52 protein-coding genes and 1 riboswitch (2 of these 53 running past the window's edge) are annotated in these 56,656 nt (G+C 57.7%); of the genes, 26 read left to right on the forward strand and 26 right to left on the reverse strand.

Annotated features, from left to right (window positions below):
• The 4 genes from IM295_RS02785 to IM295_RS02800 form a co-directional block, all read right to left on the reverse strand.
• A protein-coding gene (locus IM295_RS02785; RefSeq protein ID WP_028014465.1) for an urease subunit beta crosses the window boundary here: on the reverse strand, nt 1–10 show its 5' portion. The gene continues 305 nt to the left of window position 1, outside the view; only the first 10 of its 315 coding nucleotides appear in the window; it begins with the start codon at nt 8–10; the stop codon falls past the left edge of the window.
• 10 nt (nt 11–20) lie between these two features.
• Nucleotides 21–323, reverse strand: a complete 303-nt coding sequence (locus tag IM295_RS02790) for an urease subunit gamma (RefSeq protein WP_041908071.1) — start codon at nt 321–323, stop codon at nt 21–23.
• 10 nt (nt 324–333) lie between these two features.
• Nucleotides 334–1,161: an urease accessory protein UreD gene (locus tag IM295_RS02795; RefSeq protein WP_193066181.1), complete on the reverse strand. Its 828-nt coding sequence runs from the start codon at nt 1,159–1,161 to the stop codon at nt 334–336.
• A gap of 137 nt (nt 1,162–1,298) precedes the next feature.
• Nucleotides 1,299–2,312: an alpha/beta hydrolase gene (locus IM295_RS02800; protein WP_193066182.1), complete on the reverse strand. Its 1,014-nt coding sequence runs from the start codon at nt 2,310–2,312 to the stop codon at nt 1,299–1,301.
• A gap of 143 nt (nt 2,313–2,455) precedes the next feature.
• Here IM295_RS02800 and IM295_RS02805 point away from each other — a divergent pair, with 143 nt between their 5' ends.
• Nucleotides 2,456–2,878 (forward strand): MarR family winged helix-turn-helix transcriptional regulator, encoded by a 423-nt coding sequence (locus IM295_RS02805; RefSeq protein ID WP_063943065.1) that lies wholly within the window; start codon nt 2,456–2,458, stop codon nt 2,876–2,878.
• A 41-nt stretch (nt 2,879–2,919) separates the two neighbouring features.
• Here the strand turns inward: IM295_RS02805 and IM295_RS02810 are convergent, their stop codons facing one another.
• Entirely contained in the window at nt 2,920–4,386 is a 1,467-nt protein-coding gene (locus IM295_RS02810; RefSeq protein ID WP_028014461.1) for an MFS transporter, read from the reverse strand.
• Nucleotides 4,387–4,478: 92 nt separating this feature from the next.
• The gene (plsY, locus tag IM295_RS02815; protein WP_193066183.1) at nt 4,479–5,093 is read right to left on the reverse strand and encodes a glycerol-3-phosphate 1-O-acyltransferase PlsY; all 615 of its coding nucleotides are present in this window, start codon (nt 5,091–5,093) and stop codon (nt 4,479–4,481) included.
• 107 nt (nt 5,094–5,200) lie between these two features.
• Between plsY and folB the strand changes: the two genes are divergently transcribed.
• Together folB and bacA are read left to right on the forward strand one after the other, a co-directional pair.
• On the forward strand, nt 5,201–5,569 hold the full coding sequence (gene folB / locus IM295_RS02820) for a bifunctional dihydroneopterin aldolase/7,8-dihydroneopterin epimerase (RefSeq protein ID WP_045261137.1): 369 nt from the start codon (nt 5,201–5,203) through the stop codon (nt 5,567–5,569).
• A 108-nt stretch (nt 5,570–5,677) separates the two neighbouring features.
• A complete protein-coding gene (gene bacA / locus IM295_RS02825; RefSeq protein ID WP_193066184.1) occupies nt 5,678–6,499 on the forward strand; it encodes an undecaprenyl-diphosphate phosphatase in 822 nt (273 codons plus the stop codon).
• Nucleotides 6,500–6,512: 13 nt separating this feature from the next.
• On the opposite strand, the gene IM295_RS02830 is transcribed toward bacA, so the two are convergent.
• Together IM295_RS02830 and IM295_RS02835 are read right to left on the reverse strand one after the other, a co-directional pair.
• Complete coding sequence (locus tag IM295_RS02830) at nt 6,513–7,754, reverse strand: multifunctional CCA addition/repair protein (RefSeq protein ID WP_028014458.1); 1,242 nt, start codon at nt 7,752–7,754, stop codon at nt 6,513–6,515.
• Nucleotides 7,755–7,814: 60 nt separating this feature from the next.
• Nucleotides 7,815–8,435 (reverse strand): TIGR04211 family SH3 domain-containing protein, encoded by a 621-nt coding sequence (locus IM295_RS02835; protein WP_028014457.1) that lies wholly within the window; start codon nt 8,433–8,435, stop codon nt 7,815–7,817.
• Between the two features lie 229 nt (nt 8,436–8,664).
• Between IM295_RS02835 and IM295_RS02840 the strand changes: the two genes are divergently transcribed.
• The 3 genes from IM295_RS02840 to hldE are packed head-to-tail and all read left to right on the forward strand — an operon-like array spanning nt 8,665 to nt 14,314.
• Nucleotides 8,665–9,966, forward strand: a complete 1,302-nt coding sequence (locus IM295_RS02840) for an inorganic triphosphatase (protein WP_193066185.1) — start codon at nt 8,665–8,667, stop codon at nt 9,964–9,966.
• Nucleotides 9,967–9,987: 21 nt separating this feature from the next.
• The gene (gene glnE, locus IM295_RS02845; protein WP_063943067.1) at nt 9,988–12,843 is read left to right on the forward strand and encodes a bifunctional [glutamate--ammonia ligase]-adenylyl-L-tyrosine phosphorylase/[glutamate--ammonia-ligase] adenylyltransferase; all 2,856 of its coding nucleotides are present in this window, start codon (nt 9,988–9,990) and stop codon (nt 12,841–12,843) included.
• Nucleotides 12,844–12,883: 40 nt separating this feature from the next.
• Nucleotides 12,884–14,314: a bifunctional D-glycero-beta-D-manno-heptose-7-phosphate kinase/D-glycero-beta-D-manno-heptose 1-phosphate adenylyltransferase HldE gene (gene hldE / locus IM295_RS02850; RefSeq protein ID WP_003862540.1), complete on the forward strand. Its 1,431-nt coding sequence runs from the start codon at nt 12,884–12,886 to the stop codon at nt 14,312–14,314.
• Nucleotides 14,315–14,377: 63 nt separating this feature from the next.
• Here the strand turns inward: hldE and ubiK are convergent, their stop codons facing one another.
• Entirely contained in the window at nt 14,378–14,674 is a 297-nt protein-coding gene (gene ubiK, locus IM295_RS02855) for a ubiquinone biosynthesis accessory factor UbiK (RefSeq protein ID WP_028014454.1), read from the reverse strand.
• A gap of 121 nt (nt 14,675–14,795) precedes the next feature.
• A riboswitch (FMN riboswitch) is annotated at nt 14,796–14,946 on the forward strand.
• Nucleotides 14,947–15,052: 106 nt separating this feature from the next.
• Here ubiK and ribB point away from each other — a divergent pair.
• The gene (gene ribB, locus IM295_RS02860) at nt 15,053–15,706 is read left to right on the forward strand and encodes a 3,4-dihydroxy-2-butanone-4-phosphate synthase (RefSeq protein ID WP_028017147.1); all 654 of its coding nucleotides are present in this window, start codon (nt 15,053–15,055) and stop codon (nt 15,704–15,706) included.
• A gap of 44 nt (nt 15,707–15,750) precedes the next feature.
• Here the strand turns inward: ribB and IM295_RS02865 are convergent, their stop codons facing one another.
• From IM295_RS02865 to zupT, 5 genes are all read right to left on the reverse strand, one after another.
• Complete coding sequence (locus IM295_RS02865; RefSeq protein WP_063438598.1) at nt 15,751–16,812, reverse strand: fimbrial protein; 1,062 nt, start codon at nt 16,810–16,812, stop codon at nt 15,751–15,753.
• Nucleotides 16,796–17,557: a molecular chaperone gene (locus IM295_RS02870; RefSeq protein WP_048959459.1), complete on the reverse strand. Its 762-nt coding sequence runs from the start codon at nt 17,555–17,557 to the stop codon at nt 16,796–16,798. Before IM295_RS02870 ends, IM295_RS02865 begins: the two co-directional genes overlap by 17 nt.
• Before the next feature lie 9 nt (nt 17,558–17,566).
• On the reverse strand, nt 17,567–20,005 hold the full coding sequence (locus IM295_RS02875) for a fimbria/pilus outer membrane usher protein (RefSeq protein WP_182034937.1): 2,439 nt from the start codon (nt 20,003–20,005) through the stop codon (nt 17,567–17,569).
• Between the two features lie 73 nt (nt 20,006–20,078).
• Nucleotides 20,079–20,639 carry a fimbrial protein gene (locus IM295_RS02880; protein ID WP_126344887.1) on the reverse strand — a complete coding sequence of 187 codons (561 nt, stop codon included), beginning with the start codon at nt 20,637–20,639 and terminating at the stop codon, nt 20,079–20,081.
• 333 nt (nt 20,640–20,972) lie between these two features.
• Entirely contained in the window at nt 20,973–21,746 is a 774-nt protein-coding gene (gene zupT, locus IM295_RS02885) for a zinc transporter ZupT (RefSeq protein ID WP_193066186.1), read from the reverse strand.
• Between the two features lie 130 nt (nt 21,747–21,876).
• Here zupT and ygiD point away from each other — a divergent pair, with 130 nt between their 5' ends.
• The gene (gene ygiD, locus IM295_RS02890) at nt 21,877–22,665 is read left to right on the forward strand and encodes a 4,5-DOPA dioxygenase extradiol (protein WP_048959959.1); all 789 of its coding nucleotides are present in this window, start codon (nt 21,877–21,879) and stop codon (nt 22,663–22,665) included.
• A gap of 37 nt (nt 22,666–22,702) precedes the next feature.
• Here the strand turns inward: ygiD and IM295_RS02895 are convergent, their stop codons facing one another.
• From IM295_RS02895 to tolC, 3 genes are all read right to left on the reverse strand, one after another.
• Nucleotides 22,703–23,863: a glutathionylspermidine synthase family protein gene (locus IM295_RS02895; RefSeq protein ID WP_047364600.1), complete on the reverse strand. Its 1,161-nt coding sequence runs from the start codon at nt 23,861–23,863 to the stop codon at nt 22,703–22,705.
• Nucleotides 23,864–23,865: 2 nt separating this feature from the next.
• Nucleotides 23,866–24,531: a DUF1190 family protein gene (locus IM295_RS02900; RefSeq protein WP_028014445.1), complete on the reverse strand. Its 666-nt coding sequence runs from the start codon at nt 24,529–24,531 to the stop codon at nt 23,866–23,868.
• A gap of 161 nt (nt 24,532–24,692) precedes the next feature.
• Nucleotides 24,693–26,171, reverse strand: a complete 1,479-nt coding sequence (gene tolC, locus IM295_RS02905; RefSeq protein ID WP_028014444.1) for an outer membrane channel protein TolC — start codon at nt 26,169–26,171, stop codon at nt 24,693–24,695.
• Between the two features lie 204 nt (nt 26,172–26,375).
• Here tolC and nudF point away from each other — a divergent pair, with 204 nt between their 5' ends.
• From nudF to parE, 5 genes are read left to right on the forward strand one after another with little or no spacing between them, the layout of a single operon-like run.
• The gene (gene nudF, locus IM295_RS02910; protein WP_193050827.1) at nt 26,376–27,008 is read left to right on the forward strand and encodes an ADP-ribose diphosphatase; all 633 of its coding nucleotides are present in this window, start codon (nt 26,376–26,378) and stop codon (nt 27,006–27,008) included.
• Nucleotides 27,005–27,427, forward strand: a complete 423-nt coding sequence (locus IM295_RS02915; RefSeq protein WP_003862516.1) for a DUF1249 family protein — start codon at nt 27,005–27,007, stop codon at nt 27,425–27,427. Before nudF ends, IM295_RS02915 begins: the two co-directional genes overlap by 4 nt.
• A 27-nt stretch (nt 27,428–27,454) precedes the next feature.
• Entirely contained in the window at nt 27,455–28,282 is an 828-nt protein-coding gene (gene cpdA / locus IM295_RS02920; protein WP_028014441.1) for a 3',5'-cyclic-AMP phosphodiesterase, read from the forward strand.
• Entirely contained in the window at nt 28,282–28,863 is a 582-nt protein-coding gene (yqiA, locus tag IM295_RS02925) for an esterase YqiA (protein ID WP_041908103.1), read from the forward strand. The genes cpdA and yqiA overlap by 1 nt, the downstream gene beginning before the upstream one ends.
• 28 nt (nt 28,864–28,891) lie before the next feature.
• The gene (parE, locus tag IM295_RS02930; protein ID WP_028014439.1) at nt 28,892–30,784 is read left to right on the forward strand and encodes a DNA topoisomerase IV subunit B; all 1,893 of its coding nucleotides are present in this window, start codon (nt 28,892–28,894) and stop codon (nt 30,782–30,784) included.
• Nucleotides 30,785–30,867: 83 nt separating this feature from the next.
• Here the strand turns inward: parE and IM295_RS02935 are convergent, their stop codons facing one another.
• Nucleotides 30,868–33,006 carry a TonB-dependent siderophore receptor gene (locus IM295_RS02935; protein WP_193066187.1) on the reverse strand — a complete coding sequence of 713 codons (2,139 nt, stop codon included), beginning with the start codon at nt 33,004–33,006 and terminating at the stop codon, nt 30,868–30,870.
• Nucleotides 33,007–33,390: 384 nt separating this feature from the next.
• Here IM295_RS02935 and IM295_RS02940 point away from each other — a divergent pair, with 384 nt between their 5' ends.
• From IM295_RS02940 to IM295_RS02960, 5 genes are read left to right on the forward strand one after another with little or no spacing between them, the layout of a single operon-like run.
• On the forward strand, nt 33,391–34,203 hold the full coding sequence (locus IM295_RS02940; RefSeq protein ID WP_193066188.1) for an ABC transporter ATP-binding protein: 813 nt from the start codon (nt 33,391–33,393) through the stop codon (nt 34,201–34,203).
• Nucleotides 34,200–35,183: an iron ABC transporter permease gene (locus tag IM295_RS02945; RefSeq protein ID WP_126817123.1), complete on the forward strand. Its 984-nt coding sequence runs from the start codon at nt 34,200–34,202 to the stop codon at nt 35,181–35,183. The genes IM295_RS02940 and IM295_RS02945 overlap by 4 nt, the downstream gene beginning before the upstream one ends.
• Nucleotides 35,180–36,220, forward strand: coding sequence for an iron ABC transporter permease (locus IM295_RS02950; protein ID WP_193066189.1), 1,041 nt, complete (start codon nt 35,180–35,182; stop codon nt 36,218–36,220). The genes IM295_RS02945 and IM295_RS02950 overlap by 4 nt, the downstream gene beginning before the upstream one ends.
• Nucleotides 36,221–36,229: 9 nt before the next feature.
• Nucleotides 36,230–37,180 (forward strand): iron-siderophore ABC transporter substrate-binding protein, encoded by a 951-nt coding sequence (locus IM295_RS02955; RefSeq protein WP_193066190.1) that lies wholly within the window; start codon nt 36,230–36,232, stop codon nt 37,178–37,180.
• Nucleotides 37,177–38,052, forward strand: a complete 876-nt coding sequence (locus IM295_RS02960) for a MurR/RpiR family transcriptional regulator (protein WP_028014433.1) — start codon at nt 37,177–37,179, stop codon at nt 38,050–38,052. Before IM295_RS02955 ends, IM295_RS02960 begins: the two co-directional genes overlap by 4 nt.
• A gap of 40 nt (nt 38,053–38,092) precedes the next feature.
• On the opposite strand, the gene IM295_RS02965 is transcribed toward IM295_RS02960, so the two are convergent.
• Nucleotides 38,093–38,932, reverse strand: a complete 840-nt coding sequence (locus IM295_RS02965) for an AraC family transcriptional regulator (RefSeq protein WP_193066191.1) — start codon at nt 38,930–38,932, stop codon at nt 38,093–38,095.
• A gap of 166 nt (nt 38,933–39,098) precedes the next feature.
• On the opposite strand from IM295_RS02965, the gene IM295_RS02970 reads away from it, so the two are divergent.
• Genes IM295_RS02970 through IM295_RS02980 form a run of 3 tightly spaced genes read left to right on the forward strand, consistent with a single transcriptional unit; the run spans nt 39,099 to nt 43,416 of the window.
• A complete protein-coding gene (locus tag IM295_RS02970) occupies nt 39,099–40,913 on the forward strand; it encodes a DUF2264 domain-containing protein (RefSeq protein ID WP_193066192.1) in 1,815 nt (604 codons plus the stop codon).
• Between the two features lie 32 nt (nt 40,914–40,945).
• On the forward strand, nt 40,946–42,211 hold the full coding sequence (locus tag IM295_RS02975) for an oligosaccharide MFS transporter (RefSeq protein WP_028014430.1): 1,266 nt from the start codon (nt 40,946–40,948) through the stop codon (nt 42,209–42,211).
• 17 nt (nt 42,212–42,228) lie between these two features.
• Nucleotides 42,229–43,416, forward strand: coding sequence for a glycoside hydrolase family 88 protein (locus IM295_RS02980; RefSeq protein ID WP_193066193.1), 1,188 nt, complete (start codon nt 42,229–42,231; stop codon nt 43,414–43,416).
• A 33-nt stretch (nt 43,417–43,449) separates the two neighbouring features.
• On the opposite strand, the gene lysM is transcribed toward IM295_RS02980, so the two are convergent.
• The 5 genes from lysM to qseB all read right to left on the reverse strand — a co-directional run bounded on the left by lysM (nt 43,450) and on the right by qseB (nt 47,002).
• The gene (lysM, locus tag IM295_RS02985; protein ID WP_028014428.1) at nt 43,450–43,890 is read right to left on the reverse strand and encodes a peptidoglycan-binding protein LysM; all 441 of its coding nucleotides are present in this window, start codon (nt 43,888–43,890) and stop codon (nt 43,450–43,452) included.
• Between the two features lie 85 nt (nt 43,891–43,975).
• Nucleotides 43,976–44,290 (reverse strand): putative quinol monooxygenase, encoded by a 315-nt coding sequence (locus tag IM295_RS02990; protein WP_008502984.1) that lies wholly within the window; start codon nt 44,288–44,290, stop codon nt 43,976–43,978.
• A gap of 31 nt (nt 44,291–44,321) precedes the next feature.
• A complete protein-coding gene (locus tag IM295_RS02995) occupies nt 44,322–44,903 on the reverse strand; it encodes an NAD(P)H-dependent oxidoreductase (protein WP_024906501.1) in 582 nt (193 codons plus the stop codon).
• A 105-nt stretch (nt 44,904–45,008) separates the two neighbouring features.
• On the reverse strand, nt 45,009–46,346 hold the full coding sequence (gene qseC / locus IM295_RS03000) for a quorum sensing histidine kinase QseC (protein WP_028014427.1): 1,338 nt from the start codon (nt 46,344–46,346) through the stop codon (nt 45,009–45,011).
• Nucleotides 46,343–47,002: a quorum sensing response regulator transcription factor QseB gene (qseB, locus tag IM295_RS03005; protein WP_193066194.1), complete on the reverse strand. Its 660-nt coding sequence runs from the start codon at nt 47,000–47,002 to the stop codon at nt 46,343–46,345. Before qseB ends, qseC begins: the two co-directional genes overlap by 4 nt.
• Nucleotides 47,003–47,141: 139 nt before the next feature.
• Between qseB and IM295_RS03010 the strand changes: the two genes are divergently transcribed.
• The 5 genes from IM295_RS03010 (at nt 47,142) to IM295_RS03030 (ending at nt 54,594) form a co-directional block, all read left to right on the forward strand.
• On the forward strand, nt 47,142–47,543 hold the full coding sequence (locus IM295_RS03010) for a YgiW/YdeI family stress tolerance OB fold protein (protein WP_023309189.1): 402 nt from the start codon (nt 47,142–47,144) through the stop codon (nt 47,541–47,543).
• A gap of 118 nt (nt 47,544–47,661) precedes the next feature.
• Nucleotides 47,662–49,920 carry a DNA topoisomerase IV subunit A gene (gene parC / locus IM295_RS03015; RefSeq protein ID WP_028014425.1) on the forward strand — a complete coding sequence of 753 codons (2,259 nt, stop codon included), beginning with the start codon at nt 47,662–47,664 and terminating at the stop codon, nt 49,918–49,920.
• A 162-nt stretch (nt 49,921–50,082) separates the two neighbouring features.
• Nucleotides 50,083–50,820, forward strand: a complete 738-nt coding sequence (gene plsC / locus IM295_RS03020) for a 1-acylglycerol-3-phosphate O-acyltransferase (protein WP_028014424.1) — start codon at nt 50,083–50,085, stop codon at nt 50,818–50,820.
• Between the two features lie 58 nt (nt 50,821–50,878).
• Nucleotides 50,879–52,291 (forward strand): cell division protein FtsP, encoded by a 1,413-nt coding sequence (gene ftsP, locus IM295_RS03025; RefSeq protein ID WP_028014423.1) that lies wholly within the window; start codon nt 50,879–50,881, stop codon nt 52,289–52,291.
• A 131-nt stretch (nt 52,292–52,422) separates the two neighbouring features.
• Entirely contained in the window at nt 52,423–54,594 is a 2,172-nt protein-coding gene (locus IM295_RS03030; protein ID WP_048959528.1) for a YgiQ family radical SAM protein, read from the forward strand.
• A gap of 73 nt (nt 54,595–54,667) precedes the next feature.
• On the opposite strand, the gene dkgA is transcribed toward IM295_RS03030, so the two are convergent.
• Together dkgA and yqhD are read right to left on the reverse strand one after the other, a co-directional pair.
• Entirely contained in the window at nt 54,668–55,495 is an 828-nt protein-coding gene (gene dkgA, locus IM295_RS03035; RefSeq protein ID WP_021242117.1) for a 2,5-didehydrogluconate reductase DkgA, read from the reverse strand.
• 105 nt (nt 55,496–55,600) lie between these two features.
• On the reverse strand, nt 55,601–56,656 hold the 3' portion of the coding sequence (yqhD, locus tag IM295_RS03040) for an alcohol dehydrogenase (RefSeq protein WP_041908132.1). It continues 108 nt past the right edge of the window; 1,056 of the gene's 1,164 nt are visible here — the last part of the coding sequence; its start codon lies beyond the right edge, outside the window; its stop codon occupies nt 55,601–55,603.

The raw sequence follows: 56,656 nt of genomic DNA on the forward strand, positions 1-56,656 counted from the left end.
CTGGGATCATCACGCGCTCCTTACACGATCGGGTTGTGGACGGTGACGAGCTTGGAGCCGTCCGGGAAGGTGGCTTCCACCTGAATATCCGGGATCATCTCCGGCACGCCCTCCATCACCTGATCGCGCGTCAGGACGTGGCGGCCCGCCTCCATCAGCGCGGCGACGGTTTCGCCGTCGCGCGCGCCTTCCATGATGAAGGCGCTGATCAGCGCGACCGATTCCGGGTAGTTGAGCTTTACCCCGCGCGCAAGGCGGCGTTCGGCAACCAGCGCGGCGGTAAACAGCAACAGCTTGTCTTTTTCTCTGGGGGTCAGTTCCATAACGTTTCTCTTATGTCTGCCAGATGCGCGGCGAACAGGCGGTTTTGGTAGTAAGAAGCGGGCGAAGCGACTGCCAGATGTCGCGCATCGCCCGCTGGCAAATCAGGTTGTCGTGGGAGAGAAAACGCACCGACAGCAGAGCGTCGGTGAGCGTTGCCCCCGCAAAAACATCCAGCGGGGCGAGCAGCGCACGCGCCGCGTCGAGATGTTCTTCCCGGGCCGGGTAGAACAGCAGCGTGCCGATCCACGGATGCCCGGCGATGGGCGTGAGATCGCCCCCGGAGAGATGCAGGCGCTCAATCAGGCGCGGCTCGTCCTCAACCCAGACTTCAAGGCGGCTCTCCAGCGTGCCGTGGCTGAAGGTCTCACCGATCACCGGACGTCCCAGGCAGTACAGCTCCCACGCCAGCAGCGTGCTGGAGGCCTTAAGGTGGAAGATGGAACGCAGCGCGGCGTTCGCGCCGGGAAAGATAATGGTGTCCTGCGGCAGCCACTCCAGCGTGGCGTTTTCATCAAGATAAAAGTGCTGGCTCAGACGCGCCTGCGGGCCGCTGCTGCGGTAGAACTTGCTGGCGCCGGGCATGGTGATAAGCGCGTGGCTTTTGGCATTGAGCCGAACGGAAATATCCAGCGTATCGCCGCCCACAACGCCGCCGGGCGGGTGCAGCAGATAGAGATGGCAGGTTTTTCCTTCGGGATAAAACGGACGTTGTACGGTGAGCGGCCCGACGTGTCGAGCGGAACGCAGGAGGGTTTTCTCAGGGGTGTGACAAAACTGCAGGGCAAGCGACGCCTGCCAGCCTTTATACGTATTATCAGTGACCTGAGCTGCTAACATGCTGCTTCCATCTGCGCATCATCGGGGTCGTTTCAGTATGCCCTGGCGGAAATGAAGGCTGTCATATGAGTCGCTTATGGATAGAGGAAATTAAAAAGCACGGCCCGGGGCCGTGCTCTGTATGAAGCATGACGATCCTATTTCAGGTGGTCATGCAATGCTGCACCTGCCTGCTCAAGGGCGACTTTAACCGTTGGCTCCTGGCTCAGCAGGTTAAGCAGGCCGTAATCGTGGATCATGCCGTTATAGCGCGTGACGGTCACCGGGACGCCAGCCGCATCCAGTTTACGCCCGAATGCTTCACCTTCATCCCGCAGAACGTCCAGCTCAGCTGTCTGAATCAGCGTCTCCGGGAAGCCTTTCAACTGTGCAGTGCTGGCGCGAAGCGGAGAGGCAAGGATATTGTTACGATCGGCAGCGCTGGTGGTGTAGTTATCCCAGAACCATTTCATCATGTTTTTTGACAGGAAGTAGCCATTTTCGAACTGGTGATAGGAAGCCGTATCAAAACTGGCGTCCGTCACTGGCCAGAGCATCACGTTGTAGCGAATTTTTGGCCCATTAAACTGTTTGGCCTGCAACGCCACTGAAGCCACCATGTTGCCGCCCACGCTGTTACCAACCAGGCCCAGACGGCTGCCGTCCACGCCAATTTCCTGGCCGTGCTCGGCTACCCATTTTGTCGCTTCATAGGCCTGATTGATTGCCACCGGGAAATGGGCTTCAGGTGACGGTGTGTAATCAACGTAAACCGCTGCGGCACCAGATGCACGAACCAGATCGCGGATTAAACGTTCGTGGGTTGGAAAATCACCCAGCACCCAACCGCCACCGTGGAAGAACATAAACACCGGGAGCGTACCGGCAGCATGTTCAGGCTTCACAATTTTTAGGGCGATCGTCTGGCCATTGACCTGGATCGTTTTTTCAGTCACCTGAGCGGGCGGCAATTTTGCTCCTTGCTGTGCGCCGATCAGTACCTGGCGGGCCTCCTGCGGGGTCATCTGTTCCATCGGTTTCCCTTTGCCAGCATTCAGGACATCAAGAAATGCCTGTACGCCTGCGGTCGGGGCTGGAGTATTGGTGGTTTGAGCGGATGCCGCGGCTGACGCGAAGACGGAAGAAATCAGGATGGCGGTTAATGTTTTCATGGTGGTACCCCTTTTAACGTATTTGATTGGATGACTAAATAGTGCGCTACTTAGTTGTTGATGTAATACTTGTGCGCAAGATACTTTTAGTCAAACATTATTTATAATTTTTTTTAGACAACAGATTCAGGGTTGATAGAAAAATGAAAGAAAACAAAACACTAGATGATTTATTGTGCTTCTCGCTGTACTCGGTCACCAATGCGTTCGTGCGCCAGTATCGCCCCCTGCTGCAGGAGATGGATCTGACCTATCCGCAATTTGTTGTTTTGATGGCGCTTTATGAGAAAGACAACATCCCGCTTCGCGACCTCAGCGATAAAACCTATTTTGATTCAGGCACATTGACCCCGCTGGTTCAGAAGCTTGAGGCAAAAGGTTTTCTCAACCGTATCGCGGTTGTGGGGGATGAAAGGATGAAAAATGTCGTATTGACCGATAAGGCGAATGAACTGAAAAAGCAGGTGATGGCGCTGCCGGACCAGATTCGCTGCAGCATGCGAATGAATGATGATGAGCTGGAAATGCTAAAAAAACTCTCCCGAACGCTGCTGGAAGATTTGTAAGCGCACTTCGGTGGGGGTGAACCCACCGAAGCGATGTGTCGTTACCGGTAGTCCTCCGCATCCACATCATACCCGGACGGCTCCCAGCGGATCGCCAGCAATGACGCCAGACCGATAAACGGCGCCAGCGCAATCACCCAGAACACGGCGGTGTCGAGAGACGCGACCAGCAGCGGGAACAGAAACAGCGACAGCGTGGAGCTGCTGCGCATCAGCGTCTGGTTGAGACCCACGCCCACACCGCGCAGCGAGGTCGGGTAGCTCAGCGAGGCGAACGTCATGGTATGCGCGCCCGGGCCAAATCCCTGACCGAACAGGAAAAGCGCCAGCATCGCCACGGCAAGCACCCCTTCAGAAGCACCGTCCGGTCGACCAATCAGCGCCAGCCCCAGCAGCGCCACAAGCTGACAGGCGTAACCCGCCAGCGACATCCGCCACGCGCCGAAGCGCGGCACGTAGCGCACCGCCAGTAATCCGCCGATAAACGCAAAAAGCAGGTTCAGCGCCAGCGAGATCACAATAGTGGTCAGCATAGACTGCACGAAGAAGCTTGAAATAATCACCGGCAGGCCAAAGGCCACGGCGTTATAGGCGAACGAGGAGACGACGGACAGCAGCGTGGCGAGCGTGGTACGCCGCAGATAGATGCCGCGGAACAGGTTCAGATAGTTCGACCATTTGGCTTTATTCACGACAGGCGCAGGCTGGGTGAGCGCATCCTGCGGGACGTGAGCGTTAATATTGTACGACTGCCGCAAAATGGACGCCGCCTCTTTCAGGTTGCCCTGATTCGCCGCCCAGACCGGCGATTCGCTCATATAGCGGCTGCGGATGGCGATAATCACCAGCGCGGGTACTGCACCAAAGCCGAGAATTAAACGCCAGAGCCAGTCGCTGTGGCTTTCCGGCAGCACGGCGTAGAAAAAGAGAACCAGAAGGTAAGAGATGCTGATCGCCGCATACCAGGTAGGGCACCACATCGCGACGCTGGAGGCCTTATTGCCCGGCCCTTTCAGCCTGGCAAACTCGCTCAGGAACGCCATCGCCACGGGAAGGTCAATCCCCACGCCAAGGCCCATCACAAAGCGCGCGCCCGCCAGCACATATTCATTCGGGGCCAGCGCGCAGGCGATAGCGGCGACGACAAAGAATACCATGTCGGCCATAAAGACGCGGTAGCGCCCGATTTTATCCGTGAGGTAACCGCCGAGCAGCGCCCCGACAATGGCACCAAAGGTAATCGCCGAGGCCACCATGCCGGTACCGGCGGGCGTCAGGTTAAATTCGCGGGTAATGTCTTTAATGCCGAACGCCAGCGCGCCCAGATCGTAGGCATCGAGGAAAATCCCGCCCAGAGCGATACCTACCACGATCCGGGCGTTGGCCCGGCCCTGTGAGCCGTCATTAACGAGGCGTGAAACGTCCGATGCACTGCGCACCCACTGAATGTCGCCATCAGGGGGAATTCCTGCCGTTGAAAGGGGAGTTGTGTCTGTGATTTCTGCCATTTTCTTTTTGTGTAGTGGTGTTGTGTCTCTAACAGTTACCACAGGCAGAAGGTGACAAAAATCACATTTGGTTATAAGGCATAACTAACCGCCTACTCGGGATCTTTTTTCTTTCGCTTGAGCTTCGTCCAGATCTTCGTTTCCTGGCGTCGCCACAGGCGCTGAATGTTGTCATGATGACGCAGCAGGATCAGGCACGAGAGCATCGACACCGGGAAGGTAAATTGCGGTTTGAACCACCAGACATAGAACGGAGCAATCAGCGCGCTGACGATGGCACCCAGCGACGAATAGCCGCTCAGCAGAATGGTCAGCAGCCAGGTCCCGGCCATGACGCCGGTTAAGTCCCATCCGATGGGCGCGATGGCACCAAAGGCGGTCGCCACCCCTTTGCCGCCTTTAAAGCCGAAGAATACGGGCCAGATATGGCCGACGCAGGCGGCGATGGCGATGAGCCCCAGCCAGAACGGCGTGATGCCCAGCGCATAGGCGCCCCAGACGGGTAACATCCCCTTCAGAACATCAAAAATCAAAACCGCTACGGCTGCTCCCTTGCCGCCAATTCGAAGCACGTTGGTCGCTCCCGGATTCCCGGAACCACTTTCACGCGGGTCAGGTAACCCGGCAATGCGGCAGACCAGAATGGCGCTGGAGATTGAGCCGCAAAGATAGGCGAGGAGGATCATTCCAGGCGCGATTGCACTCATAACGCTGTTCCGTTTTGAAAATGTATCTGTATTCTCAGCATCTGTGGATAATACGCATAATTCGCCGGAAGTGGTATCCGGTTTAGCCAAAAAGCAGGCAGGTCGTGATGGATATTGTATTTATAGAGCAACTTTCGGTAATCACCACAATTGGTGTTTACGACTGGGAACAGACCATCGAGCAGAAACTGGTGTTCGATATCGAAATGGGATGGGATAACCGCAAATCGGCAAAAAGCGATGACGTGAATGACTGTCTGAGCTATGCCGACATCAGCGAAGCGGTGATCGGCCACGTGGAAGGACAGCGTTTTGCGTTGGTGGAACGGGTGGCGGAAGAGGTGGCGGATCTGCTGCTGACCAAATTCAACTCACCGTGGGTACGCATTAAGCTGAGCAAGCCGGGGGCAGTGGCGCGCGCGGCCAACGTAGGCGTGATTATCGAGCGTGGCACAAATCTGAAAGGAAACAATTAACGTCATAATTGCTAAACCATTTTAGGTTATATCGGTCTTAAGGCTGTATCTTTCACGGTAGCCGTTAGGGGCGACCGTTTTTTTATATCTTTTTTTAGGGGTTTATAGATGAGCGATATGCACTCGCTGCTGGTGGCGGCAATTCTGGGTGTGGTCGAAGGATTGACGGAGTTTTTGCCGGTTTCCAGTACGGGCCATATGATTATCGTTGGCCATTTGCTGGGCTTCGAAGGCGATACCGCAAAGACGTTTGAGGTGGTAATTCAGCTGGGCTCGATTCTGGCGGTGGTGGTGATGTTCTGGCGTCGCCTGTTTGGCCTGATCGGCATCCACTTTGGCCGTCTGCCGCAGCGTGAAGGAGAGGGCAAAGGCCGCCTGACGCTGATTCACATCCTGCTCGGGATGATCCCGGCGGTGGTATTGGGGCTGGTATTCCACGACACCATTAAATCGCTGTTTAACCCGATTAACGTCATGTACGCGCTGGTGGTGGGCGGTTTCCTGCTGATTGCCGCGGAAGTGCTGAAGCCAAAAGTCCCGCGTGCGGAAGGCCTGGACGATATGACCTATCGTCAGGCGTTTATCATTGGCTGCTTCCAGTGTCTGGCGCTGTGGCCGGGCTTCTCCCGTTCAGGTGCGACCATTTCAGGCGGGATGCTGATGGGCGTGAGCCGCTATGCGGCGTCCGAGTTCTCGTTCCTGCTGGCGGTGCCGATGATGGTGGGCGCCACCGCGCTGGACCTTTACAAAAGCATTGGCTTCCTGACCACAGGCGATATTCCGATGTTTGCCGTGGGCTTTATCACCGCCTTTATCGTGGCGCTGATTGCCATCAAAACCTTCCTGCAGCTGATTAAGCGTATCTCGTTTATTCCGTTCGCGATCTACCGCTTTATCGTCGCGGCTGCGGTGTACGTGGTCTTCTTCTGATAACCGATTGCCCTCACTCTTTCGGCTGAGGGCAACGCTTTTCCTTCCACGCGGTAACCGCGTCAATCCGCCGTTTGGTTAGCTCCTCGCGAATCTCCGGGCCTTTAAATCCTGCCTCAACCACGTCTTTCGTTGGCACCGCTTTTGCGACTTCCCACGCTTCGCGCAGCAAACGCCCCTGGGGATAATCGGACGCTTCAAACCCGGTGCGACCGCGCACGTCCGCTTCGCTGGTGAGCGCAATCTGCTCCACGCGCTGCGGCTTGCGCCAGGCGTCGATATTATCGAACAGCTTCACGATGGTGGCGGGCTTCAGGATCGGGAAGGTATGGATCAGGTCGTGGAACTCGGCGACCAGCTTTGCCAGATCGCGGATGTCATTCGGCACGCGCAGACGCTGGCAGAGCCCGTCAACCAGCTTTACCCCCGCCGGACCGTGCCCGTGATGGCGCGGCCAGAACTCTTTCGGCGTTAAGCCTTTGCCGAGATCGTGGCACAGGGTGGAAAAACGTACGTCCACCTCAGGGCTGAGCATGGCGGCCATGCTCAGCGTCATCAGCGTGTGCACGCCGGTATCAATTTCGGGATGCCATTTCGCCGGTGCGGGCACGCCAAACAGCGCGTCGATTTCCGGGAACAGCACCTTCAGCGCGCCGCAGTCGCGAAGAACCTGGAAAAAGACCTGCGGGTTGCGGGTGGTGAGGGCATTTTCCGTCTCTTTCCAGACGCGCTCCGGCGTCAGGTGTTCCAGCTCGCCCGCCTCGGTCATGGCCGTCATCAACGCCATCGTCTCATCCGCAATACGGAAGCTCAGATGCGCGTAACGCGCGGCAAAACGCGCCACGCGCAGCACGCGGAGCGGATCTTCAGAAAATGCCGGGGAGACGTGACGCAAAAGACGATCGCGCAGGTCGTCCTGCCCGCCGTAGGCGTCGATGATATGGCCGTTTTCGTCCTGGGCCAGGGCGTTAATGGTGAGATCGCGGCGAAGCAGATCCTGCTCCAGCGTCACATCCGGCGCGGCGTAGCAGGTGAAGCCGGTATAACCGGAACCGGATTTCCGTTCGGTACGCGCCAGGGCGTACTCTTCCCGGCTTTTCGGATGCAGGAACACGGGAAAATCGCGGCCTACCTGCTGGTAGCCCGCGTCGAGCATCTCTTCCGGGGTGGCGCCCACCACCACCCAGTCTTTATCTTTGACCGGCAGACCTAACAACGCATCACGTACCGCACCACCGACCAGATAACTCTTCACGCCCAACTCTCCCGTTTTCTCTTTTCCAGAATGATACGTAAGTCTGGCAGAGAAGACGAATTAGTTCATCCAGCGATCTTTACGCTTACGGCTTGGGATCAGATGTGGCAGAACCAGACCCAGCACCAGACCAACGCCCAGCACGCCGCCACCATACATAAACCACTGCATGATAATGGTGCGCTGTTTGTCATCAAGCTGCAGGTTCGCGGCGTTCACTTTTTTCTGCGCGACGATCAGCTCGTTTTTGAGCTTTTGATTCTCTTCTTTCAGACCGTTGATCACGCCGTCGCTCTGCGCCACTTTCTGCTGCATTTCAGCGGTGCGCTGGTTCCAGGTCCCGTCGATGTTGTTCAGCTTGTCGGTGAGGGTCTTCACCTGGTTTTCCAGATCCGGCACGCGGGTGCGCAGGCTTGGCACGGTGCTCAGCTCTTTCATTGGGATCCAGGAGGTACGGCCGGAACTGTCGCGAACCTGACCGTAATTGGTCTCCGCGTTGGTCTGCAACAGGGTGACTTCCTCGCCGGCATTCACCGTGCCCACGAGGCGATAATTGTCTCCGGGGCCACTGCGCACCCAGGTGTTAAGTTCGTCAGAAACGTAACGCTTCTCTTCAGCGTGCACTGCGGTTGCGGCGCTAAAAGCGAGTAAAGTAAGTCCAATCAGGCGTAATTTAAGCATCATTAGTCGTTATTTTCATAAAAAGTGGAACGATAGTAGTGGCAACAGTGTCTCTACGCAAAGCATTCATCAGCAATCAGAATCATCTGTGTCACGACTCTACACATTTACGCCCGACAAATTGCTCATTGCATGGCAATTTGGCGCAAAATACTATGTACTGACAAATAAATGGCGAGGAAGTTCGCCCTCATTGACGCGTCTGTGACGCCCGCAAAAGTACAAGGCTATGGCTCAGGAAATCGAATTAAAATTTATCGTCGAAAAAGACAGCGTTGACGCGCTCCGTCAGCATCTGAATACGCTCTCCGGCGAGCACCATGAACCCGTACCGTTGCTCAACATCTACTACGAAACGCCGGACAACTGGCTGCGCAACCACGATATGGGGCTGCGCATCCGCGGCGCGAACGGACGCTACGAGATGACGATGAAAATCGCCGGCCGCGTGGTCGGCGGTTTGCATCAGCGCCCGGAATACAATATCGACATCAGTAAGCCAGAACTTGAGCTGGAACGTTTCCCGGCGGAAGTCTGGCCGGAAGGCGAACTGCCCGCCACGCTGGCAGGGCAGGTGCAGCCGCTGTTCAGCACCGATTTCGCTCGCGAGAAATGGCTGGTGACGGAAGGCAAAAGCCGCATTGAAATCGCGCTGGATTTAGGCGAGGTGAAGGCGGGTGAGTTCCAGGAACCGATCTGCGAGCTGGAGCTGGAACTTCTGGAAGGGGATGCGAGCGACGTGCTGAAGCTGGCGCGCAAGCTGGTAAGCCAGCCGGGTTTACGTCAGGGCAGCTTGAGCAAAGCGGCGCGCGGCTACCACCTGGCTGCCGGAAATGCGCCACGCGTGCTGAGAGAGACTCCGATTTTGCGCGTCGTCCCGAAAGCCAGCATTGAGCAGGGCATGGAAGCGGCGCTGGAGCTGGCGCTCTCCCAATGGCAGTACCATGAAGAACTGTGGGCGCGTAACGTCAAAAATGCCAAAAAACAGGTGCTGGCCTCGATTGGTCTGGTGCGTCATACCCTGACGCTGTTTGGCGGTATCGTACCGCGTAAAGCTAGCGCTCACTTACGCGATCTGCTGACCCAGACCGAAACGCTGCTGCTTTCCGACGTGTCGGCGCAAACCGCGCTTTATAGCCCGCAAAATGCCGCGGCAAAACTGGCGCTGACCGAGTTTCTGGTGACGCGCGGCTGGCGCGTCTTCCTCGATGCAAAAGCGCAGACCAAAATCGCGGACAACTTTAAACGCTTCGCGGATATCCATCTTTCCCGCCACGCCGCCGAGCTGAGAACCACCTTCGCGCATCCGCTGGGCGACCAGTATGGCGACCAGCTTCCCCGCCTGGCGCGTAATATCGACAGCATGTTGCTTCTGTCGGGAGCGTACGAGGGCGTGAAGGCGCAGGCCTGGCTGGAGAACTGGCAGGGGCTTAAGCATGCCATTGAGACCCGTCAGCAGATTGAGATCGAGCATTTCCGCAACGAAGCCATTTCGCAGGATCCATACTGGCTGCACAGCGGAAAACGTTAATTCTGGCAAGGAACCCCTGATATGCCGCTTTCTTCGCAGTTACAGCAGCACTGGCAAACCGTTTGCGAACGTCTGCCCGAGTCGTTACCCGCGTCATCGTTAAGCGAGCAGGCGAAAAGCGTGCTCACGTTCAGTGATTTTGTGCAGGAGAGCGTCAGCGCCAATCCTGACTGGCTGGCAGAGCTGGAAAGCGCGCCGCCGCAGGCTGACGAGTGGCGGCACTATGCTGGCTGGCTGCAAACCGCGCTGGCAGAGGTGGCGGATGAAGCCACGCTGATGCGCGTCCTGCGCCAGTTCCGCCGCCGGGTGATGGTGCGCATTGCCTGGGCGCAGGCGCTGGAGCTGGTGAGTGAAGAGAGCACCTTGCAGCAGCTGAGCGAGCTGGCGCAGACGCTGATTGTCGCCGCGCGGGACTGGCTCTACGCCGCCTGCTGTAAAGAGTGGGGCACGCCGTGCAGCGAAGAAGGGGTTCCGCAGCCGCTGTTGATTCTGGGGATGGGCAAGCTGGGCGGCTGCGAGCTGAACTTCTCCTCGGATATCGACCTGATCTTTGCCTGGCCGGAGAATGGCGCCACGCGAGGCGGTCGTCGCGAGCTGGATAACGCCCAGTTCTTTACCCGACTCGGGCAGCGTCTGATTAAGGCGCTGGACCAGCCTACGCAGGACGGCTTTGTTTACCGCGTGGACATGCGCCTGCGCCCGTTTGGCGACAGCGGCCCGCTGGTGCTGAGCTTCGCCGCGCTGGAAGATTATTACCAGGAGCAGGGGCGCGACTGGGAGCGTTACGCGATGGTCAAAGCGCGGATCATGGGCGACAGCGACGACGCCTACGCCAATGAGCTGCGCGCCATGCTACGCCCGTTCGTGTTCCGCCGTTACATCGACTTTAGCGTGATCCAGTCCCTGCGCAATATGAAAGGGATGATCGCCCGCGAGGTGCGTCGTCGCGGTCTGAAGGACAACATCAAGCTTGGCGCGGGCGGCATCCGCGAAATCGAATTTATCGTTCAGGTCTTCCAGCTGATCCGCGGCGGGCGCGAGCCGTCGCTGCAGTCCCGCTCGCTGCTGCCGACGCTGAGCGCCATTGAGCAACTGCATTTGCTGCCGGACGGCGACGCGCAAACCCTGCGCGAGGCCTATCTGTTCCTGCGCCGTCTGGAAAACCTGCTGCAAAGCATTAACGACGAACAGACCCAGACCCTGCCGGGGGATGACCTTAACCGGGCGCGCCTGGCCTGGGGCATGCGCGTGGATGACTGGTCAACGCTGACCGAACGGCTGGATGCCCATATGGCAGGCGTTCGCCGCATCTTTAACGACCTTATTGGTGACGACGAAAGTGAATCGCCGGACGATGCGCTCTCCGAGCACTGGCGCGAACTGTGGCAGGACGCGCTTCAGGAAGATGACACCACGCCGGTGCTGGCGCACTTAAGCGACGACGCCCGCCATCGCGTGGTGGCCTTGATTGCCGATTTTCGTCTCGAACTGAACAAGCGCGCCATTGGCCCGCGCGGTCGTCAGGTGCTGGATCATCTGATGCCGCACCTGTTGAGCGAGGTCTGCTCCCGCGAGGATGCGCCAGTGCCGCTGTCGCGCATGATGCCGCTGCTGAGCGGGATTATCACGCGTACCACCTACCTGGAACTGCTGAGCGAGTTTCCCGGCGCGCTGAAGCACCTGATTTCCCTCTGCGCCGCCTCGCCGATGGTGGCCAACAAGCTGGCGCGATACCCACTGCTGCTGGACGAACTGCTCGATCCGAACACGCTCTATCAGCCGACGGCGATGGACGCCTACCGCGACGAGCTGCGCCAGTATCTGCTGCGCGTGCCGGAAGAGGACGAAGAGCAACAGCTTGAGGCGCTGCGTCAGTTTAAGCAGGCGCAGATGCTGCGCGTGGCGGCAGCGGATATCGCCGGTACGCTGCCGGTAATGAAAGTGAGCGATCACTTAACCTGGCTGGCGGAGGCGATCATCGACGCGGTAGTCCACCAGGCGTGGGTGCAGATGGTGGCCCGCTACGGCCAGCCGAAGCACCTTGCTGACCGCGAGGGGCGAGGGTTTGCCGTGGTTGGTTACGGCAAGCTGGGCGGCTGGGAGCTGGGCTACAGCTCCGATCTGGATCTGATTTTCCTGCACGACTGTCCGGCGGACGTGATGACCGACGGCGAACGTGAGATTGACGGGCGGCAGTTCTACCTGCGCCTGGCCCAGCGCATCATGCACCTGTTCAGCACCCGCACTTCGTCGGGCATTCTGTACGAGGTGGACGCGCGCCTGCGCCCGTCCGGCGCGGCAGGCATGCTGGTCACCTCGACGGACGCGTTTGCCGATTATCAGAAGAACGAAGCCTGGACGTGGGAACATCAGGCGTTAGTGCGTGCCCGCGTGGTGTATGGCGATCCGCAGCTCAAAACGCAGTTCGATGCGATCCGCAAGTCAGTCATGACGACCCCGCGCGAGGGCAGCACCCTGCAAACTGAAGTGCGCGAAATGCGTGAGAAAATGCGCGCGCATTTGGGTAATAAACATCGCGATCGCTTTGATATCAAAGCCGATGAGGGCGGGATTACCGATATTGAGTTTATCACCCAGTATCTGGTGCTGCTGCACGCGCACGACAAGCCGAAGCTGACCCGCTGGTCCGATAACGTGCGCATTCTGGAACTGCTTGCGCAAAACGACATTATGGACGAGCAGGAGGCGCAGGCCTTAACCCGCGCCTACACCACGCTGCGCGATGAACTTCATCACCTGGCGTTGCAGGAGCAGCCGGGCCACGTGGCGCTGGACTGTTTTACCGCAGAGCGCGCCCAGGTGACGGCAAGCTGGCAGAAATGGCTGGTGGAGCCGTGCGTAACAAAACAAGTGTGATATTATCGCGCGCAAATTGTGAATCTTTCTGGAGTCAGGAATGAAAGTAACACTGCCAGAGTTTGAACGTGCTGGAGTAATGGTTGTCGGGGATGTGATGCTGGATCGCTACTGGTATGGGCCGACCAGCCGCATCTCTCCTGAAGCGCCGGTACCGGTGGTTAAGGTCGACACCATTGAAGAGCGTCCCGGCGGCGCGGCAAACGTGGCGATGAACATAGCCTCGCTGGGCGCGCATTCGCGTCTGGTGGGCCTGACCGGCATTGACGATGCGGCGCGTGCGCTGAGCAAGTCGCTGGCGGACGTGAACGTGAAGTGCGACTTCGTTTCTGTTCCGACACACCCAACTATCACCAAGCTGCGCGTGCTGTCGCGTAACCAGCAGCTGATCCGCCTCGATTTCGAAGAAGGGTTCGAAGGCGTTGATCCCGAGCCGCTGCACGAGCGCATTAACCAGGCGCTGGGCAACATCGGTGCGCTGGTGCTGTCTGACTACGCCAAAGGCGCGCTGGCGAGCGTGCAAACGATGATTCAGCTGGCGCGTAAAGCCAGCGTACCGGTGCTGATCGATCCGAAAGGCACCGATTTTGAGCGCTATCGCGGCGCAACCCTGCTGACGCCAAACCTTTCTGAGTTCGAAGCGGTGGCGGGCAAGTGCAAAACCGAGGAAGAACTGGTTGAGCGCGGCATGAAGATCATTGCTGACTTCGAGCTGTCCGCGCTGCTGGTCACCCGCTCCGAGCAGGGGATGACGCTGCTGCAGCCGGGCAAGGCGCCGCTGCATATGCCAACCCAGGCGCAGGAAGTGTACGACGTGACCGGTGCCGGTGATACGGTGATCGGCGTGCTGGCGGCGACGCTGGCCGCGGGTAACTCCCTGGAAGAGGCGTGCTACTTCGCGAACGCCGCGGCGGGCGTGGTTGTCGGTAAATTGGGTACTTCAACCGTTTCGCCCATCGAGCTGGAAAACGCGGTGCGCGGGCGTGCGGATACCGGTTTTGGCGTCATGACCGAAGACGAGCTGAAGGTGGCCGTTGCCGCCGCGCGCAAGCGCGGTGAAAAAGTGGTAATGACCAACGGCGTGTTTGACATCCTGCACGCGGGCCATGTGTCGTATCTGGCGAACGCGCGCAAGCTGGGCGATCGCCTGATTGTGGCGGTCAACAGCGATGCGTCGACCAAACGTCTGAAAGGCGAAACGCGCCCGGTGAACCCGCTCGAGCAACGTATGATTGTGCTTGGCGCGCTGGAGGCGGTGGACTGGGTGGTGTCGTTTGAAGAAGATACCCCGCAGCGCCTGATTGCCGGGATCCTGCCAGACCTGCTGGTGAAGGGCGGCGATTACAAGCCAGAGCAAATCGCAGGTAGCGAAGAGGTCTGGGCCAACGGCGGTGAGGTGATGGTGCTCAATTTTGAGGACGGGTGTTCAACCACCAACATCATCAAGAAGATCCAGAAAGACAGTCAGTAAAAAACGAGCCAGTTGGCCCGTTTTTTTCACCCTCTCCCCGTGGGAGAGGGCATCAGGCCGCACTTACTCCTGATCGTCCACCGGTGGAATGGCCGGTGCCGGCTTCACTTCTTCCGGCGCATTGCGGTTTTCCAGCTCGCTCAGACGCTGTTCCAGCAGCGCCAGCTTCTCGCGGGTGCGCAGCAGAACCTGGGTCTGCACGTCGAACTCTTCGCGGCTGACTAAATCAAGGCGAACCAACTGCGCCTGCAGCGTCTGGCGGATTTTCTTCTCAACGTCATCACCAAATTCACGAATGCCCTTTGGCATGGACTCATGAACCTGACGCGCGATCTGCTCAATTTTTTTCGGGTCAATCATAATGGCTTCCCTTGATAAGTCGGTGTTGATGAACATTGTAGCGCGTCATGACCCAGGATAAAGCAGATTTGTTTGAAGCTTATGCATTGCCCAGGTTAATCAATAGCGTTATAGTTATCTCGCTTATTCTCAGGGCGGGGCGAAATTCCCCACCGGCGGTAAATCAGCTTAACGCTGAAAGCCCGCGAGCGCTTTGGGTGAATTCTCAAAGGTCAGCAGATCCGGTGTAATTCCGGGGCCGACGGTTAAAGTCCGGATGGGAGAGAGTAACGATCCAGTCGGGCATGGGCCCGCTCACGTTATCTTTTTGCCGCTTATACGGCGCTCCTAAGACTGCCCTGATTCTGGTAACCATATTGTTAATGAGGTTTTTTTACCATGAATCAGACGCTACTTTCCTCTTTTGGCACTTCAACTCAACGTGTTGAACATGCACTGGATGCACTGCGCGAAGGCCGCGGTGTGATGGTGCTTGACGATGAAAACCGTGAAAACGAAGGCGACATGATTTTCGCCGCCGAAAACATGACCGTTGAACAGATGGCGCTGACCATCCGTCACGGCAGCGGCATCGTATGCCTGTGTATTACCGAAGATCGTCGTAAGCAGCTTGAGCTGCCGATGATGGTTGAGAACAACACCAGCGCCTTTGGTACCGGCTTTACCGTGACCATTGAAGCGGCGCATGGCGTGACTACCGGTGTATCGGCGGCTGACCGCCTGACCACCGTGCGTGCCGCCATTGCTGATGATGCGAAACCCTCCGATCTGCATCGTCCAGGCCACGTCTTCCCGCTGCGCGCGCAGGCGGGCGGCGTGCTGACCCGTGGCGGTCACACCGAAGCGACGATCGACCTGGTGACACTGGCGGGCTTTAAGCCTGCGGGCGTGCTGTGTGAACTGACCAACGATGACGGCACCATGGCCCGCGCGCCAGAGTGCATCACCTTTGCGCGTCTGCACAACATGCCGGTTGTCACAATTGAAGATCTGGTGGAGTACCGCCAGGCGCACGAGCGTAAGGCCAGCTGAGACAGCTAATGTGAAAAAGCCGGGGAAACCCGGCTTTTTTGTCGCTAGTGGTAGTTAATTTTAAACAGCACCACAGTTTCAAACGGTCCGGACTGGATCGCTTTTCCCTCATCCCACGACAGCTCTGCCGTGTACTTTTGCTCATACTGCAACGTACTCCCGGTGAAGTCGGCATACTCCTGGTAGTGGTTGAAGGTAAACGGATCCGTTCCGTTCAGAATACGCAGTTTTAGCCCATTCCCAATCAACAGCGCCGTATCGTCAGCGCTGAGTTTTTCGTTCGTGTAGAATGACGAGTCCATTTTGAATCCATCAGAGCACTGCGCGTCCTGCACCTTGGTGGTTTTGACCGTAAATTCGCGAACGCGCGTTTTCTGGTTCACTATGTCGCGAGCGCTGAAGGTGCCAAAATCGATCTCCTGGTTTTCAGGGTAGATGCTGAAGGTTGCCCCGCAGTCCAGAACGGTAATGTTTTGCAAGCCGTTGATGTGATACTTCAGATTTTTCGCGTCGGCCATCTGGTTGACCCCGCCTTTACCGTCAAACTGCACCACGATGTAATCGCCGAGGGAACTCACGTAGCCGTGAGGCGGAATCGCCTTAATTTTTACAAACAGGCGAAAGCGGGCAATAAACGTGCGTGTCGGATGAATGTCATCCGGGTTTCCGGAGCAAATCAGGTTTTCCCAGCCCATCTGCCGTATCTGATCCGGTGTATAGATGAGGATATTCTTGTTATCAAGACACTGGCGTGTGTCCACGCCATTCGGCTGGCCCGTGGCATCGTAATCCACCCCTTCGTAGGTTACGCCAAGCTCATAGTAAGGGTCCGTTGCGGCAGGATAAGGGTTAACCCAGGCGAATACGTCTTCCGGCTCAAAGCCGCCGTTGACGTTGTGATCGCAGGTGACCGGGATTTTAATGTCATCTGATTCCCAGATTTTCTGCCCCACCTGCGCGTTGCTGGGGATAGCAAAGGGCGAGATGGTTTTTGTCTCTTCAACCGGCCCGCCTGAAGCACCAAGATAGCAGTCCAGCGCCAGCGCTTCTCTTACGGGCAGAGCGGATATCAGCAGCAGGAACAGCAGATTAGCGAGCTTGCGCATCTTTATCGACCTTATGCTCGCTGAGCGTACATTTCGCCGTACCTGAACATTGCGCGTCGACCTTTTTCAGCGCACCGTAATCATCGATGTAGCCAATGCTGTAGTAGTTACCGTGATAGTCACCTGTAGAGGTTGTCGCCGTCGCAAACGGGGCGATCATCAGGCTGTCAAAACCGGGCAGCATGGTTTTCGCATTTTTGCTCAGCCACGCCAGCGTGATGTAATAAGGCGTAGGGTTATGCACGGTGAGCCCTTTCGCGTTTGCGGTGACTTCCATACGCATTTCTGCCTGATCGCCTGCCTTTTTGGCGATCGCTTTGGGACGCCAGAACAGTTTGATCCTGCTCTGCATCGCGACCTGCATGACGCTGCGTTCCTCGCTCGCGCTGGAACTTTTCGGCGGCACCTCGCGCAGGTTGAAATAAAACAGCGATTCCCGGTCTTTCGGCAACCGGGCGGTCGCGGCCTGCTTCACAATCCGGACCTGAGACGAGGCGCCCGCTTCAAGACGTTGAATCGGCGGAAGCGCCATAAAATGGCTGTCCTCCTTGCGTCCGTTTTCATCTTCTATCCAGGAGAGCGCCAGATAAGGCAACGTTTTGCTCTGATTATCAATCTTGAGGCTGCTGGCCTTATCGCTTTCCGGAAACACAATGCGGGTGCGGTCCAGGTTAACGGCGGCGTGGGTGGTAAATGCGGTGCCGATTAACATCAGGCACAGGCTAGTGAATGAGGTCAGTTTCATCATGGTTTCTTACTGGCATGGCAGTATCAACTGCATACTGTTTTCAAGGTGTGAAGGCAGCGAGAAGCGACACTGCTGATTGTCACCCCACGTTACCCGGAATTGTTGTTCAGGCTCGACTGCTCCCAGCCAGACGTGGCCTTCGTCGGCGACCATGCCGATTTGCTGGTCACTTTCCAGCAGGTGAACAATCGCGCCCAGCGGCGGAGTGCCGGCTGGCGTACGGATAATGCCGGCAATATCGTTGCCAGCGCGCGTGGCAATCTGGCGGTAGCCAATCGCCCCCTCGGTCCAGGTGGTGGTCGTGATGCGGTTGTCCACATCGACGCCGTCAGGCAGGTTATCCAGATTGACCTGTACGCTGGCGGGAGAGTAACTGGAAACCGACGGTAAAACGCCGATACCAAAGCGGTTGGTTTCATCCCGCGACATGTTCAGCGGAATGTTGCCGACGCCGTCGGTGCTGACCATCACGCGCGGTTCGTTACCGTAGCTGCGACGGTGCAGCGCCGCGCCTTTGGCCGTTGAGGTAAACGAGCCATTCCAGCTGGCGCTCAGGGAGTTATATTCATCAGCTTTATAACTTCCGGAGATATTCAGATCGCCAAACGGTGAATAGTGCTGATAGTTGCCGCTCATCTGTGCGCCCGCGTCCGCGTGTTCACTCTCGGTCCCCGCGGAGACGCCCCAGGTATTATTGCGATCGGACGTGTCGTACCAGGAGACATTTTGGCTCAGGCTATCGCTGTTGTGCAGATCGTAACTGAGGCGATGATCCGGATCGATCGGTACGCTCAGGGACAGGTAAAACTGCGTATCGTCGTCTTCATCTTCGTAATGCGTCTTGCTCCAGGAGAGGGTGACGCCGAGGTTTTTCCAGCGCCCCAGATCAAAGTTATAGCCTGCGGTAATGCTTCCGGTCGTGGACGGGGCTTCGTTCCACCAGGTCTGACGCAGTACGTTGACGTAGAGGTTGAGCGATAACGAGCTGATGTACTGGCTGGCGGTTACGCTCAGCGTCTGCTTTTCTGTCTGACGATCGTTGTCGTCATAATCAAGGAAGCGGGCATAGCTCAGGAATTTCCGATCGGAGTAGCGGTAGCTGGCAAGCGTAAGCTGGCTGCCGGTGGTATCGAAACGCTTACTGTAGTTAAAACGGTAGCTGTAACCCGTCTGGCTATCCTGGAAGGGGAGCTGGCTGGTGGCCTGCGTGACGTCAAAAGAGAGGGCACCCAGATGCGCCATATTTTGCCCGATCCCGGCGGCAACGGAACGGTAATGATCCCCGTCGGCAAGCGTCCCGCCATAGAGCGAGGTATTTGACAGCATTCCCCATGAGAATTCACCGCTCATAAAACCGGTGTCTTCGACGTCATGAGAGGCGTCTTTACGCGCTTTACCCGCCGCCAGCTTGTAGCGAACCTGCCCTTTACGCGTTAAAAAAGGCACCGATTCCGCCGAGACCTGGAAGGTGCTGACGCGCCCGTCTTCCTCCGTCACTTTTACGTCCAGCGTTCCCTGAACGGACTGGTTAAGATCCTGAATAACAAAGGGGCCAGGTGGGACTTTGCTTTGATAAATTACGCGATCGGCCAGGCTGACGGTGACGGTCGCGTTGGTTTGCGCGATACCAGTAATTTGTGGCGCATAGCCACGCAGCGACCAGGGGAGCATGCGCTCATCGCTGATCAGGGAGGCGCCGGTATAGGTAAAAGCGTCAAAGATTGAGGACTGGAAGTCCGTTTCACCCAGCGTCAGCTTAGCACCAAGCGAAGGAAGAGGGCGGAACATGTAGACGCGCGAAAAGCGTCCGTCATGATCCGAACCTGCATCGGTATGCGTTTGGCTGTACTGATAATCACTGCGCAGGCGCCATGCGCCCATATTCGCGCCCGCCGTGCCATAGGTGTTGGCGTTGTTGGTGCTGCTGCCGTCGCTGGGCTGATAGTGGCTGGCGAACAGGTTGTAATCCAGAATCACGCCCGGTACGCCATTGTCCCACGTTGCGGGTGGCATCCAGTCGGCGGCGCGGTACTGCAACCATGCCTGGGGTACGGTGACCTTCAGCGTCTGGGTCGCTTGTTCAAAATTAAAGGTGATATCCGGTCTGGAGGAAAAGTCGACGCATCCCTCTTTTTCGGGTAAGGCGTCGCGGACTTCCTCTTTCAGGGCAAACGTATCCGCCAGTTCAGGAGGAATACACACCTGTACCGTGTTATTTACCTCTTTCCAGCTAAGCTGCCAGCCGTTAGCCAGCGGTGTGTCGTTAATGGATACGGTAACAAAATAGCTGCCAGGGGTAACCGCTATTTCATTTTTAAAAAGGGAGAGATCAACGCTGCCCCGCTGGTCTTTATCAATGGCATTGATATTAAACTCGGTGGCAGAGGCAATCTTCGTCATTAACAGGGACGCAATGATGATTTTAGATTGTAATTTATATGTCATCATCCTGTTACCAAAATAATATCACATACCGGCTGGCAAATAATGCCAGCCGGTTTTATCGTGATGCATTACCTTATTTGTACATCAGCACATAGTTGGCAGTAGCTTCAACCTGACCCGCTGTGGCAGTTTTACCCTGAGCAACTTCCATTAATGCTTTGAAGTGCAGAGTCTGAGTGGTGGAACCCGACAGTAGATCGACCGTTTGAGCCGAACCCAGGGTGATGTTGGCTTCGTTGTTGTCCAGCAGACGAACACCGACGTTCTGAGCACCGCTAGCATAGGTGTTGCTCATCAGGCTGGTGTCAGTAGCGTCAGTTGCTGCGCTGGTGAAGGTCACGTCAACTTTGGTCACTGGCGTATCCGTTTCGTCCGCCGGATCGTCAAGCTGGCAGTTCTCCAGATTGATATCAACCGGAACAGCGGTAGACTTTTTGTTAGCGTTGATCACGGCAGTGGTAACTTCACCGAGGTCCACTTCTTTATCAACGCTGTCTGGTGCAATGCTGCACGGTGCATCAATGACCACGCCTTTGAATTTGATTTTGCCGGAACCCTGGTCATCAGCAAAAGCAGAACCCGAAACGATGGCAGCCATCGCAACCGCTAACAGTACTTTTTTACCCATATACATGAAAATATCCTTTTTCAATTGAATTCATAATCTGAATATTAATTTTCAGAATACTCGTAAAGTATAATGGGTTGAGGGTGGTGTTTGCGATTAATGAGGCTTAAAGATATTTTTAGAGGAGGTTAATATATAATTTATTACTATCGTAACCGGTTAATATTTCATGCAGCAGCGGTTTTTTAAGCGCAATTTAATTGGGAAATATTGCGCTTAAAAATATCCATAAAAACTCTTGATTTTCCAATTGTAAATACAGAGCCGCAGACAGTGTAAAATGCAACGGCTGCGCTGGGGCGCATCAAAGAATTGCCCTCATCGATGAGGGCATCCGTGTCAGCCTATACCTGCCGTTTGCAGCAGCACCAGGCTTAACCCCATCACCGACATGCCGCACAGCACGCCGTAGCTGGGATTATTGTTAGGATCGATCTCTTTTGCCAGCGGCATCAGCTCATCGACAGAGAGCGCAACCATAATCCCGGCCACGGCAGCCATAATCGCCGCCATCACGACAGGGGAAACGAGGCTTCCAAGGATCAGCCACGCCAGCACGCCGCCGAGAATTTCGGCCATCCCGGAAATCCCCGCCCAGAAGACGGCTGTACGTTTTGAACCCGTTGCGGCATAAACCGGCCCGGCCACGGCAAGTCCTTCAGGAATATTGTGTAAGGCTATCGCCAGCGCGACACCAAATCCCATTTCCAGATTACTGCTGGCCGTGACATACGTGGCGACACCTTCCGGGAAGTTGTGCAGGCTGATTCCCAGCGTCAGCAGGATCGCCGTGCGCTTGATGTTGCCGGGGATTGGAGTAACGCTTTTTTGCATCAAATCCTGAGGGTGGGCGTGGGGCAGCATACGGTCGAGCGCAAAATAGCCCAGCAGGCCGACGATGAACATGCCGTAGCCCAGAACCGGAGACATGCCCTCGGTGTGAAGTGCTGCTGGCAGCATCTCCATCAGCGAGATAAGCAGCATGATCCCAGCGGCGAAGCCCAGCGAGAACGCCAGAAGACGATTAGACGGTTTTTGCCCGAGCACGCCGAGGAACGCACCGATAAAGGTCGCGGCACCCGCAAGCACGGTCAAAATTAAGGGTACTGACATGCACTCTCCTTAAGGGATATCTTACGTTCAAATTTCCTGATGATGATCTTCACGGTTATCTGCGTTTATCTTCACCTGAATGCGCGTAATGTAGAACCATCAAATTGACACCTTCTCTAAGGATACCACCATGTCTTCTTCTCGTATGCCTGCACTGTTTTTAGGCCACGGCAGCCCAATGAACGTTCTGGAAGACAACGTTTATACCCGCGCCTGGCGTCATCTGGGGGAGACATTGCCGCGTCCGAAGGCGATTGTGGTGGTGTCTGCGCACTGGTTTACCCGTGGTACCGGCGTGACGGCCATGGAAGCGCCTAAAACCATTCATGATTTCGGCGGCTTCCCGCAGGCGCTGTATGATACGCATTATCCGGCTCCCGGCTCGCCTGCGCTGGCACAGCGGCTGGTAGAGTTGCTCGCACCTGTTCCAGTGGCGCTGGATAAAGAAGCCTGGGGCTTTGACCACGGCTCGTGGGGCGTGCTGATTAAGATGTACCCTGATGCAGATATTCCTATGGTGCAGTTAAGTATCGACAGCACTAAACCGGCGGCCTGGCATCTGGAAATGGGCCGCAAACTGGCGACCCTGCGTGATGAGGGCATCATGCTGGTGGCAAGCGGCAACGTGGTGCATAACCTGCGTACGGCGCGCTGGCACGGTGAGAACACGCCATACCCGTGGGCGAGCGCTTTTAACGCCTACGTCAAAGCGAACCTGACCTGGCAAGGCCCGGTTGAGAAGCATCCGTTAGTGAACTATCTGGATCACGAAGGCGGTTCGCTCTCTAACCCGACGCCGGAACACTTCCTGCCGCTGCTGTATGTGTTAGGTGCATGGGACGGTCAGGAGCCGGTTACCATTCCGGTTGACGGCATTGAGATGGGCAGTTTGAGTATGCTGTCGGTGCAGGTGGGGTAAAAACATGCCCGGTAAGCGTAGCGCCACCGGGCAAGTTTTATTCAACAAAAATATGCGGATAGAACCGTGACAGATCCTGCGTAATCAACGCGCGATCTTCGCGAATACCAATCCCGGCAGGTTGATCATTAATAAGCCAGCTGCCGATCAGCGTATAGCTGTCGCCAAATTTCGGCAGTTGATAAAACTCCTGGACGATCATCCCTTCTTCACCGTATGGCCCTTCAACCGCTTCCAGCGTTTTACCGTTTTCGATAATGGAGACGTTCGCGCCTTCGCGGGAAAAGATAGGCTTAACGACGTATTTCTCCATCGGCGGGAACTCATCTTCGGCAAAGTAAGCTGGCAACAGGTTCGGGTGGTTCGGGAACATCTCCCACAGCATCGGCAGCAGGGCTTTGTTGGAGATAATGCTCTTCCACGCCGGTTCCAGCCAGCGCACGCCCGCGTCTTCCAGCTTGGTGGAGAACATTTCACGCAGCATGTATTCCCACGGATAGAGCTTGAACAGGTTGCTGATCACCTGATCCTGCATATCCGTAAACTGACCTTTTTCCCCCAGGCCAATATCTTCGATATAGAGGAATTCAGTCGCCACTTCCGCTTCGGCCGCGCAGTCCTGCAGATACTGAACCGTGCCCCTGTCTTCTTCCGTGTCGCGACAGCAGGCAAGATGCAGCAGATTGAAGCCAAACTGCTCCCGCAGTTCGGCGAAACGCTCAATCAGCTTTTCCTGCAGGCTGTTGAACTGGTCGCTACCTTCCGGCAGGTTTCCGGCGTTCATCTGATCTTCCAGCCAAATCCACTGGAAGAATGCCGCTTCGTAAAGAGAGGTCGGCGTATCCGCGTTGTTTTCTAAAAGCTTCGGCTCACCCACGCCATCCCACGCCAGATCGAGGCGAGAGTAAAGCGAAGGCTGATTCGTTTTCCACGACTGACGGACGAAACTCCAGGTGTGCTTCGGAATACGGAATTTAGTCATCAGCTCGTCGCTGTCGATGACTTTATCCACCACCTTCAGGCACATCTGGTGCAGCTCGGCCGTCACCTCTTCCAGTTTTTCCACCTGGTCGAGCGTCAGTTTGTAGTAAGCATCTTCACACCAGTACGGCTCGCCGTACATGGTGTGGAAGTTAAAACCGTATTCAGTGGCTTTTTCGCGCCAGTCCGGGCGCTCGGTAATACCGACTCGTTCCATGATCAGCCGCCCATTGAGCGAGTGGAAGTGCCTGTTGCACTACGCTGCATGCTGGTCTGTTTCGCCACAGACTCACCGAACCCACCGCGGGTGATGGTGCTGGTGGTCGCAGGCTTCGGCGCCATCGCGGTTTTCGGGACTGTCACGGTGCGGCCCGGGGTCGCTGCGCCATAGCCTTTGCCGCTGGCATCGGTATATTGACCATAAGCCGGGCTGGCCGGGTTTTTCGAGCTAAACAGCGGTTGCTGCTGATAGCCCGCACCGCCGCCCATCAGGCGGCCCATCATGTAGCCTGCCATTAATGGCATCCAGAAGCTGCCGCTGGACTGCGCCTGCGCCTGATTTTCCGGCGCAGTACCTGCCTGAGCTGGCGTCTGCTGACACTGTCCTTCACCAAATTCCGCCACGCAGTCTTCGCGCGAGGCGTATTTCGGCGCGGTGCGTTCCGCTTCTTTCAGGGCGTTGGTGTAGGCGGTTTTACATTCTGCTGCCTGGCCGGTTGCGGCGGAGCAGTCGTCCGCGTTTTGATACAGCGAAACCGTTTCGTCGTTTTTCTCACAGCCTGCCAGCATAAAGACCGCAGTAACTGCCAGCGCAACAGGGGTGAGATGACGTGCGTTCCAGCTTTTGCGGAACGACGCGTGGTTAATCGTTTTTGTCCGTTTCATGTTTGTCTTCCAGGACCCAGTGGTAATAACGCTCAGGATAGTGGATGAGTGGTTGAAAATGAAGCGAAGAGGGGCGGAATCAGGGGGATCTTTACGTTGGCTTACGTTCGGGTGTGATTCAGCTGCGCCCTCTCCCGGTGAGAGAGGGCGTGATAACACTCTTAGTTACGGAACGGGTTAGAACCGCTGCTTGCAGGTGCCGTGCTACGCGCGGCCGCTGGCTGTGCGGCAGGGGCGCTGCCGTTAGCGTTGAAGTTATCAACGGCGGCAACCTGCTCCGGGTTCTCCGGCGCAACGCTGTCCGGCGAGGTAGAGACCGGCTTGCCCAGCGCGCTGTTCAGCATCTGCAGGTCTTGCTCGTTCAGCGTACCCAGAGCCTGCTTAATGTTCAGCTGGTTAATCAGGTACTGATAACGCGCGCTGGAGAGCTGCTGTTTCGCGTTGTACAGCGTGGTGGTCGCGTCGAGCACGTCAACGATAGTACGTGTACCGACCGAGTAACCCGCTTCCATCGCGTCCAGGGAGCTCTGTGCAGACACAACGGCCTGTTTATAGGCGTTGATGCTACTGATAGACGCGTTCACGTTGTTGAAGGACGAACGCACGGTCTGCACCACGTTGCGGTGCGCGCTTTCCAGCTGCTCGCTCGCGCCAACAAAGTTGTACTGCGCCTGTTTCACCTGAGAGTTGACCTGACCGCCCTGGTACAGTGGCAGAGAGAAGCTCAGGCCCACTTTGTTCTGACCCATATTGCTGTCGTCATACTGGGCAGAATTGGTTTTAGAGCCGCTGTAGGTCGTGTCAGAAACGCCGGTGGACGCGCTCAGGCTCAGGGTTGGCAGATGGCCGTCCTGCGCCTGACGAATTTGCTCGCGGGCCAGGTCCTGGCTCAGACGCGCCTGCAGCAACGTCAGGTTGCGGTTTTCCGCCTCTTTCAGCAGGGCGTTAACGGCCTGCGGCTTATCCGTTTTGAAGCTGTCGACGTTCAGGGAAGCCAGCTCAGGATAGTAATTCCCGGTCACCTGGCGCAGGGATTCCAGCGCGTTGTCGAGGTTATTACGCGCGGTCACTTCGTTAGCCAGCACGGTGTCGTACTGTGAACGGGCGTTCTGCACGTCGGTGATCGCCACCAGACCCACGTTGAAGCGCTGGGTGGTTTGATCTAACTGACGGTAGATCGCCTGTTTCTGCGCTTCGGTGTAGGAGAGCGCGTCAATGGCGCTCAGCACGTTGAAGTACGCGGTGGCAGTATTCAGGATCAGCGTTTGCTGGTCGGTCTGATAGGTCACATCCTGGATGCCCGCGCTCTTTTCCTGCAGGGTCAGGGCGCGCCATTTGGACATATCAAACAGCGTCTGTGTTAATTGCAGTGAGGCGCTGGTAGCATTGGAGTTAACGCCGTTAGCGTCGCGGAAACCGTTGCTGTAGGTATAATCTGCACCTAAACCTAACTGCGGCAGCAGTGGGCTACGCGCTTCGTTAATCTTTTCAAACGCAGCATCACGATCGGCCGCTGATTTACGTAAATCAGGGTTGCCCAGACGTGCCTGCTGGTAGACCTGTAACAGGTTTTCCGCCTGGCTCATTGCACTGAAGCCCGTCAGGCTCAGGCCGATAAGGATGGGGAGCAATTTCTTCATTTGCATTCCTTGTTGTGAAGCAGTATTAGCGCTGATCTAATTAAAAAATAATTGCCGATTCTAACAGAATCATCCACACCAAAAGGTTGGCGTTACGTGCCATCTGGCGGTAATTTGCACCAATCTACCATATAGCCTTACAAACGGCAGCCAAACAGCCTTGAAATTCATAATTTCATCACCATTGCTACCAGGACTCGACTCATGCAAAAACCAGAAAAGTTGCCCGTGACATTCGCCAAAAACGATGTAGAAATTATTGCACGAGAAACGCTTTATAGCGGTTTTTTTTCGATGGATCTTTACCGTTTCAGGCATCGCCTGTTCAACGGTGAAATGAGCGGCGAAATCAGACGTGAAATTTTTGAGCGCGGGCATGCGGCTGTCTTGCTACCCTTTGACCCAGTGCGTGACGAAGTCGTGCTGGTGGAGCAGATCCGCATTGCCGCGTATGACACCAGTGAAAGCCCGTGGCTGCTGGAGATGGTGGCAGGGATGATCGAAGAGGGCGAGTCGGTTGAAGACGTCGCCCGTCGCGAGGCGCTGGAAGAGGCCGGGCTGGTGGTAGGCCGCACAAAACCGGTGTTGAGCTATCTGGCGAGTCCGGGTGGCACCAGCGAACGCTTATCCATTTTGGTGGGCGAAGTGGACGCCACGACCGCAGAAGGTATTCACGGTCTGGCTGATGAAAACGAAGATATTCGGGTTCATGTGGTGAGCCGGGAACAGGCTTATCAGTGGGTAGAAGAGGGGAAAATCGACAACGCAGCGTCTGTCATCGCCCTGCAATGGCTGCAGCTGCATTATCAGACATTACGAAACGAGTGGAAAAAATGAAGCGCTATACGCCTGACTTCCCAGAAATGATGCGCCTGTGCGAAACCAATTTCGCACAGCTGCGCCGCCTGCTGCCAAGAAACGACGCACCCGGCGAAACGGTAAGCTATCAGGTGAGCAACGCGCAGTATCGGTTAACGATAACAGAATCAACGCGCTACACTACGCTGGTGGAAATAGAACAAACAGCGCCCAGCATCAGCTACTGGAGCCTGCCGTCAATGACGGTGCGTCTCTATCATGACGCGATGGTCGCTGAAGTGTGTTCAAGTCAGCAGATCTTTCGCTTCAAGGCGCGGTATGATTATCCGAATAAAAAGTTGCATCAACGCGACGAAAAGCATCAAATTAACCAGTTTTTAGCCGACTGGCTAAGATATTGTTTAGCACATGGAGCAATGGCGATTCCGGTTTGTTAGCGTCATAAACCTACCTAAGGACACCATTTGGAAAGCCTGTTGAACCTGACTGTTGCTGGTGGGGCGCCAGTCAGGATATTACAAATCACCGATACCCACCTTTTTGCCGAAAAGCATGAAACTTTGCTGGGGGTTAATACCTGGGAGAGTTATCAGGCGGTACTGAGCGCCATTCACGCTGAACATCGCGACTGCGACCTGATTGTCGCAACGGGCGATCTGGCGCAGGACCAGTCCTCCGCGGCCTACCAGCATTTTGCTGAAGGCATCGCGAGCTTTAGCGTGCCTTGCGTCTGGCTGCCCGGAAACCACGATTTCCAGCCCGCAATGTACAGCTCCCTTCAGGATGCGGGGATTTCTCCGGCGAAGTGCGTATTTGCGGGTGAACAGTGGCAGATCCTGCTGCTGGACAGCCAGGTATTTGGCGTCCCGCACGGTGAATTAAGCGAGTTTCAACTCGACTGGCTGGAGACCAAACTGGCTGCCGAACCTGAACGTCATACGCTGCTGTTGCTCCATCATCATCCGCTGCCGGCAGGCTGCAGCTGGCTGGATCAGCACAGCCTGCGTAACTCCGCGGCGCTGGATAGCGTGCTGGCGAAATACCCGCGCGTGAAACACCTGCTGTGCGGACACATCCATCAGGAACAGGATCTCGACTGGAACGGACGCCGCATGCTGGCGACGCCGTCAACCTGTGTGCAGTTTAAGCCGCACTGCGCCAACTTTACGCTGGATACCATCGCGCCAGGCTGGCGCTGGCTGGAACTGCATGCCGACGGCACGCTGACCACGGAAGTCTGCCGTCTGGCAGGCGCAGAGTTCCGCCCGGATACCGCTTCAGAAGGCTACTGATGTCTACGCTCCTTTATCTGCACGGATTCAACAGCTCGCCGCGCTCCGCAAAAGCGACGCAGTTTCGCCAGTGGCTGAGCGAGCATCACCCCCACGTTGAGATGATTATCCCGCAGCTGCCGCCGTACCCGGCGGAGGCGGCGGAAATGCTCGAGTCGATCGTGCTTGAACACGGCGGTGAATCCTTTGGCGTAGTCGGCTCATCGCTGGGCGGGTACTATGCCACCTGGCTCTCACAATGCTTTATGCTGCCCGCCGTTGTGGTTAATCCGGCGGTACGGCCATTTGAGCTGCTGAGGGACTTTCTTGGCGAAAACGAGAACCCCTACACCGGGCAGCAATATGTGCTAGAGTCACGCCATATTTACGATCTCAAAGTTATGCAGGTCGACCCGCTTGAAGCGCCGGATCTCATCTGGCTGCTGCAGCAGACGGGTGATGAAGTGCTGGATTACCGCCAGGCAGTGGCGTATTACGCCTCCTGCCGCCAGACTATAGAAGAGGGCGGAAACCATGCTTTCACGGGCTTTGAGGATCATTTCACCCAGATTGTCGATTTTCTTGGACTGCACAGCCACTGACAATCAATGCGAATTGCTAGTTTAAATCATGACGCAAACCTATAACGCTGATGCCATTGAGGTACTCACCGGGCTTGAGCCGGTTCGCCGCCGCCCGGGGATGTATACCGATACGACGCGCCCGAACCATCTGGGCCAGGAAGTTATTGATAACAGTGTGGACGAAGCGCTGGCGGGCCATGCCAAACGCGTTGACGTCATCCTGCACGCCGATCAGTCGCTGGAGGTCATCGACGACGGTCGCGGCATGCCGGTGGACATCCACCCGGAAGAGGGCGTGCCTGCCGTTGAGCTGATTCTCTGCCGACTGCACGCGGGCGGTAAGTTCTCCAACAAGAACTATCAGTTCTCCGGTGGTCTGCACGGCGTGGGGATTTCCGTGGTGAACGCACTGTCCAAACGCGTGGAAGTGAACGTCCGTCGCGACGGTCAGGTCTACAACATCGCGTTTGAAAACGGCGAGAAGGTGCAGGATCTGCAGGTTGTCGGCACGTGCGCTAAACGCAACACCGGCACGAGCGTCCACTTCTGGCCTGACGAAAGCTTCTTCGACAGCCCGCGTTTTTCCGTTTCTCGCCTGACGCATCTGCTGAAAGCCAAAGCGGTACTGTGCCCGGGCGTGGAAATTACCTTTAAAGATCACGTCAACAACACCGAGCAGACCTGGTGCTATGCCGATGGCCTGAACGACTACCTGTGCGAAGCGGTAAACGGCCTGCCGACGCTGCCGGAAAAACCGTTTGTCGGTAACTTTAGCGGTGATACCGAAGCGGTGGACTGGGCGTTGCTGTGGCTGCCGGAAGGCGGCGAGCTGCTGACCGAAAGCTACGTCAACCTGATCCCAACCATGCTCGGCGGTACCCACGTCAACGGCCTGCGTCAGGGACTGCTGGACGCGATGCGTGAGTTCTGCGAATACCGCAACATTCTGCCGCGCGGCGTGAAGCTCTCGGCGGAAGATATCTGGGACCGCTGCGCCTACGTGCTCTCCGTGAAGATGCAGGATCCGCAGTTTGCCGGTCAGACCAAAGAACGTCTGTCATCGCGCCAGTGCGCGGCGTTCGTCTCCGGCGTGGTGAAAGATGCGTTTACCCTGTGGCTGAACCAGAACGTTCAGGCGGCTGAGATGCTGGCTGAAATGGCCATCTCCAGCGCCCAGCGTCGTCTGCGTGCCGCGAAGAAAGTGGTGCGTAAAAAGCTGACCAGCGGCCCTGCGCTGCCGGGCAAGCTGGCGGACTGCACCGCGCAGGATCTCAACCGCACCGAGCTGTTCCTCGTGGAAGGGGATTCGGCGGGTGGGTCGGCCAAACAGGCGCGCGATCGTGAATATCAGGCGATCATGCCACTCAAGGGTAAGATCCTGAACACCTGGGAAGTCTCTTCAGACGAAGTGCTGGCCTCGCAGGAAGTGCACGACATCTCCGTTGCGATCGGCATCGATCCGGACAGCGAGGATCTGAGCCAGCTGCGCTACGGCAAGATCTGCATTCTCGCGGATGCGGACTCCGATGGTCTGCACATCGCCACGCTGCTGTGCGCGCTGTTTGTGAAGCACTTCCGCACGCTGGTGAAAAACGGTCACGTCCACGTGGCGCTGCCGCCGCTCTACCGTATCGACCTCGGCAAAGAGGTTTACTACGCGCTGACGGAAGAAGAGAAGGCGGGCGTGCTGGAGCAGCTTAAGCGTAAGAAGGGCAAACCAAATGTGCAGCGCTTTAAAGGGCTGGGCGAAATGAACCCGATGCAGCTGCGCGAAACGACGCTGGATCCGAACACGCGCCGCCTGGTGCAGCTGACGATCAGCGACGAAGACGAACAGCAAACCAACGCCGTGATGGATATGCTCCTCGCCAAGAAACGTTCGGAAGACCGACGTAACTGGCTGCAGGAGAAAGGGGATATGGCGGATATTGAGGCCTGATGCCCTCACCCTAACCCTCTCCCACAGGGAGAGGGAATGGATCGTAGGCCCGGTAAGCATTAGCGCCACCGGGCTTTTTTACATCAAAACTCCATCTTCACCGTAAACTGCACTTCGCGCGGGTCGCCAATCTGGTTGCCCAGGTTGTTGGTCGCAATCGACGACGTGTAGTAGGTCTTATCAAACAGGTTCTTCACGTTCACCTGCAGCGTCACCGGATACTGCAGCTTCATCTTATACGCCGCAAACGCATCCGCCACGAAATAGCCCGGCAGATAATAATCCGCACCGTTGGTCGCCGAGCGGCGGCTTACGCCGTGCCCGCCGCCGCCGAGCGTCAGGGTATTCCCGGCAAACGCATTGTGAATATCGTACGTCAGGAAGAGTGAGCCGGTGTGGCGCGGCACGTTCGGCAGCGGTTTACCCGCGTAGTCCGGGTCTTCAAGTACCTTCGCGTCGGTATAGCCGTAGCTGGCGATAATATTGGTGTTCTCGGTCAGTGACCCGGCAAGATCCACCTCCACGCCCTGGGAGCGCACGCGGCCCGCGGTTTTGGCGATGGTTTCACCTCCCACGCTTTCGGTATACAGCACGTTGCGCTTGTGAATATCAAACAGCGCGATATTGGCGGTTATGCCGTCGAATAGATCGAACTTTGCCCCTACTTCGTACGCGTTTGAGGTTTCCGGCGGCAGGTCGCCAATGTAGCTCGCAATGGACGACTGCGGCATAAACGTCTGCGAATAGTTGGCAAACAGCGAGACTGCTGGCGTCAGTTTGTAAACCAGCCCCAGCTTCGGCGTCCACTGCTCGTCGCGGCTATCGGTATTGACGTTAAACGGACGACCTTTGCCCGCGTACTGGGTGTAATACTGGTAGCGCAGCCCGGCGACGGCGATCCATTTATCCGTCAGGTACAGGGCATCCTGGGCGTAGGCCGAGTAGCTCTCCTGCTTGAGCGTCTGGTCGCTGTCAGCGGCGGAGACGGTTGTACACTCGTCGAGTTTGCCGTAAACCGGATTATAGATATTGAAACCTTTGACGTTCTTACAGCGCATCATGTCCGTGCGCAGCAGATCGTAATTTTCATACGACACGCCGGTGAGGATCTCATTATAAAAGCCCGCGATATCCACGTTGCCCTGCAGATCCGCACGGGTGCTGTGCATGCGCTGGGTCGAGCCCTGGGTTGCATCCACCCGGCGGGTCAGGGTGCCGGTTTTTGAATCGTAGGCCATGACGCGGGCCTGGTTGTCGCTGTATTTATCCTGGCTGTAGCTGTAGTCGAACTTCGCGGTCCACTGGCTGTTGAGGCGGTATTCCGCGTTAAGCTGAGCGAGATCGGACTGCCCGTCGGTCACGTTAAACGGCTCGTCAAAGCGGGTTTTGCGATCGACGTCGACGGCCTTTTTAGTGTTGAGATCGAAGATCGTTCCGCGATCGAACGGCGTCTTATAGTCGCGATGCGAATAGAGCACGCTCACGGTGGCATCGTCGCCGAACCAGGTCAGCGACGGGGCGATAAAGGTGCTGCGTTCGTTGCCGAAGTTACGCCAGTAATCCTCGTCCTGATACTCGCCCGTGAGGCGATACGCCAGGCGCGTGCCCTCAATCGGACCGGTGACATCGACCTGTCCGGTGCCGCCGCCAAAGCTGGAAGAGGTGGCAGAAATCGAGCCACCGAAGATTTTCTCCGGGCGCTTCGTGACGACGTTAATCAGGCCGCCCGGATCGAGAATGCCGTACAGCGTTGAGGCCGGGCCTTTCAGCACCTCCACGCGTTCGGTTGCGGCGTTAAAGCTGCGCGGCAGCACGGTGCGCAGGCCGTTGGTCATGATCGAGCCGTCGCGGTTTGCGCCAAACCCGCGGCGTACGAAGGCATCCTGCGTACCGCCCAGGGTGTTGGTCTGCACCACGTTGCTGACGTTATAGAGCGCTTCATCGAGCGTGGTGGCGTGCTGATCCGCCAGCACCTTATCGCTGACGGTATTCACCACCTGCGGGATATCCAGCATCGGCATGTTGGTCAGCGTGGCGGTGGAGGTATTCAGCGGCTGGTAGCCGTTGGTGGCCTCCGCCGTAGCATTTGGATCGGCGGTGACGGTAAGCGTTTCGCCGTCTTTAGCCGTGGTGTCTGCTGCCTGTGACAGCGGCGCCATAAACAGCAGTGAAAAGAGCGCGCGCCCTTTTATCCCAGAGAGTGAAGGTGTGAACGTAGCCATTACAACTGTTATCCCAAAATATCCGTGAAGCACCTTCACGGAAGAACCTGTGAGTCATTGCCCTTTATGGTCTGCCCGTTAGCCAGAACTGGCATCGAACATGTAATTGATAATCATTCAATCATGCGGAAATGTAGTAGTAAATGAAAAAAGCTAAAAATCGGCTACATCTCTGAAACGTAACGGAAAAGCACAGGGGTAATCACTTAATGAATTGAAAATTAAGTCTTTATTGTTTTACCGGGCAGTGTAGTAGCACACCGTTACCCCTGGTTTTTTCAGGGTGTTTCTTCCCTTGACTACTACATGGCGCGGCCTCAAACTCTCAAAAGAGAATGATTTTTATTTATATTTGTTTCCCTTTTTTATTACGTTGGCATGCACGTGGCTCACAACACGACAAAACCGGGTCTGGTTCTGGAGAATCTTTCTGCCGGTTATCAGAAAAAAATCATCGTTGATGATATTTCCCTTGCGATCCCCCAGCAGAAAATCACCGTTCTGGTGGGGGCGAACGGCTGCGGAAAATCCACGCTGCTGAGTACCATCGCGCGTTTGCTTCAGCCGCTTGGCGGCGCGGCGGTTCTCGACGGCAAGGCGATCCACGCGCAGCCGACGAAAGCCGTCGCCCGCCAGCTTGGCATCCTGCCGCAGTCTCCGCTGCTGCCGGAAGGGTTAACCGTCTTTGAACTGGTCTCGCGCGGGCGTTTTCCCTGGCAGAACGTCATGCGCCAGTGGAGCGACGAGGACGAGCAGGCGGTGGAGGAGGCGCTGCGCCTGACCGGCACGGCCGAGTTTGCCCACATGCCCGTCGAAAGCCTGTCCGGCGGCCAGCGTCAGCGCTGCTGGATCGCCATGGCGCTGGCGCAGCATACGCCCTATATCCTGCTGGATGAACCCACCACGTTCCTCGATCTCCGCTACCAGGTGGAGATCCTCGAACTGCTGCATACGCTGACGCGCGAGCACGGACGTACCGTGGTGGTGGTGCTGCACGATCTCAACTTCGCCGTGAGCTACGGCGATTCGCTGGTCTTTTTACGCCAGGGAAAAGTCGAGGGCGTACTGCATGAAGGGGACGCCTGCACGCCGGAGCTGATTAAAGCGGTGTTTGATGTCGACGTGCATATGTCCATCAATCCGCTGACCGGTAAACCGTTCTTTATGCCGTTTCGCCAGGTCGCAAAACAGCCATGATGCGCACCTCTCTGGCTTTCCTGATGTTCGCCCTGCTGCTTGCAACGGGCGCGATTGCCCATCTGGGGATCGGCGCCCGCTTTATCGCTCCGCAAACGGTGGTGGAGGCCATCCTCCACTTCGATCCGCGCAATTTCGACCATAACATCATCATCAAGCTCAGACTGCTGCGCCTCTGCGCCGCGATGGTGGCGGGGGCCGCGCTCGGCGTGGCGGGCGTGCTGCTGCAATCCACGATCCGCAACCCGCTCGGCGAACCGCATATTCTGGGGCTCAACGCCGGGGCGGCGCTCGCGGTGGTGCTGACGAGCGCGCTGGGGATGACGCTGCCGTTTGGGCGCCCGCTGATTGCCGCCGCCGGAGCCGCGGCGCTGTTTCTGCTGGTGCTCACGTTCTCCTCGTCCGGACGCACCGGGCTTACGCCGATGAAGGTCACGCTGTGCGGCGTGGCGATGTCGGCGTTTGCCTCGTCGATTACCGCCACGGTGCTCATCCTCGATGAACAGACGCTGCTCGCCATGCGCACCTGGCTGGCGGGGGATTTAGCGGGGGTCAGCGGTGAAACGATTGCCGCTGCCCTGTGGGTGGCTGGCGTGGGCTTTGCGCTGGCGCTCTGGCTGTCGCCCTCGCTCAACATGCTGGCGCTGGGCGACAGAATGGCGCAGGGGCTTGGCGTATCGCTGCTGAAAACGCGGCTGCTTGCCCTGATGGCCATCGCGCTGCTCTGCGGTGCGGCAGTCTCCCTCGCCGGGCCGATCGGCTTTATCGGCCTCGTGGTGCCTCAGCTCGTTCGCCGTCTGGTGTCGGTCGATCTGCGCGTGATGGTGCCGATGTCCGCCCTGTGCGGGGCGCTGGTTCTGCTGCTGGCGGATATCGCTGCCCGCACGCTGTTTTCGCCCTGGGAGCTGGCTACCGGCATCATGACCGCGCTGGTTGGCGCCCCGGTCTTTATCTTCATGGCCTCGAGGATGTTTAAATGAACCGCGCCGGACTGCGTGCGCTACGCGTTGGCACCTTCTCGGCGCTGGTCCGCCCAAAGGCGCTGGTATGTCTGGTCATCCTGACGCTGGCCGCCTGCCTGCTGACGGGGTTTGGCCTGACGCACGGCTCTCTGCCCATCCCCACTTCCGCCATCGGGCGCGCGCTGTTTTATCCAGAAACCCTGACGTCAGAGACGCGCTACATCGTGATGGATATCCGCCTGCCGCGCCTGCTGATGGCGGCGCTGTGCGGTGGGATGCTCGGCATGGCGGGGGCGGCAATGCAGTCCATAACCCGCAATGGCCTGGCCGATCCGGGGCTTATCGGGGTGAAAGAGGGCTGTAGCGCGGCGGTACTGCTGCTGATATTTCAGTTCCCGGCGCTGGGCCTGGCCTGGCGGCCGCTGGTTGGCATGGCCGGGGGGCTGCTCACCGCGCTGCTGGTGGTGGCCCTGGCGCGCGATATCTCACGTCCGCGATTCATCCTGATCGGCATCGGCGTGTCGTGGGTCTTTGCCGCCGCAATGGGCGTCTTTATGACCACGGCGGACGTGCGCGACGTGCAGACGGCGATGCTGTGGCTGGCGGGCAGCCTCCACGCGGCAAACTGGACGCTGGTCTGCATTGCCGCTGCCTGGGCGCTTCCGGCGTTTGCGCTGCTGCTGTTTACCGCCCGCGCTGCGGACGTGGCGCTGCTTGGTAACTACACCGCAGCGGGCCTTGGCGTGCGCACAAACCGGCTGGCGCTTCTAAGGGTTCTCGCCCCGGTAGTGCTGACGGCGGCCTGCGTCTCCTGCGTGGGCAGCATTGGTTTTGTCGGGCTGATTGCGCCGCACATGGCGCGCCTGCTGCTCCGCGGCGGGCAAACGGCGCTCCTGACGGGTAGCGCCGTGCTGGGGGCGCTGCTTGTGCTACTGGCGGATAACGTCGGGCGGCTGGCATTCCTCCCGCTGCAGCTGCCGGCGGGAATTGTGATTTCACTGATTGGCGGACCGTTTTTCCTGCTGCTGCTCTGGCAGCGTCGGGACAGATTTTAGGGGATTAACATGCGCATACTGTTTTCATTGCTGTTGCTGGTGGGGTTTGCGGCGAGCGCGACCGAGCCGACGCAGACGTTTACTGACGATCTGAACCGTAAGGTGGTGGTGCCGGTGCATCCGAAACGGATCGTCTCGCTACACGACCTGGACATTACTATTCCGCTGATTGAGCTTGGCGTACCGCCGGTGGCGAGCCATGGCCGCACCCGGCCGGACGGCAGCCATTTTCTGCGCTCCAGCGGCATGTTGACCGGCGTCGACTTCGATAATTCCGACATCAAGTTTATCGGCACTGCGGATATCGACATTGAAGCCATCGCCGCCGCAAAGCCTGACCTGATCATTACCGAGCCGACGCGAAATACCCCGGTGGAACAGCTGGAGAAAATTGCCCCGACGGTGAGTATCGATCATCTCGACGGCGGCGCGCCGGAGATCTACCGCAAGCTGGCGCAGCTGACGGGCACGCAGGCGCGGCTCAAGATTCTGGAGCGGCGCTATCAGGAGCAAATTAAGGCGCTGAAAGCGACTATTGATACCCGCAAAGTGAGCGTGTCGGTGATTCAGGCCAATCAGGGGAAAATCAACGCCATGCACAGCTATCACTCGCTGGGCCGCGTGCTGCGTGATGCCGGGTTCACCTTCCCGCCGCTGATTGAGTCCATCCCGGAAGGGGGACGCATTGACGTCAGCGCCGAGCGGCTGCCGGAGCTGGATGCGGATTTCGTGTTCACCACCTGGCGCGGGGATACGGGCGGCAAACCGCAGGATGAGCTGGCGGCGATGGATGCGGTGATGCCGGGCTGGTGTCAGTTCCTGAATGCCTGTCGGACCGGACATTACGTGCTGATCTCGCGTGAAGAGGCCATCTCGAACTCGTTCGCCTCGTTAGGGCTGATGGCCGCGCAGGTCCAGTCGCAGATTGCCGGACGTCCGCTGCCGGAGGCGTCACGATGAGCCGTAAAGTTGATCTCTTCGGCGACCGCCTCCGCTCCCGGTCGCACCAGCTCACGCCGCGCCTGCTGCAGGTGGCGCGCTATATCAATGAAAATCGTGAAGCGGTGATGGAGCAGACGGCAATGGAGATCGCGACGCTGCTGAAAACGTCGGACGCTACCGTCGTTCGCGCCATCCAGGCGCTGGGTTTCGCCGGGCTGCGCGATCTCAAGCAGACGCTGGAGCAGTGGTTTGGCCCGGTCGTGACCTCCAGCGAAAAGATCTCCACCACGGTGAATACGCTGACCAGCGACGTCAATGCGAGCATTGATTTCGTGCTGGAGGGGCATCAGCATACGTGTGAAGTGTTGTCTGAACCCCACAACCGCTTCGCGATGGCGCAGGCGGTCTCGCTGCTGGCGCAGGCGAGGCAGGTTGCCATATTTGGGATTGGCGCGTCCGGGATTTTGGCCGACTACACCGCCAGGCTGTTCAGCCGGATGGGGCTACCCGCCACGCCGCTTAACCGCACCGGAATAGGGCTGGCCGAGCAGCTGATAGGTCTCCAGCGCGGGGATGTGCTGATCATGATGGCGCAAAAATCCGCGCATCGGGAAGGACAGACCACGCTGCGCGAAGCGAAACGGCTGGGGATCCCCACCATTTTGCTCACCAATGCCACCGACTCCCGATTCAGCAAAGAGGCCAGCGTGGTGATCCACGTTCCGCGCGGTGGCGAGAAGGGTAAAATCCCGCTCCACGGCACGGTGCTGCTGTGCCTGGAGATGATTGTTTTATCCGTCGCCTCCACCGAGCCGCAGCGCACCATCAAGTCGATGAAGCGCATCAACGAGCTTCACCGTGGGCTAAAGCCGGGCAAGAAAAGCAGTTGATTGTCTCCCTCTTCCCGCGGGAGAGGGGCGGGTGAGGGTGTCATACCGCACGATGGTTCTTCCGGTACTGCAGCGGCGTCTCACCAATCCCCTTCTTAAACGCGCTGATAAACCAGGTCACGTCAGAAAATCCCACCCGCGCGGCAATCTCCCGCACGCTCGCGTCACTGTGCAACAGGCATTCGCACGCCTTACGCAGGCGGAGCGTGTTCAGGTAGTGGTGGATTTTCTCCCCCGTCTCCGCATGAAATTTTCGCGACACGTAGCTGCGCGATCTGCCCAGTTCCGCTGCCAGCGCGTCGAGGCGGAATTTCTCCTGATAATGCTCGTCCAGCCAGAACATCACCTTGCTGGCGATCCCCGTGCTGCTGCCCGGTGCGCCGGTACGATCGTCAGGCAACATAGCAAACAGGCTAATCAGCAGCCCGGCGATGCTTTCGCTGCTCATCGGCGGCGGATAACAGCTGAACAGATGATCGACATGGCTGTGGCAGTGTGCCAGGTCAACCACCCACGCCTCTGAGCCGCGACGCGAGAGTTTCTCCAGCCGCTGCTGCGTGTGCGGAAAATCACACAGACACTTCAGCACCGCGTGGTGGTCGAGGTGAATAATCGTGCGCCGGTAAATCGCTTCCGCCTGTTCGTCCACCCTGACTTTATGCAGGGTGAACGGCGGAAAGAAAAACAGGCGTCCGGGGCACATGGTGTAGTGACGGTTATCGACAATCGCGACGCCAAACCCTTCTTCCACATAGAGAATTTCAAGACACTGATGCCAGTGGTGGTAACGCACCGTGTTAGCAAACAGGCGGCTGAACGACGCTACGGTGTCGTTTAAGGTAATGAGCTCAAGACGATCGGTTATGGGCGCGTCATGCATAGTGCAATAAAACTCAACTTTTCCCCGTCAGAAGAGATTTATAAACCACCTTTTTAAATTTTATCAACCGCAGGTTTATCGAACGTTCTCACCTGTGACGTGGCTAACATTTCTCCACCTTACGCATTCACTATGCTTGGCCGCAGTTGATGACGAGGGTGGAACTATGCGGGCGGAAAGCGAAGAAAAATCAAATCTGTTGTCTTCACGCCAGGACGTCGTGGCGTCTCTGAATACCTTACTTGGCGCGCTGGATAAGCAGTTTCCGGTAAATCATTCGCGGTTCTCGCTGGGTGATACCTGCGCGCACTACGCGACGGATATCGCGCAGATGGAGGGTCTCTCCCGCGCGCTATGGGGGCTGTTTCCGCTGTTGGCTTCGGGCGATGCTTCGCCGTTTAGCGAGAAGTACATGCAGGCCATCAGGATCGGCACCGATCCGCAAAGCCCGGGCTACTGGGGCGAAACCGATCCGTACGATCAGCGTCTGGTCGAGATGGCGTCCTACGGTCTGGGGCTTTCCCTGCTGGGGAATAAACTCACCGATTGCTTCAGCGAGCGCGAGGTGATGAACCTGCACGCGTGGCTGAATCAGATTGCCGACGCGCAGATGCCCGACAGCAACTGGAACTACTTTGCCATTATGGTCCAGCTGGGCTTCAAACGCGCCGGGCTGCCGTACGACCAGGCCGCCATCGACCATCGGTTTGCGCTGATGGAGGCCTATTACCTGGGTGACGGCTGGTATTCCGACGGCGCGGGTCGCCCGAAAGATTATTACATCTCCATGGCGTTCCACTTCTACGGCCTGATTTACGCCACTTTAAGCGGCGACGAGGCGAGGGCAGAAGTGCTGCGCGAGCGCTCGCGTCTGTTTGCGGAGGACTTTATCTACTGGTCCGCCGCGGACGGCGCGTCGGTACCGTTTGGCCGCAGCCTGACCTACCGCTTTGCGATGGTCGCCTTCTGGAGCGCGGTTGCCTTCTCTGAACTTGACGTGTTCACGCCGGGTATTGTGAAGGGCATTATCCTGCGCCAACTCCGCTGGTGGCAGCAGCGGACGATTACCGACCGGGACGGCATTCTGACCCTTGGTTTTGCCTGTCCGAACCTCGCCATGTGTGAGGACTATAACTCTCCCGGCTCGCCCTACTGGGCGCTAAAAAGCTACCTGATTCTGGCGCTGCCGGAGACGCATCCGTTCTGGCAGGCAGAAGAACAGCCGCTGCCCGCGCTGGCGGAGAAGCACGTCATCCCGCACGCGCAGCAGATCCTGATGCATTCGACGAACTCTCAGCACGTCACCATGCTCACCGCCGGTCAGCTGGAGCTGAACAACTACGTCAACACCGAAGCGAAATACACCAAATTTGCCTACTCCAGCCGCTTTGGCTTCACCATTGAGCGCGGGCGCTTTGGCCTGAAGCATGCGGCCTGTGATTCCATGCTGCTGCTGGCGGACGGGGATAACTATTTCCGCGGCCGTCGCGAGTGCGACGCGGTGCGGGTGGATGAAAACTTTATCTATTCACGCTGGTCGCCTTGGCACGACGTGCACATCGAGACCTGGCAAATCCCCTTCGGCGAGTGGCATTTGCGCCTGCACCGCATCAACAGCGCGCGCACGCTGCAAACGGCAGAGGGCGGTTTCGCCGTGATGAAAACGGAGCACCAAATCCGCGCGCGCGGCAGCTATCTGGCGGCAGAGAACGGCAGCAGTGCGATTGTCGATCTGTCGCCTTTCATTGAACGCACCCCGGACAGCATCGTCACGCCGCCGAACAGCAGCATCATGTTCCCGGAGTGCGCCTCCATTCCGCTGTTAAAAACCGATCTCCATCCGGGAGAGCGCTGGCTCTGCTGCGCCGTCATTGCCAGTGAAAAACAGAACGTTGCGGCCGCGCCGCAGCTGGATATGAACCATAACCGGGTCGTAATCCGCGACCCTGGAGGCGAACGTCTGCTGTCGTTCACGTTATAAAAATTCTGACCCTACACCTCGGCGAGGATGGTATGAAAAATACATCGACAACCAACAGAACCGAATATTACAAAATCAGCAGCTTTATTTTTCTCTATTTCTTTACCTGGTCCGCGAGTATTGGCCTGCTGGCGATCTGGCTGGGTCAAAAAGCGAATCTCAGCGGGACGGTAATTGGAACTGTGTTCGCGGTGAACGGAATATTTTCCGTTATCCTCAAACCCATCTACGGCTATATTCTCGATAAAATCGGCATGAGCAAATACCTGCTCTATTTTGTGGTCGCCATGTCGGCCCTGATGGCGCCGTTTTTTATTTACGTCTATCAGCCGCTGTTAATGTCCAGCACCTTGCTGGGGATTATTATCGGCGCGCTCTATTTAAGCTTTGCCTGGTATGCGGGCGTGGCGGCGTGTGAATCCTATTCCGACCGCTTCAGCCGCTTAAACGGCATGGAGTTCGGGCAAATTCGTATGTGGGGCTCGCTCGGCTGGGCGGTGGCATCGTCCTTCTCCGGCCTGCTGTTCAACCTCTCACCGACCTATAACTTCATTATGGGCAGCGTGACGTCGATCGTGATGCTGGTTGTCCTGCTCAGCCTGAAAGTGAACACTAACTCCGTTCATGCCGATGCGGTATTGACCAAAGAGAAAATTGCCCCCGCAGATGTGTATGCCCTGCTGCGTAACCGTAAATTCTGGGCTTTTTGCCTGTACGTGGCGGGCGTGGCGTGGATGATGTTTATCGCCGAGCAGCAGTTCTCGCGCTATTTCGTCACCTTCTTTGACGACATTCATGAGGGCAACGCGGTGTTTGGTTATCTCGGCACCGTGCAGTCGGGCATAGAATTCGTCATGTATATGGTTGTCCCGCTGTTCGTTAACTTTATTGGCGCCAGGCGCGGGCTATTAATTGTCGGGCTGATCGTCGGGGCGCGTTTGATTATTTCCGGGATGTGCGACTCGCATCTGTTAATTTCCGTGCTCAAGCCGCTATACGGTATAGAAATTTGCCTGCTGCTGGTGTCGGTCTTTAAATATATTGCGGAGCATTTCGACAAGCGCGTGAACGCCACCATGTATTTACTGGGCTATCAGGCGATGCTGTACGTGGGGAACGTGGTGGTTTCCTCGCCTGCCGGATATATGTATGACCGCATCGGCTTTGAACAGACCTATATCATCATGGGGGCGACCGCGCTGATCTTTACCCTTATTTCTGCTTTTACGTTATCCGCCTGCCAGAGTAAATGGCGCGGCCCCCGCCCGCTGAACGTAGCAGAACCTTCATCACGCTGACCACAAGGAACCGAAATATGTTAAGTCGTATCAGAGAGGAACGCCTGTCTGCCATTCCTGCTCTCGTAGACTCGCGCCTGTTTAGCGATGAACTGATCTCTGCGCGTAGCCACGTCCTCGAGTTGATTAGCCGTCATTTAACGGCATTCGGAGAGCAGTTCCCGGCGGAAACCTGCCGGAACGGTTATTACCCGCTGACCGACAACGTAGAGTGGACAACCAGCTTCTGGACCGGCCAGCTGTGGCTGGCGTGGGAGATGAGCGGCGAGGAGAAATTCCGCTCGATGGCGGAAAAACACGTGCGCTCCTTCGGCCTGCGCATCGCCGGGCGCAGCGACACCAACACTCACGATCTGGGCTTCCTGTACACGCTCTCCTGTGTGGCGGCCTGGAGACTTACCGGCAGCCGCGAGGCGCGCGGTTTCTCCCTGCTGGCGGCTGAAGCCCTGCTGGAGCGCTTTCATGAGAAGGCGAAAATCATTCAGGCGTGGGGCGATCTTTCAGACCCGGAGCAGGCCGGACGGATGATCATCGACTGCAACATGAACCTGCCGCTGCTCTACTGGGCGACGGAGCAGACGGGGGATCCGCGCTTTGCTGACGCCGCAAAAGCGCACGTCATGCAGGCGGCGAGGTATCTCATCCGCGACGATGCCTCGACGTTCCACACCTATTATATGGACGTACAAACCGGCGCGCCGCGCTACGGCAACACCCAGCAGGGCTATGCCGATGACTCCTGCTGGTCGCGCGGGCAGGCGTGGGGGATTTACGGCTTCCTGCTGAGCTATATCTATACCGGCGACGAGACGATGGTCGCCCTGTCGAAGCGGCTGGCGAACTACTTCCTCAACCGCCTCCCGGAAGACTACGTCTGCCACTGGGATCTGGCGCTGGTGGGGACCGACGCGCTGCGCGATTCGTCCTCGGCGGCGATTGCGGTGTGCGGGCTGCTGGAGCTGGTGAAGCACCTGCCCGTGACGGATCCGGACCGGGAGCGTTATCTGGAATGGGCCAAAGGTATTATGTCGTCACTGACGAAGCACTACCTGATGGGCAAAGAGGAGAAGGGCACCGGGTTGCTGAAGCACTCGGTCTATCACCTGGCGAGCAACAAAGGGGTGGACGAGTGTGCGAGCTGGGGAGATTACTTCTACGTGGAGGCGCTGGTGCGCTTTACGCAGAGCTGGAAACTGTACTGGTAAAAACGGTCGGGGGGCGCCCCCCCGACTCGCGGATCACGCTTTAGGAATACGCAGCGTCTGGCCGGGGTAGATTTTATCCGGGCTGGAGAGCATCGGGCGGTTAGCCTCAAAAATCTTGTTGTACTGGTTGGCATCGCCGTACACGGTTTTGGAGATAGCGCTCAGGGTGTCGCCGGATTTTACCGTGTAGTAGGTGGCTTCATCTTTGGCATCGGTCGTGGTGATGTTGTTCTCCACCTCGCTGACGCCCGCGATGTTGCCGACGGCGACCTGGATTTTTTCTTTCTGCTCCTGGGTCAGCCCGTCACCCGTCACGCTGGCCTTGCCGTCGGTAACGTTAACCTGAACTTTGTCTGAACCGGGAATGTTGAGTTTCTTGAGGTGCTCGGTGATTTTGTCGCTCTGACCTTTGTGGTCGGTCAGATTATCCCATAGCTTTTCGCCTGCTTCTTTCACGAAGTTAAAAAGACCCATTCCATCCTCCTGTTAATCATGAAGTCAGAATAAGCATAGCAGGTCAGAGAGAATTCCCTCCCCGGAAGGAGAGGGAAGGCAGGTTTTAAACCCCTTGCTCCAGAATACGGATGTGGGTCTCCAGCACGTCACCCTTCACCGCATCGCTCCACGCTTTCATGTGCGCGGTCTGCAGGTGCGCTTCAAGGTGCGCGACGGTTTCCCACTGCTCAACCATGATAATGGAGTCTGGCGCAGTGGCCTGGAAGCTTGCGTCGGTAGCGGCGTCCACCATCGGCGCGTAGCCGTGGCAGCCTTCTTCTTTCAGTACGGTTGGGATGATTTTCGCGAACTGATCCAGCACCGCCTGGCGGTGATGTTGACCTGGACGAGTACGGATTTCTGCGATTACTGTAAGCATGGTTACTACTCCTTTAATTCCAGGCTACCAGTTAAGCAAAAATTTTCGCGAGATGCTTGCGATATTCTGCGATATAGCTCGGGACGTCAGGCATTTTAATCACGTCGTTGACGATAAAGGTCGGCAGCGGATCCATCCCCAGGAACTGGTTCGCCTTGTGGAACGGCAGATACGCGCCGTCTACGCCCACGCCTTCGAAGAACTGATCTTTTTCGGTGAAGGCCTCCAGAGGGGCGTTCCAGGTCAGGGAGAGCATATATTTTTTGCCCTGAATCAGACCGCCGGAGCCGTATTTTTTAGAGGCGTCTGAGCGGGTGCGTCCGTCGCTGGCATACAGCGAACCGTGACCTTCGGTGAAGACGTCGTCCATGTATTTTTTCACGGTCCACGGCGCGCCCATCCACCAGCCCGGCATCTGCCAGATAACCACATCGGCCCACAGGAAGTTCTGCACTTCGGCCTTCACGTCATAGTTGCTGTCCGCGCGCACGACCTTAACATCATGCCCGGCGTCGCGCAGGAAACCGTCCGCGACCTCGGTCAGGGTGTCATTCAGCTGGCCTTTAGAGTGCGCGAACTCTTTCGCGCCGTTGATAATCAGAATATTGCTCATTATTTGTCCTCGGTGATGAGAGTATGCCGGGTATTCTACGCGCGAGGACGGAGCGGAAAAATAAGCAAAATGTGCAAAGTCTTTTGCGCTAAATGCAATAATCCCTTACCAGTTAACCTTCACTTCAAAGCCGCCTTCTGGCGCATTGCCCAGCGAGACGCGCATGCCGTGCAGCGCGGCAATGCGTTTCACAATGGATAGCCCCAGCCCGCTGCCCGTGGCGTCCTGACCCGGTGGACGATAAAAGCGCTCGCCGAGACGCGCCAGCGCATCGGGCGAAATGCCCGGGCCATTGTCGCGCACGGTAACGCTACGGGTGTTCAGCGTCACGTCTACCACGCTGCCGCGCGGGCTGTAGCGGGTGGCGTTATCCAGCAGGTTACGCGCCAGCAGGCTCAGAAGCAGCTGCTGACCCGTGCGGGTCACCTCCGGCGCGTTGATGTGCAGGCGTATATCAATACCCGCCTGCTGTGCAGAAGGATAAATATCCATTACCGCAGACTGCAGCAGGTCGGCCATCGCTATCTGTTCTACGCCGTCCAGGCTGTCCAGCGAGTCCAGGCGCGACAGGGTGAGGAGCTGATCCACCAGCCGGGAGGCGCGGTCGATACCCGCGTGCAGTTGCGCCAGCGCTTTTTCCTGCGCCTGCGGATCGTCCTGAGAAAGCTGCGCCACGTCGGTTTGCACCTTCAGCGCCGCCAGCGGGCTGCGCAGCTCGTGGGCGGCGTCGGAGGTAAAGCGGCGCTCGCGGGTCATCATCTCCTGGGTACGGGTAAAAAGATGGTTCAGCGAGTCGAGCAGGGGGCGCACTTCCGCCGGCACGCCCTGAGTGGGCAGGGCGTCGGTGGCGTCCGGCGAGCGGGAACGCAGGGTCTGGGCCAGCTTTTTAAGGGGCTTCAGCTCCCGGCTCAGCAGGACGATCAGCAACAGCAGCATCACCGGCAGCGCCACCAGCCACGGCGTCAGCTGCGAGCTGACCACGTCCAGCGCCATATCCTGCCGGTACTCCCACTCTTGGCCGACCACCACGCGGTATTTTCCGTCTGGCGACGTCAGCCATAAAAAGCGCCATTCATCGTTGTCATCCTGAAGCCGTCCGTCATCAAAGCCGTCACGACGATAGTGATACGGGATATCGCGCCCGTTTTCGCCGTCGTTAAGGAGCATCGTGCCGTCTGAAGCGTAAATAGCGAAGGCCAGCGCGTCATCGTCCAGATGCCCGTGTTTGGCCTTTTTCGGCACCTCGCGCATGCGCTCCGGCGCGCGGATCTCGTCCAGATCCATCGTCAGCAGCCGTTTGGCAAACAGCATCTGCTGGGTGTCGAACAGCTTATCGAGCTTGTGGGTGGTCTGCTGCCACGCCACCAGGCTGGCGGCAAACCAGGCCGTCAGAGACAGCGCTAAAAAGAGGAGCGTCAGGCGCAGCTTCAGGCTCAGCTTCATGCGTCACCCAGGGTGTAGCCGATGCCGTGCACGGTGCGGATAAACTCGCTCCCGAGCTTGCGGCGTAAATGATGGACATGGACTTCGACGGCGTTGCTGGAGACGTCATCGTCCCAGGTATAAAGCTTTTCCTCGATCAGCTTGCGCGGCAGCACCCGGCCCGCGTTGCGCATCAGCAGCTCCAGCAGGGCGAACTCTTTGGGTTTAAGCGTCAGCGTTTCGCCCTCCAGCGTGGCGACGAGGCTTGCCGGATCGAGCGTCACCTTGCCGTGACGCAGCTCGCTGCGGGTCTGGCCGTGGCTGCGGCGCACCAGCGCTTCCAGACCGGCGGCCACTTCTATCAGCGCGAACGGCTTACAGAGATAATCGTCCGCACCGAGGCGCAGCCCTTCAACGCGCTGGTTCAGCGCATCCCGCGCGGTCAGGATCAGTACCGGCTCGCTGCGCCCGCTTTCGCGCCAGGCGCGCAGGATCTCCAGACCGTCAATTCCCGGTAGGGTCAGGTCAAGCACCACGGCATCATAGGGCGCAGAGGCGAGCGCGGCCTGCCCGGTTTTCCCGTCGGTAAACCAGTCCACGCTAAAGCCCAGTTTGCTTAAGCCTGCTTTGATGCCATCGCCGATTAACCTGTCGTCTTCTAACAGTAAAATGCGCATGTTCCCTCCTTGATGCCGTCAGTAAACCCTCTGCAAGCGCCTGCTGTACAGTAAAAATAAATAAATTTTCCCCTTAAGAAGTTGTTAAGGTTTACCCTGTTTAATGGACTGCGAAACGACATTAAAGGGAGAGATGAAGATGAAAAAATTCGCTGCAATTGCTGCCATCATGATGATGACCACCGCGCCGGTCTTTGCTGCACAGGGCGGCTTTACTGGCCCATCTGCGACACAGACCCAGACGCAAACCCAGCAGGGCGGTTTTGTCGATAACAACGCCAACCTCACCACCGCGGCTAAAGTGAAAGATCTGAAGGACGATGCCTGGGTGAAGCTGCGCGGGAACATTACCGAGCGCCTGTCCGATGACCGCTACACCTTCCGCGACGAGTCCGGCACGGTGGTGGTTGAGATTGACCACAAGCGCTGGAACGGCGTGACCGTCACCCCGCAGGATAAAGTAGAGCTGCAGGGTAAAGTCGACAAAGACTGGAACGAGTTTGAAATCGACGTGAAGCAGGTTATCAAGCTGAACAAATAACCCGAAAAGGGCCGCTTATGCGGCCCTTTTTCTTTGTGACTCAATTCGTCAGATGAGGTAGTATCTGCGGCAATATTGCCTGAAACCCTTCGGTTTCTGAGTTGAGGAATCACACGTAATGAGCGATATGGCAGAGCGCCTCGCGCTACATGAATTCACGGAAAACGCCTACCTGAACTACTCCATGTACGTCATCATGGACAGGGCGTTGCCGTTTATCGGGGATGGCCTGAAGCCCGTTCAGCGCCGCATCGTCTATGCGATGTCCGAACTGGGGCTGAACGCCACCGCTAAGTTCAAGAAATCCGCCCGTACCGTGGGTGACGTACTGGGTAAATACCATCCGCACGGCGACAGTGCCTGCTATGAAGCGATGGTGCTGATGGCCCAGCCGTTCTCTTACCGATATCCGCTGGTGGACGGGCAGGGGAACTGGGGTGCGCCGGACGATCCGAAATCCTTCGCAGCGATGCGTTATACCGAATCCCGCCTGTCCAAATACGCCGAAGTGCTGCTGGGCGAGCTGGGTCAGGGAACCGTTGACTGGGTGCCAAACTTCGACGGTACGCTGCAGGAGCCGAAGATGCTGCCTGCGCGTCTGCCGAACATCCTGCTGAACGGCACCACCGGTATTGCGGTCGGCATGGCGACGGACATTCCGCCGCACAACCTGCGTGAAGTGGCGAAAGCCGCCATCACCCTGATCGAGCAGCCAAAAACCTCGCTGGACGACCTGCTGGATATCGTGCAGGGGCCGGATTACCCGACCGAAGCCGAGATCATCACCTCGCGTGCAGAAATCCGCAAGATCTACCAGAACGGTCGCGGCTCCGTGCGCATGCGCGCGGTGTGGAATAAAGAGGACGGCGCCGTGGTGATCACCGCGCTGCCGCACCAGGTTTCCGGTGCCAAAGTGCTGGAGCAGATCGCCGCCCAGATGCGCAATAAAAAGCTGCCGATGGTGGACGATCTGCGCGACGAATCCGACCACGAGAACCCGACCCGTCTGGTGATCGTGCCGCGCTCTAACCGCGTGGACATGGAGCAGGTGATGAACCACCTGTTCGCCACTACCGATCTGGAAAAAAGCTACCGCATCAACCTGAATATGATTGGTCTGGACGGTCGTCCGGCGGTGAAAAACCTGCTGGAGATCCTCAGCGAGTGGCTGACGTTCCGCCGCGATACGGTGCGCCGTCGTCTGAACCATCGTCTGGAGAAAGTGCTTAAGCGCCTGCATATCCTCGAAGGTTTGCTGGTGGCATTCCTCAATATCGATGAAGTGATTGAGATCATCCGTACCGAGGACGAGCCGAAGCCTGCGCTGATGTCACGCTTCGGCATCAGCGAAACCCAGGCCGAAGCGATCCTCGAACTGAAGCTGCGCCATCTCGCTAAGCTGGAAGAGATGAAGATCCGCGGCGAGCAAAGCGAGCTGGAAAAAGAGCGCGATCAGCTGCAGGCGATCCTCGCCTCCGAGCGCAAGATGAACACCCTGCTGAAGAAAGAGCTGCAGGCGGATGCCGATGCCTTCGGCGACGACCGTCGTTCTCCGCTGCACGAGCGCGAAGAAGCGAAGGCGATGAACGAGCACGACATGCAGCCGTCCGAGCCGGTGACCATTGTACTGTCGCAGAGCGGCTGGGTGCGCAGCGCCAAAGGCCACGATATCGACGCGCCGGGCCTAAGCTATAAAGCGGGCGATAGCTTTAAAGCGGCGGTGAAAGGCAAGAGCAACCAGCCGGTGGCGTTTATCGACTCCACGGGCCGCAGCTACGCTATCGACCCGATCACGCTGCCTTCCGCGCGCGGCCAGGGCGAACCGCTCACCGGTAAGCTGACGCTGCCGCCGGGCGCAACGGTTGACCACATGCTGATGGAGGCCGACGACCAGAAGCTGCTGATGGCGTCCGATGCGGGCTACGGCTTTATCTGTACCTTTAACGACCTCGTGTCGCGTAACCGTGCCGGTAAAGCGTTGATCAGCCTGCCGGACAATGCCCGCGTGATGACACCGCTGGTGATTGAGAACGAGAGCGACATGCTGCTGGCGATCACCTCTGCCGGACGCATGCTGATGTTCCCGGTCAGCGACCTGCCGGAGCTGTCGAAAGGTAAGGGCAACAAGATCATCAACATCCCGTCGGCGGAAGCCGCGAAAGGTGAAGATGGCCTGGCGCACCTCTTCCTGCTGCCGCCGCAGAGCACGCTGACCATCCACGTTGGCAAGCGTAAAATCAAGCTTCGCCCGGAAGAGCTGCAGAAAGTGGTGGGCGAGCGCGGTCGCCGCGGTTCGCTGATGCGCGGCCTGCAGCGTATCGACCGCGTGGAGATTGATTCGCCTGCGCGCAGCAGCGCGGGCGACAGCGAAGAGTAATGTCATGACACCCCCTCTGTCCGGAGGGGGTATTTCAATAAAATTTCCCGTAAAATCGTTGTTAATTCGTGCGTTGCGATTAACAATACGCGCTCGTAATAAAGTCCTTACCTGGCCACAGGTGAAGTATAATTGTCAGCTGTCAGGGCTTCAGAGGTCGCTATGCTATACATTGTTCGTCTTATTCTTACCGTTATTTACTGCATTCTGGTCTGTATTTTCGGCTCTATTTACTGCCTGTTCAGCCCGCGTAATCCGAAGCATGTTGCCACCTTTGGCCATATGTTCGGTCGCCTTGCGCCGCTGTTTGGCCTGAAGGTTGAAAAACGCCTGCCTGAAGGAGCGGAGAACTTCGGTAACGCCATCTATATCGCCAACCATCAGAACAACTACGATATGGTGACGGCCTCCAATATTGTTCTGCCTCCGACCGTGACGGTGGGGAAAAAAAGCCTGCTGTGGATCCCGTTTTTTGGCCAGCTGTACTGGCTGACCGGTAACCTGCTGATCGACCGTAACAACCGTGCAAAAGCGCACGGCACGATTGCAGAAGTGGTGAATCATTTTAAAAAGCGCCGGATCTCAATCTGGATGTTCCCGGAAGGGACGCGTAGCCGCGGCCGCGGCCTGCTGCCGTTTAAAACCGGCGCGTTTCATGCCGCAATTGCGGCAGGTGTTCCAATTATTCCCGTGTGCGTTTCCAATACTTCTAATAAGATTAATCTTAACCGCCTGAATAATGGTCTGGTGATTGTCGAAATGCTGCCACCCGTCGATACCAGCAAATACGGTAAAGACCAGGTGCGCGAACTGGCAGCACACTGCCGCGAGCTCATGGCTCAGCATATTGCGCTGCTGGATAAAGAAGTCGCAGAAAGAGAAGCCGCCGGTAAGGTTTAATTCGGCGTTAAAGGGAAAAAGAATTCCCGCGTTGTTAGTCGTTTCAGATGGAGCTTATATGTCACTCAGTCGGCGTCAGTTTATTCAGGCTTCGGGGATTGCCCTTTGTGCGGGTGCGATGCCGCTGACAGCCAGCGCCGCCGGGCAGCAGCAGCCGCTGCCCATTCCGCCGTTAATTGAATCCCGTCGCGGGCAGCCGCTTTTCCTCACGCTTCAGCGCAGCCACTGGTCCTTTACCCAGGGCACGCGCGCGCCGGTGTGGGGCATTAACGGGCGCTACCTCGGGCCGACCATCCGCGTGTGGAACGGCGATGACGTTAAGCTCATTTACAGCAACCGTACGGCGGAAAATGTTGCCATGACCATCAGCGGCTTACAGGTTCCTGGCCCTTTGATTGGCGGCGCGGCGCGAATGATGTCCCCCAACGCCGACTGGGCGCCCGTCCTGCCGATTCGCCAGAGCGCGGCAACCCTGTGGTATCACGCCAATACCCCTAACCGTACGGCGCAGCAGGTCTATAACGGTCTGGCCGGCATGTGGCTGGTGGAAGATGAGGTCAGTAAATCTCTGCCGATCCCGAACCACTACGGCGTGGACGATTTCCCGGTCATTATTCAGGACAAACGTCTGGATAACTTCGGCACGCCGGAGTACAGCGAGCCGGGCAGCGGTGGCTTTGTCGGCGATACCTTGCTGGTTAACGGCGCGCAGAGCCCGTACGTGGAAGTGTCCCGCGGCTGGGTGCGCCTGCGCCTGCTCAACGCCTCTAACTCGCGTCGCTATCAGCTGCAGATGAGCGATGGCCGCCCGCTGCATGTGATCTCCGGCGACCAGGGCTTTTTACCCGCGCCGGTCTCCGTTAAACAGCTGGCGCTGGCGCCGGGTGAACGTCGTGAAATTCTGGTGGATATGACCAACGGGGACGAAGTCTCCGTCACCTGTGGTGAAGCCGCGAGCATCGTTGACCGTATTCGCGGGTTCTTTGAGCCGTCGAGCATTCTGGTCTCCACGCTGGTGCTTACTCTGCGTCCAACCGGCCTGCTGCCGCTGGTCACCGATAGCCTGCCGATGCGCCTGCTGCCGCAGGAGATCATGAGCGGCTCGCCGGTGCGCAGCCGTGATATCAGCCTGGGCGACGATCCGGGCATCAACGGCGCGCTGTGGGATGTAAATCGCATCGACATCACCGCTCAGCAGGGAACGTGGGAGCGCTGGACGGTCCGGTCAGACATGCCGCAGTCGTTCCATATTGAAGGTGTGTCATTCCTGATCCGCAACGTTAATGGCGCGATGCCGTTCCCGGAAGATCGCGGCTGGAAAGATACCGTGTGGGTGGACGGCCAGGTTGAACTGCTCGTCTACTACGGTCAGCCTTCGTGGCCGCACTTCCCGTTCCTGTTCCACAGCCAGACGCTGGAGATGATGGACAGGGGCTCGGTAGGGCAGATGCTGGTGAATCCGGCGCCGTAACGTGCTTTTCTCCCTCTCCCTGTGGGAGAGGGTTGGGGTGAGGGCAACAGCCCGCATAATACCCCTTCATTTCCCACAATGTTCCAGCGTATAATCCCCGCCCTTTTGTCTATTTTTTCTTCGGAAGCACTATGAGCGCAATTTCCCTGATCCAGCCGGATCGTGACCTCTTCTCCTGGCCCCAGTACTGGGCGGCCTGCTTTGGACCGGCGCCGTTCCTGCCGATGTCCCGGGAAGAGATGGACCAACTGGGCTGGGACAGCTGCGATATCATTCTGGTCACGGGCGATGCCTACGTTGACCACCCGAGCTTCGGCATGGCCATCTGTGGCCGTATGCTCGAAGCGCAGGGCTTCCGCGTGGGGATCATCTCCCAGCCCGACTGGAACAGCAAAGACGACTTCATGCGTCTGGGGAAACCAAACCTGTTCTTCGGCGTGACCGCCGGCAACATGGACTCGATGATCAACCGCTATACCGCCGACCGTAAGCTGCGCCATGACGACGCCTACACGCCGGATAACGTGGCGGGCAAACGTCCGGACCGCGCGACCCTGGTTTATACCCAGCGCTGCAAAGAAGCCTGGAAAGACGTGCCGGTGATCCTCGGCGGCATCGAGGCGAGCCTGCGCCGCACCGCGCACTACGACTACTGGTCAGATACCGTGCGCCGCTCGGTGCTGGTGGACTCCAAGGCCGACATGCTGATTTACGGTAACGGCGAGCGTCCGCTGGTGGAAGTGGCGCACCGTCTGTCGCAGGGCGAGCCGGTAAGCAGCATCCGCGACGTGCGCAATACTGCGATCATGGTGAAAGAAGCGCTGCCGGGCTGGAGCGGGGTGGATTCACGCATTATTGATATGCCGGGCAAAATCGACCCGATCCCGCACCCGTACGGTGAAGATCTGCCGTGTGCCGATAACAAGCCGGTTGAGCCGAAGAAAGCGGAAGCGAAGGCTATCGTTGTGCAGCCGCCGCGCCCGAAGCCGTGGGAAAAGACATACGTGCTGCTGCCGTCCTACGAGAAGGTGAAAGCCGACAAGGTGCTCTACGCGCACGCGTCCCGTATTCTGCACCATGAAACCAACCCGGGCTGCGCCCGCGCGCTAATGCAGAAGCACGGCGAGCGCTTTATCTGGATCAACCCGCCGGCGATCCCGCTCTCCACCGAAGAGATGGACAGCGTCTTTGCGCTGCCGTACAAGCGCGTGCCACACCCGGCGTACGGCAACGCCCGTATCCCGGCGTATGAGATGATCCGCTTCTCGATCAACATCATGCGCGGCTGCTTCGGCGGCTGCTCCTTCTGCTCCATTACCGAACACGAAGGCCGTATTATCCAGAGCCGCTCTGAGGATTCGATCATCAATGAGATCGAAGCCATTCGCGACACGGTGCCGGGCTTTACCGGCGTGATCTCCGATCTCGGCGGCCCAACCGCGAACATGTATATGCTGCGCTGCAAGTCGCCGCGCGCGGAGCAGACCTGCCGTCGTCTCTCCTGCGTCTACCCGAGCATTTGCGAGCACATGGATACTAACCACGAGCCGACGATCAACCTCTACCGCCGCGCGCGCGATCTGAAGGGCATCAAAAAGATCCTCATCGCCTCCGGGGTGCGTTACGACATCGCCGTGGAAGATCCGCGCTATATCAAAGAGCTGGCGACGCACCACGTCGGCGGTTATCTGAAGATTGCGCCGGAGCACACCGAAGAAGGCCCGCTGTCGAAGATGATGAAGCCGGGCATGGGCAGCTACGATCGCTTTAAGCAGTTGTTCGACACCTACTCGAAGCAGGCGGGCAAAGAGCAGTATCTGATCCCGTACTTCATCTCCGCGCATCCTGGCACGCGCGATGAAGACATGGTGAACCTGGCGCTGTGGCTGAAGCAGCGTCGCTTCCGTCTGGATCAGGTGCAGAACTTCTATCCTTCACCGCTCGCCAACTCGACGACCATGTATTACACCGGCAAAAATCCGCTGAGTAAGATTGGCTACAAGAGTGAAGAGGTGGTGGTGCCGAAAGGGGATAAACAGCGTCGTCTGCATAAGGCGCTGCTGCGTTACCACGACCCGAAAAACTGGCCGCTGATCCGCCAGGCGCTGGAAGAGATGGGTAAAAAACACCTTATTGGCTCGCGCCGCGACTGCCTGGTTCCGGCTCCTACGCTCGATGAGATGCGCGAAGCGCGTCGCCAGAACCGCAATACGCGCCCGGCGCTGACCAAACATACGCCGATTGTGCATCAGCGTTCGAACGGTAATTCCAGTGTGAAGAAACCTGTGAAGCGTAAAGCGTAAAAGAAAACCCCGGCTTGCCGGGGTTTTTTGTAGGTCGGGTAAGGCGAAGCCGCCACCCGGCGTTTTAACGCGATTACCCGCCAAACTGATCCGGGTCCGGCCCAAGCCGCTTACCTTTATCCAGCTTCGCAATTTCACCCAGCTCGTCTTTGTCCAGTCGGAAATCCCAGACGTCGAAGTTCTCGGCAATGCGCGACGGCGTGACCGATTTCGGGATCACCACCAGGCCGTTGTCCAGATGCCAGCGAATGACGATCTGCGCCGGGGTTTTGCCGTATTTATCCGCCAGGTCGCGGATGATTTTCTGATCGAACACGCCTTCACCGCCCTGCGCCAGCGGGCTCCAGGACTCGGTCTGGATCTTGTGGGTGGCGTTCCAGGCGTGAAGCTGGCGCTGCTGCAGCAGCGGGTGCAGCTCGATCTGGTTAATCACCGGAGCGACGCCCGTTTCGTCAATCAAGCGCTGCAGGTGATGCACCTGGAAGTTACAGACGCCGATGCTTTTCACCAGCCCCTCTTTCTGCAGTTCAATCATCCCTTTCCAGGCGTCAACGTAATGGTCGATGGCCGGAACCGGCCAGTGCATCAGGTACAGATCGACGAAATCAAGCTGGAGTTTCTCCAGGCTCTCCTGCAATGCTTCGCGGGGGCGCTTTTGATCGTCGTTCCACAGTTTAGTGGTGATGAACAGCTCATCGCGAGGGACGCCGGCGCTGGCCAGCGCGGTCCCCACGCCGTCCTCGTTTTTGTACGCGGCGGCGGTATCAATCGACCGATAGCCGACTTCGAGTGCTTTATGAATGGCGGAGACGACCTCGTCGTTACCGGCTTTCCATACACCTAGCCCCAGCTGGGGCATCACGTTGCCGTCCTGCAGCTTGATTACGGTTTGGTTTGCCATTTTTCCTCCTTCAGGTGCGCATCGCCGGAGGGGGACTCCGGCGATGGGGTGTGCATTAAGTCTGGACGAAATGTCAAAAAACGAAAGTCAGGATGCCAAAAACGCTTAGCGTGCCGCTTCGTAGATTCGACGGCTGACGTCCAGCGTAATGTCGCCGTGCTCGCCCAGCTGGGTCATGCCGTGCTCTTCAAGTTTTGCCAGCAGGGCAGGGATGGAGCTGCCGTCCAGGCCGTAGCCGGACAGACGCGTTGGCACGCCCAGGCTTTCAAAGAAGTTACGGGTCGCTGCAATGGCGGCATCAATACGCGCATCGTCAGAGCCCTCGGTGATGTTCCACACGCGCTCGGCGTACTGCAGCAGCTTGGCACGCTTGGTATCCCGTTTTTCGTTCCACAGCGCAGGCAGCACAACGGCCAGCGTCTGGGCGTGGTCCAGGCCGTGCATCGCCGTCAGCTCGTGGCCCAGCATATGGGTTGCCCAGTCCTGTGGCACGCCAGCGCCGATCAGGCCGTTCAGCGCCTGCGTCGCAGCCCACATGACGTTGGCACGCACGTCGTAGTTTTCCGGCTCTTTCAGCGCTTTCGGGCCGTCTTCAATCAGCGTCAGCAGAATGCCTTCCGCGAAGCGATCCTGAATTTTGGCATTAACAGGGTAGGTGACGTACTGCTCGACGGTGTGTACAAAGGCATCGACCACGCCGTTCGCCACCTGACGTGCGGGCAGGGTGTAGGTGTAAACCGGATCCAGAATGGCGAAGACAGGCTGAACGTGTTCGTTCATGAAGGCCTGCTTATCACCGGTAGTTTTACGGGAGATCACCGCGCCCTTGTTGGATTCAGAACCCGTCGCTGGCAGGGTCAATACGGATCCCATCGGGATCGCGCTTTTGATGTCGCTGCCGCGGGTTTCCAGGATGTGCCACGGATCGATGCCATCAGCGTAGTGCGCTGCCGCCGCGATGAATTTAGTGCCGTCCAGCACGGAGCCGCCGCCGACCGCCAGCAGGAAGGTGATGTTTTCTTCGCGGGCGATTTTCACCGCGTTCATCAGCGTTTCGTAAGACGGGTTTGGCTCAATGCCGCCGAACTCACGCACGTCCAGTCCGTCCAGAGCGCTGTAAACTTGATCCAGCACGCCGGTTTTTTTCACGCTGCCGCCACC

The organism is Enterobacter cloacae complex sp. P14RS, from assembly GCF_014895895.1.
In the GTDB taxonomy this organism is placed as follows: Bacteria; Pseudomonadota; Gammaproteobacteria; order Enterobacterales; family Enterobacteriaceae; genus Enterobacter; species Enterobacter bugandensis.

Bases quoted from the DNA above. Each gene is read 5' to 3' on its own strand.
- IM295_RS02895 (WP_047364600.1), bottom strand. From the start codon at position 23,863: ATGGAACGAGTCGGTATTACCGAGCGCCCGGACTGGCGCGAAAAAGCC.
- qseC (WP_028014427.1), bottom strand. From the start codon at position 46,346: ATGAAGCTGAGCCTGAAGCTGCGCCTGACGCTCCTCTTTTTAGCGCTG.
- parE (WP_028014439.1), top strand. From the start codon at position 28,892: ATGACGCAAACCTATAACGCTGATGCCATTGAGGTACTCACCGGGCTT.
- glnE (WP_063943067.1), top strand. From the start codon at position 9,988: ATGCCGCTTTCTTCGCAGTTACAGCAGCACTGGCAAACCGTTTGCGAA.
- parC (WP_028014425.1), top strand. From the start codon at position 47,662: ATGAGCGATATGGCAGAGCGCCTCGCGCTACATGAATTCACGGAAAAC.
- IM295_RS02990 (WP_008502984.1), bottom strand. From the start codon at position 44,290: ATGCTTACAGTAATCGCAGAAATCCGTACTCGTCCAGGTCAACATCAC.
- dkgA (WP_021242117.1), bottom strand. From the start codon at position 55,495: ATGGCAAACCAAACCGTAATCAAGCTGCAGGACGGCAACGTGATGCCC.
- IM295_RS02810 (WP_028014461.1), bottom strand. From the start codon at position 4,386: ATGGCAGAAATCACAGACACAACTCCCCTTTCAACGGCAGGAATTCCC.
- IM295_RS02975 (WP_028014430.1), top strand. From the start codon at position 40,946: ATGAAAAATACATCGACAACCAACAGAACCGAATATTACAAAATCAGC.
- IM295_RS02805 (WP_063943065.1), top strand. From the start codon at position 2,456: ATGAAAGAAAACAAAACACTAGATGATTTATTGTGCTTCTCGCTGTAC.
- zupT (WP_193066186.1), bottom strand. From the start codon at position 21,746: ATGTCAGTACCCTTAATTTTGACCGTGCTTGCGGGTGCCGCGACCTTT.
- plsY (WP_193066183.1), bottom strand. From the start codon at position 5,093: ATGAGTGCAATCGCGCCTGGAATGATCCTCCTCGCCTATCTTTGCGGC.
- ubiK (WP_028014454.1), bottom strand. From the start codon at position 14,674: ATGATTGACCCGAAAAAAATTGAGCAGATCGCGCGTCAGGTTCATGAG.
- ftsP (WP_028014423.1), top strand. From the start codon at position 50,879: ATGTCACTCAGTCGGCGTCAGTTTATTCAGGCTTCGGGGATTGCCCTT.
- ribB (WP_028017147.1), top strand. From the start codon at position 15,053: ATGAATCAGACGCTACTTTCCTCTTTTGGCACTTCAACTCAACGTGTT.
- IM295_RS02935 (WP_193066187.1), bottom strand. From the start codon at position 33,006: ATGGCTACGTTCACACCTTCACTCTCTGGGATAAAAGGGCGCGCGCTC.
- ygiD (WP_048959959.1), top strand. From the start codon at position 21,877: ATGTCTTCTTCTCGTATGCCTGCACTGTTTTTAGGCCACGGCAGCCCA.
- IM295_RS02970 (WP_193066192.1), top strand. From the start codon at position 39,099: ATGCGGGCGGAAAGCGAAGAAAAATCAAATCTGTTGTCTTCACGCCAG.
- IM295_RS02875 (WP_182034937.1), bottom strand. From the start codon at position 20,005: ATGACATATAAATTACAATCTAAAATCATCATTGCGTCCCTGTTAATG.
- IM295_RS02880 (WP_126344887.1), bottom strand. From the start codon at position 20,639: ATGTATATGGGTAAAAAAGTACTGTTAGCGGTTGCGATGGCTGCCATC.
- yqiA (WP_041908103.1), top strand. From the start codon at position 28,282: ATGTCTACGCTCCTTTATCTGCACGGATTCAACAGCTCGCCGCGCTCC.
- IM295_RS02870 (WP_048959459.1), bottom strand. From the start codon at position 17,557: ATGAAACTGACCTCATTCACTAGCCTGTGCCTGATGTTAATCGGCACC.
- nudF (WP_193050827.1), top strand. From the start codon at position 26,376: ATGCAAAAACCAGAAAAGTTGCCCGTGACATTCGCCAAAAACGATGTA.
- qseB (WP_193066194.1), bottom strand. From the start codon at position 47,002: ATGCGCATTTTACTGTTAGAAGACGACAGGTTAATCGGCGATGGCATC.
- lysM (WP_028014428.1), bottom strand. From the start codon at position 43,890: ATGGGTCTTTTTAACTTCGTGAAAGAAGCAGGCGAAAAGCTATGGGAT.
- IM295_RS02960 (WP_028014433.1), top strand. From the start codon at position 37,177: ATGAGCCGTAAAGTTGATCTCTTCGGCGACCGCCTCCGCTCCCGGTCG.
- IM295_RS02915 (WP_003862516.1), top strand. From the start codon at position 27,005: ATGAAGCGCTATACGCCTGACTTCCCAGAAATGATGCGCCTGTGCGAA.
- IM295_RS02900 (WP_028014445.1), bottom strand. From the start codon at position 24,531: ATGAAACGGACAAAAACGATTAACCACGCGTCGTTCCGCAAAAGCTGG.
- IM295_RS02995 (WP_024906501.1), bottom strand. From the start codon at position 44,903: ATGAGCAATATTCTGATTATCAACGGCGCGAAAGAGTTCGCGCACTCT.
- hldE (WP_003862540.1), top strand. From the start codon at position 12,884: ATGAAAGTAACACTGCCAGAGTTTGAACGTGCTGGAGTAATGGTTGTC.
- IM295_RS02840 (WP_193066185.1), top strand. From the start codon at position 8,665: ATGGCTCAGGAAATCGAATTAAAATTTATCGTCGAAAAAGACAGCGTT.
- IM295_RS02955 (WP_193066190.1), top strand. From the start codon at position 36,230: ATGCGCATACTGTTTTCATTGCTGTTGCTGGTGGGGTTTGCGGCGAGC.
- bacA (WP_193066184.1), top strand. From the start codon at position 5,678: ATGAGCGATATGCACTCGCTGCTGGTGGCGGCAATTCTGGGTGTGGTC.
- IM295_RS02835 (WP_028014457.1), bottom strand. From the start codon at position 8,435: ATGCTTAAATTACGCCTGATTGGACTTACTTTACTCGCTTTTAGCGCC.
- IM295_RS02865 (WP_063438598.1), bottom strand. From the start codon at position 16,812: ATGCGCAAGCTCGCTAATCTGCTGTTCCTGCTGCTGATATCCGCTCTG.
- IM295_RS03010 (WP_023309189.1), top strand. From the start codon at position 47,142: ATGAAAAAATTCGCTGCAATTGCTGCCATCATGATGATGACCACCGCG.
- IM295_RS02800 (WP_193066182.1), bottom strand. From the start codon at position 2,312: ATGAAAACATTAACCGCCATCCTGATTTCTTCCGTCTTCGCGTCAGCC.
- folB (WP_045261137.1), top strand. From the start codon at position 5,201: ATGGATATTGTATTTATAGAGCAACTTTCGGTAATCACCACAATTGGT.
- plsC (WP_028014424.1), top strand. From the start codon at position 50,083: ATGCTATACATTGTTCGTCTTATTCTTACCGTTATTTACTGCATTCTG.
- tolC (WP_028014444.1), bottom strand. From the start codon at position 26,171: ATGAAGAAATTGCTCCCCATCCTTATCGGCCTGAGCCTGACGGGCTTC.
- IM295_RS02980 (WP_193066193.1), top strand. From the start codon at position 42,229: ATGTTAAGTCGTATCAGAGAGGAACGCCTGTCTGCCATTCCTGCTCTC.
- IM295_RS02965 (WP_193066191.1), bottom strand. From the start codon at position 38,932: ATGCATGACGCGCCCATAACCGATCGTCTTGAGCTCATTACCTTAAAC.
- IM295_RS02950 (WP_193066189.1), top strand. From the start codon at position 35,180: ATGAACCGCGCCGGACTGCGTGCGCTACGCGTTGGCACCTTCTCGGCG.
- IM295_RS02945 (WP_126817123.1), top strand. From the start codon at position 34,200: ATGATGCGCACCTCTCTGGCTTTCCTGATGTTCGCCCTGCTGCTTGCA.
- IM295_RS02790 (WP_041908071.1), bottom strand. From the start codon at position 323: ATGGAACTGACCCCCAGAGAAAAAGACAAGCTGTTGCTGTTTACCGCC.
- IM295_RS02795 (WP_193066181.1), bottom strand. From the start codon at position 1,161: ATGTTAGCAGCTCAGGTCACTGATAATACGTATAAAGGCTGGCAGGCG.
- IM295_RS03030 (WP_048959528.1), top strand. From the start codon at position 52,423: ATGAGCGCAATTTCCCTGATCCAGCCGGATCGTGACCTCTTCTCCTGG.